Source organism: Limibacillus sp., assembly GCA_037379885.1.
Classification (GTDB): domain Bacteria; phylum Pseudomonadota; class Alphaproteobacteria; order Kiloniellales; family CECT-8803; genus JARRJC01.
Genome location: JARRJC010000010.1, coordinates 55,801 through 111,873 on the forward strand (window position 1 = coordinate 55,801; position 56,073 = coordinate 111,873).

50 protein-coding genes, 1 pseudogene and 1 riboswitch (2 of these 52 cut by a window edge) are annotated in these 56,073 nt (G+C 67.4%); of the genes and pseudogenes, 29 read left to right on the forward strand and 22 right to left on the reverse strand.

The annotated features are described in order from the left end of the window. The 5 genes from P8X75_05200 to ccrA all read right to left on the reverse strand — a co-directional run. Window positions 1-60, reverse strand: the 5' portion of a protein-coding gene (locus P8X75_05200) for an electron transfer flavoprotein subunit beta/FixA family protein (protein MEJ1994598.1). Its footprint begins 690 nt before the window's first position; the window shows 60 of its 750 coding nt (coding positions 1-60); its start codon is at window positions 58-60; its stop codon lies off the left edge, out of view. 352 nt (window positions 61-412) lie between these two features. Further along, window positions 413-976: a cob(I)yrinic acid a,c-diamide adenosyltransferase gene (locus tag P8X75_05205; GenBank protein MEJ1994599.1), complete on the reverse strand. Its 564-nt coding sequence runs from the start codon at window positions 974-976 to the stop codon at window positions 413-415. A gap of 40 nt (window positions 977-1,016) precedes the next feature. Continuing rightward, window positions 1,017-1,211, reverse strand: a complete 195-nt coding sequence (locus P8X75_05210) for an HIG1 domain-containing protein (GenBank protein ID MEJ1994600.1) — start codon at window positions 1,209-1,211, stop codon at window positions 1,017-1,019. A 44-nt stretch (window positions 1,212-1,255) separates the two neighbouring features. Continuing rightward, window positions 1,256-2,953, reverse strand: coding sequence for an acyl-CoA/acyl-ACP dehydrogenase (locus tag P8X75_05215; GenBank protein ID MEJ1994601.1), 1,698 nt, complete (start codon window positions 2,951-2,953; stop codon window positions 1,256-1,258). An 11-nt stretch (window positions 2,954-2,964) separates the two neighbouring features. Then, a complete protein-coding gene (gene ccrA, locus P8X75_05220; protein MEJ1994602.1) occupies window positions 2,965-4,260 on the reverse strand; it encodes a crotonyl-CoA carboxylase/reductase in 1,296 nt (431 codons plus the stop codon). 363 nt (window positions 4,261-4,623) lie between these two features. Here ccrA and P8X75_05225 point away from each other — a divergent pair, with 363 nt between their 5' ends. Then, window positions 4,624-6,672 (forward strand): protein meaA, encoded by a 2,049-nt coding sequence (locus P8X75_05225; protein ID MEJ1994603.1) that lies wholly within the window; start codon window positions 4,624-4,626, stop codon window positions 6,670-6,672. On the opposite strand, the gene P8X75_05230 is transcribed toward P8X75_05225, so the two are convergent. After that, window positions 6,669-7,043 (reverse strand): VOC family protein, encoded by a 375-nt coding sequence (locus tag P8X75_05230; GenBank protein MEJ1994604.1) that lies wholly within the window; start codon window positions 7,041-7,043, stop codon window positions 6,669-6,671. The two genes, P8X75_05225 and P8X75_05230, sit on opposite strands and share 4 nt — an antisense overlap. A gap of 143 nt (window positions 7,044-7,186) precedes the next feature. Between P8X75_05230 and panB the strand changes: the two genes are divergently transcribed. Together panB and P8X75_05240 are read left to right on the forward strand one after the other, a co-directional pair. Beyond that, window positions 7,187-7,945 (forward strand): 3-methyl-2-oxobutanoate hydroxymethyltransferase, encoded by a 759-nt coding sequence (gene panB, locus P8X75_05235; protein ID MEJ1994605.1) that lies wholly within the window; start codon window positions 7,187-7,189, stop codon window positions 7,943-7,945. Window positions 7,946-8,071: 126 nt separating this feature from the next. Next, window positions 8,072-8,899 carry a hypothetical protein gene (locus P8X75_05240; GenBank protein MEJ1994606.1) on the forward strand — a complete coding sequence of 276 codons (828 nt, stop codon included), beginning with the start codon at window positions 8,072-8,074 and terminating at the stop codon, window positions 8,897-8,899. 200 nt (window positions 8,900-9,099) lie between these two features. Here P8X75_05240 and P8X75_05245 read toward each other — a convergent pair. From P8X75_05245 to P8X75_05255, 3 genes and pseudogenes are all read right to left on the reverse strand, one after another. Further along, window positions 9,100-10,276: pseudogene (locus P8X75_05245) on the reverse strand (aminotransferase class III-fold pyridoxal phosphate-dependent enzyme). Between the two features lie 48 nt (window positions 10,277-10,324). After that, entirely contained in the window at window positions 10,325-11,773 is a 1,449-nt protein-coding gene (locus P8X75_05250; protein MEJ1994607.1) for an NAD-dependent succinate-semialdehyde dehydrogenase, read from the reverse strand. A gap of 258 nt (window positions 11,774-12,031) precedes the next feature. Then, the gene (locus P8X75_05255) at window positions 12,032-12,526 is read right to left on the reverse strand and encodes an Lrp/AsnC family transcriptional regulator (GenBank protein MEJ1994608.1); all 495 of its coding nucleotides are present in this window, start codon (window positions 12,524-12,526) and stop codon (window positions 12,032-12,034) included. Window positions 12,527-12,644: 118 nt separating this feature from the next. On the opposite strand from P8X75_05255, the gene eutB reads away from it, so the two are divergent. The 6 genes from eutB to P8X75_05285 all read left to right on the forward strand — a co-directional run bounded on the left by eutB (window position 12,645) and on the right by P8X75_05285 (window position 17,840). Continuing rightward, window positions 12,645-13,631, forward strand: a complete 987-nt coding sequence (gene eutB, locus P8X75_05260; protein MEJ1994609.1) for a hydroxyectoine utilization dehydratase EutB — start codon at window positions 12,645-12,647, stop codon at window positions 13,629-13,631. 12 nt (window positions 13,632-13,643) lie between these two features. Next, window positions 13,644-14,636 carry an ectoine utilization protein EutC gene (gene eutC / locus P8X75_05265; GenBank protein ID MEJ1994610.1) on the forward strand — a complete coding sequence of 331 codons (993 nt, stop codon included), beginning with the start codon at window positions 13,644-13,646 and terminating at the stop codon, window positions 14,634-14,636. 78 nt (window positions 14,637-14,714) lie between these two features. After that, window positions 14,715-15,896 carry an ectoine hydrolase DoeA gene (gene doeA / locus P8X75_05270; GenBank protein ID MEJ1994611.1) on the forward strand — a complete coding sequence of 394 codons (1,182 nt, stop codon included), beginning with the start codon at window positions 14,715-14,717 and terminating at the stop codon, window positions 15,894-15,896. Between the two features lie 25 nt (window positions 15,897-15,921). Beyond that, the gene (doeB, locus tag P8X75_05275; GenBank protein ID MEJ1994612.1) at window positions 15,922-16,911 is read left to right on the forward strand and encodes a N(2)-acetyl-L-2,4-diaminobutanoate deacetylase DoeB; all 990 of its coding nucleotides are present in this window, start codon (window positions 15,922-15,924) and stop codon (window positions 16,909-16,911) included. A 67-nt stretch (window positions 16,912-16,978) separates the two neighbouring features. Further along, complete coding sequence (locus P8X75_05280; GenBank protein MEJ1994613.1) at window positions 16,979-17,404, forward strand: YeeE/YedE family protein; 426 nt, start codon at window positions 16,979-16,981, stop codon at window positions 17,402-17,404. Between the two features lie 13 nt (window positions 17,405-17,417). Then, window positions 17,418-17,840 (forward strand): YeeE/YedE family protein, encoded by a 423-nt coding sequence (locus P8X75_05285; GenBank protein MEJ1994614.1) that lies wholly within the window; start codon window positions 17,418-17,420, stop codon window positions 17,838-17,840. A 2-nt stretch (window positions 17,841-17,842) separates the two neighbouring features. Here the strand turns inward: P8X75_05285 and P8X75_05290 are convergent, their stop codons facing one another. From P8X75_05290 to P8X75_05300, 3 genes are all read right to left on the reverse strand, one after another. After that, window positions 17,843-18,631, reverse strand: a complete 789-nt coding sequence (locus P8X75_05290; GenBank protein ID MEJ1994615.1) for a SapC family protein — start codon at window positions 18,629-18,631, stop codon at window positions 17,843-17,845. Further along, window positions 18,628-19,887, reverse strand: a complete 1,260-nt coding sequence (locus P8X75_05295; protein ID MEJ1994616.1) for a glycosyltransferase 87 family protein — start codon at window positions 19,885-19,887, stop codon at window positions 18,628-18,630. Before P8X75_05295 ends, P8X75_05290 begins: the two co-directional genes overlap by 4 nt. Before the next feature lie 95 nt (window positions 19,888-19,982). After that, window positions 19,983-20,915: a cation diffusion facilitator family transporter gene (locus tag P8X75_05300; GenBank protein MEJ1994617.1), complete on the reverse strand. Its 933-nt coding sequence runs from the start codon at window positions 20,913-20,915 to the stop codon at window positions 19,983-19,985. Window positions 20,916-20,996: 81 nt separating this feature from the next. Between P8X75_05300 and P8X75_05305 the strand changes: the two genes are divergently transcribed. From P8X75_05305 to P8X75_05315, 3 genes are all read left to right on the forward strand, one after another. After that, window positions 20,997-21,335, forward strand: coding sequence for a metalloregulator ArsR/SmtB family transcription factor (locus P8X75_05305; protein ID MEJ1994618.1), 339 nt, complete (start codon window positions 20,997-20,999; stop codon window positions 21,333-21,335). Between the two features lie 76 nt (window positions 21,336-21,411). Then, window positions 21,412-21,699: a hypothetical protein gene (locus tag P8X75_05310; GenBank protein MEJ1994619.1), complete on the forward strand. Its 288-nt coding sequence runs from the start codon at window positions 21,412-21,414 to the stop codon at window positions 21,697-21,699. 43 nt (window positions 21,700-21,742) lie between these two features. Further along, a complete protein-coding gene (locus tag P8X75_05315; protein MEJ1994620.1) occupies window positions 21,743-22,630 on the forward strand; it encodes a 2-hydroxy-3-oxopropionate reductase in 888 nt (295 codons plus the stop codon). Window positions 22,631-22,657: 27 nt separating this feature from the next. Here P8X75_05315 and gcvA read toward each other — a convergent pair whose 3' ends face one another. Then, window positions 22,658-23,551: a transcriptional regulator GcvA gene (gene gcvA / locus P8X75_05320; GenBank protein ID MEJ1994621.1), complete on the reverse strand. Its 894-nt coding sequence runs from the start codon at window positions 23,549-23,551 to the stop codon at window positions 22,658-22,660. Between the two features lie 115 nt (window positions 23,552-23,666). Here gcvA and P8X75_05325 point away from each other — a divergent pair, with 115 nt between their 5' ends. Further along, window positions 23,667-24,122 carry a cupin domain-containing protein gene (locus P8X75_05325; protein MEJ1994622.1) on the forward strand — a complete coding sequence of 152 codons (456 nt, stop codon included), beginning with the start codon at window positions 23,667-23,669 and terminating at the stop codon, window positions 24,120-24,122. 40 nt (window positions 24,123-24,162) lie between these two features. On the opposite strand, the gene P8X75_05330 is transcribed toward P8X75_05325, so the two are convergent. Together P8X75_05330 and P8X75_05335 are read right to left on the reverse strand one after the other, a co-directional pair. Next, window positions 24,163-28,365, reverse strand: a complete 4,203-nt coding sequence (locus P8X75_05330) for a translocation/assembly module TamB domain-containing protein (GenBank protein ID MEJ1994623.1) — start codon at window positions 28,363-28,365, stop codon at window positions 24,163-24,165. A gap of 17 nt (window positions 28,366-28,382) precedes the next feature. Then, a complete protein-coding gene (locus P8X75_05335; protein MEJ1994624.1) occupies window positions 28,383-30,251 on the reverse strand; it encodes an autotransporter assembly complex protein TamA in 1,869 nt (622 codons plus the stop codon). A 248-nt stretch (window positions 30,252-30,499) separates the two neighbouring features. Continuing rightward, window positions 30,500-30,704, forward strand: a riboswitch (cobalamin riboswitch). 109 nt (window positions 30,705-30,813) lie between these two features. Here P8X75_05335 and P8X75_05340 point away from each other — a divergent pair. From P8X75_05340 to P8X75_05350, 3 genes are all read left to right on the forward strand, one after another. Next, the gene (locus P8X75_05340) at window positions 30,814-31,911 is read left to right on the forward strand and encodes a TonB family protein (GenBank protein MEJ1994625.1); all 1,098 of its coding nucleotides are present in this window, start codon (window positions 30,814-30,816) and stop codon (window positions 31,909-31,911) included. Between the two features lie 200 nt (window positions 31,912-32,111). After that, window positions 32,112-33,059, forward strand: a complete 948-nt coding sequence (locus P8X75_05345) for a calcium/sodium antiporter (GenBank protein MEJ1994626.1) — start codon at window positions 32,112-32,114, stop codon at window positions 33,057-33,059. Between the two features lie 30 nt (window positions 33,060-33,089). After that, entirely contained in the window at window positions 33,090-34,214 is a 1,125-nt protein-coding gene (locus P8X75_05350; GenBank protein MEJ1994627.1) for a glycosyltransferase family 4 protein, read from the forward strand. 5 nt (window positions 34,215-34,219) lie between these two features. Here the strand turns inward: P8X75_05350 and P8X75_05355 are convergent, their stop codons facing one another. Next, a complete protein-coding gene (locus P8X75_05355; GenBank protein ID MEJ1994628.1) occupies window positions 34,220-35,020 on the reverse strand; it encodes a DUF2189 domain-containing protein in 801 nt (266 codons plus the stop codon). 286 nt (window positions 35,021-35,306) lie between these two features. Between P8X75_05355 and ccoN the strand changes: the two genes are divergently transcribed. The 11 genes from ccoN to mutL all read left to right on the forward strand — a co-directional run bounded on the left by ccoN (window position 35,307) and on the right by mutL (window position 48,755). Then, entirely contained in the window at window positions 35,307-36,770 is a 1,464-nt protein-coding gene (ccoN, locus tag P8X75_05360) for a cytochrome-c oxidase, cbb3-type subunit I (protein MEJ1994629.1), read from the forward strand. A 12-nt stretch (window positions 36,771-36,782) separates the two neighbouring features. Next, the gene (gene ccoO, locus P8X75_05365) at window positions 36,783-37,514 is read left to right on the forward strand and encodes a cytochrome-c oxidase, cbb3-type subunit II (protein MEJ1994630.1); all 732 of its coding nucleotides are present in this window, start codon (window positions 36,783-36,785) and stop codon (window positions 37,512-37,514) included. Between the two features lie 16 nt (window positions 37,515-37,530). Further along, window positions 37,531-37,707: a cbb3-type cytochrome c oxidase subunit 3 gene (locus tag P8X75_05370; protein ID MEJ1994631.1), complete on the forward strand. Its 177-nt coding sequence runs from the start codon at window positions 37,531-37,533 to the stop codon at window positions 37,705-37,707. Further along, window positions 37,691-38,560, forward strand: coding sequence for a cytochrome-c oxidase, cbb3-type subunit III (ccoP, locus tag P8X75_05375; GenBank protein ID MEJ1994632.1), 870 nt, complete (start codon window positions 37,691-37,693; stop codon window positions 38,558-38,560). The genes P8X75_05370 and ccoP overlap by 17 nt, the downstream gene beginning before the upstream one ends. A 93-nt stretch (window positions 38,561-38,653) precedes the next feature. Next, window positions 38,654-39,604 carry a bifunctional riboflavin kinase/FAD synthetase gene (locus P8X75_05380; protein ID MEJ1994633.1) on the forward strand — a complete coding sequence of 317 codons (951 nt, stop codon included), beginning with the start codon at window positions 38,654-38,656 and terminating at the stop codon, window positions 39,602-39,604. 246 nt (window positions 39,605-39,850) lie between these two features. After that, complete coding sequence (ileS, locus tag P8X75_05385) at window positions 39,851-42,718, forward strand: isoleucine--tRNA ligase (protein ID MEJ1994634.1); 2,868 nt, start codon at window positions 39,851-39,853, stop codon at window positions 42,716-42,718. Window positions 42,719-42,729: 11 nt separating this feature from the next. Further along, window positions 42,730-43,230 (forward strand): signal peptidase II, encoded by a 501-nt coding sequence (lspA, locus tag P8X75_05390; GenBank protein MEJ1994635.1) that lies wholly within the window; start codon window positions 42,730-42,732, stop codon window positions 43,228-43,230. Window positions 43,231-43,249: 19 nt separating this feature from the next. Continuing rightward, window positions 43,250-43,876 (forward strand): DUF3035 domain-containing protein, encoded by a 627-nt coding sequence (locus tag P8X75_05395; protein MEJ1994636.1) that lies wholly within the window; start codon window positions 43,250-43,252, stop codon window positions 43,874-43,876. A gap of 138 nt (window positions 43,877-44,014) precedes the next feature. Further along, window positions 44,015-45,376 carry a pitrilysin family protein gene (locus P8X75_05400; GenBank protein ID MEJ1994637.1) on the forward strand — a complete coding sequence of 454 codons (1,362 nt, stop codon included), beginning with the start codon at window positions 44,015-44,017 and terminating at the stop codon, window positions 45,374-45,376. Between the two features lie 14 nt (window positions 45,377-45,390). After that, window positions 45,391-46,800, forward strand: coding sequence for a pitrilysin family protein (locus P8X75_05405; protein MEJ1994638.1), 1,410 nt, complete (start codon window positions 45,391-45,393; stop codon window positions 46,798-46,800). A gap of 83 nt (window positions 46,801-46,883) precedes the next feature. Beyond that, window positions 46,884-48,755, forward strand: coding sequence for a DNA mismatch repair endonuclease MutL (mutL, locus tag P8X75_05410; GenBank protein ID MEJ1994639.1), 1,872 nt, complete (start codon window positions 46,884-46,886; stop codon window positions 48,753-48,755). A 7-nt stretch (window positions 48,756-48,762) separates the two neighbouring features. On the opposite strand, the gene uvrC is transcribed toward mutL, so the two are convergent. From uvrC to P8X75_05440, 6 genes are all read right to left on the reverse strand, one after another. Continuing rightward, a complete protein-coding gene (uvrC, locus tag P8X75_05415; protein ID MEJ1994640.1) occupies window positions 48,763-50,793 on the reverse strand; it encodes an excinuclease ABC subunit UvrC in 2,031 nt (676 codons plus the stop codon). A 400-nt stretch (window positions 50,794-51,193) separates the two neighbouring features. Further along, entirely contained in the window at window positions 51,194-51,592 is a 399-nt protein-coding gene (locus P8X75_05420; GenBank protein ID MEJ1994641.1) for a dihydroneopterin aldolase, read from the reverse strand. A gap of 34 nt (window positions 51,593-51,626) precedes the next feature. Further along, on the reverse strand, window positions 51,627-52,415 hold the full coding sequence (locus P8X75_05425) for an SDR family oxidoreductase (protein MEJ1994642.1): 789 nt from the start codon (window positions 52,413-52,415) through the stop codon (window positions 51,627-51,629). Between the two features lie 10 nt (window positions 52,416-52,425). After that, the gene (msrB, locus tag P8X75_05430) at window positions 52,426-52,824 is read right to left on the reverse strand and encodes a peptide-methionine (R)-S-oxide reductase MsrB (GenBank protein MEJ1994643.1); all 399 of its coding nucleotides are present in this window, start codon (window positions 52,822-52,824) and stop codon (window positions 52,426-52,428) included. A 128-nt stretch (window positions 52,825-52,952) separates the two neighbouring features. Further along, window positions 52,953-54,053, reverse strand: a complete 1,101-nt coding sequence (locus P8X75_05435) for a PA0069 family radical SAM protein (protein MEJ1994644.1) — start codon at window positions 54,051-54,053, stop codon at window positions 52,953-52,955. Window positions 54,054-54,104: 51 nt separating this feature from the next. After that, complete coding sequence (locus P8X75_05440; GenBank protein MEJ1994645.1) at window positions 54,105-55,223, reverse strand: aminoglycoside phosphotransferase family protein; 1,119 nt, start codon at window positions 55,221-55,223, stop codon at window positions 54,105-54,107. Window positions 55,224-55,305: 82 nt separating this feature from the next. Here P8X75_05440 and P8X75_05445 point away from each other — a divergent pair, with 82 nt between their 5' ends. Next, a complete protein-coding gene (locus P8X75_05445) occupies window positions 55,306-56,001 on the forward strand; it encodes a TIGR04283 family arsenosugar biosynthesis glycosyltransferase (protein ID MEJ1994646.1) in 696 nt (231 codons plus the stop codon). 20 nt (window positions 56,002-56,021) lie between these two features. Further along, window positions 56,022-56,073, forward strand: partial view of a TIGR04282 family arsenosugar biosynthesis glycosyltransferase gene (locus P8X75_05450; GenBank protein ID MEJ1994647.1) — the beginning only. The gene runs 557 nt beyond the window's last position; the window shows 52 of its 609 coding nt (coding positions 1-52); the start codon lies at window positions 56,022-56,024; the stop codon falls past the right edge of the window.

The following is a 56,073-nucleotide window of genomic DNA, read 5'->3' on the forward strand; positions in this document are numbered from 1 at the left end:
CTTCACGCGAACCTTGACGTTGTAGTCGATCACCCGTTTGACCGGGACCAGAACTTTCATAGCGTTCCTCTCGCTTGGATCACGCTCGCCTCTGCCGGGCGGTGGCGCGGCTCGTCTTCTAGAGGTCTGTCACTGGAACGGCGGCCTGTTTCCGGCGCCTCCCCTCCCGGCTCTTTCGGGGGGCGGAGAGGGCTCGTCCCGGGTCGCGCGATCCGCTCATCTACCGCTCTATTTCGCGGTCGCACATTAGTTCCACGAAAGAAGCAAGTCAATTGAGCGAAAAGCGCCGCCTCCTTAGCCAATCCCGCCAGATTTGGCCTTTGTTCGCGGGTGCAGCAATGGGCCGCAGGGGCGGGCATGTCCAGAGCGCACCCCAGAGCGTACCCAGGGCGTACCCCGAACGCGGCCCGGTTCAGCGGTTGGCGCCGGGCACCCAGAGCACGTCGGCCTCGCCCTTGCCGTTGGCGTGGCGGGCCATGACGAACAGCAGGTCGGAGAGGCGGTTGAGGTAGCGCACCACCTCGGGATTGATGGTCTCGCGGTCGGCGAGTTCCACCACCTCGCGCTCGGCCCGGCGCGTGACCGTGCAGGCGTGGTGCAGGTGCGCAGCAGCCGCATTGCCGCCGCGCAGGATGAAGGACTTGAGCGGCTTCAGGTCGGCGTTCAGGCGGTCGATTTCCTTCTCCAGGCGCTCGACCTGGGCCGCCTCGACGCGCAGCGGCGGATACTCCGGCTTCTCGACCTCGGGCGTGCAGAGGTCCGCGCCCAGGTCGAAAAGGTCGTTCTGCACCCGCTCCAGCACCGAGTCATGGTCGCCGTCGGTGTGCAGGCGCGCCAGGCCCAGGACGGCGTTGGCCTCGTCCACCGTGCCGTAGGCGGCGATGCGCAGGTCGTACTTGGCGCGCCGCTCGCCGGAGCCGAGCGAGGTCTTTCCCTTGTCGCCGCCGCGCGTGTAGATGCGGGTGAGCTGAACCATCGAGGGGCCCTCTCGTTTCGGGGTTGCTGCTTTCGGGGCGTTACTTGCCGATCAACAGCGCCAGGACCAGCAGCCCCAGCGTCACGCCCTGCGAGATGACCCGCGCGCGCATCAGCTTGTTGCCCCACTTGTCGTTAACCGGCCCGCCCTTGGCCATGACCACCACGCCCGCCATCAAAATGGCCAGCGTGACGAAAAGCGCAATACCGACAAGAACGAAAATGAACGTCTGCATGGCGGGCACATATAGCGCGGGTCAGGAGGCGGGGCTAGGGGGATTCAATTCCGTCCAGGCGCCAGCAGCCCGCGCGTGATCACCTGGGCCTGAATCTCGGCGGCGCCTTCGAAGATGTTGAGGATGCGGGCGTCGCAGAGGACGCGGGAGATTTCGTATTCCTGGGCGTAGCCGTTGCCGCCGTGGATCTGGAGCGCATTGTCGGCGTTGGACCAGGCGACGCGCGCGCCCAGGAGCTTCGCCATGCCCGCCTCGATATCGCAGCGCCGGTCGGAGTCCTTCTCGCGCGCCGAGAAGAGGGTCAGCTGGCGGGCGATCATGGTCTCGACCGCCATCCAGGCGAGCTTGCCGGAGACGCGGGGAAAGCCGTAGATCGCCTTGCCGAACTGCTGGCGCTCGCGCGCGTACTTGAGGCCGATCTCCATCGCCGACTGCGCCACGCCGACGGCGCGCGCGGCCGTCTGGATGCGCGCGGACTCGAAGGTCGCCATGAGCTGCTTGAAGCCCTGGCCCTCCTCCCCGCCCAGCAGGTTCTCGGCCTTCACCTCGAAGCCGTCGAAGGCCAGTTCGTATTCCTTCATGCCCCGGTAGCCCAGGACCTCGATCTCGCCGCCGGTCATGCCCTCGGCGGGGAAGGGCTCGGCCTCGGTTCCGCGCGGCTTTTCGGCCAGGAACATGGAAAGGCCCTTGTAGCCCTTCTCCTCCGGGTTGGTGCGCGCCAGCAGCGTCATGACGTCGGAGCGCGCGGCGTGGGTGATCCAGGTCTTGTTGCCGGTGATCTTGTAGGTCGCCCCGTCCTTGACCGCGCGGGTCCTGAGCGAGCCGAGGTCGGAGCCGGTGTTGGGCTCGGTGAAGACCGCCGTCGGCAGGATCTCGCCCGAGGCGATCCGGGGCAGCCATTTCTCCTTCTGCTCGGGCGTGCCGCCCAGGCGGATCAACTCGGCGGCGATCTCCGAGCGGGTGCCGAGAGAGCCGAGGCCGATGTAGCCGCGCGAGAGTTCTTCCGTCACCACGCACATGGCCGTCTTGCCCATGCCGAGGCCGCCCCACTCCTCGGGCACGGTCAGGCCGAAGACGCCCAGTTCGGCCAGCTCCTGGATCACCTCGATGGGGATCAGCTCGTCCTTCAGGTGCCACTGGTGGGCGGCCTCGCGGTGTTCCTCGGCGATGCGGCGGAACTGCTCGCGGATCATCTCCAGCGTCTCGTCGTCGTAGGCGGGGTCGCCGAAGGATCCGCCCTCCAGCGCGTCGCCGATCAGCGCGGCCAGACGCTGGCGCAGCGCCGCCGTGTTGCCCTCGGCGCGCAGTTTGGCGACGGCGGGATCGGCGGCCAGCCGCTGGGCCGCGTCGCCTGCGCCCAGGTCCTGCGGGCGCAGCACCTCGACCTGACTCAAGGCAATGCCGCCCAGCATCTGGCTTAGATACTCGCCGTAGGCCGCCTGGAGCATCAGCGCCTCGCGCTCGCCCAGCTTGCCCGCGGCCTCCAGCCGCTGGGCCCAGTGCAGCATCTCGCGCAGCGCGGCCACGTAGGTCGCGAGCCAGGCATAGCCGTGGCCGGCGAACTGCTCGGCCTCGAACAGCGCGGGATCGACCTTGCCGGCGGGCGCCACCTTCGCCTTGACCCCGGCCTTGGCGGCCTCCTGATAGCTCTCGGCGGCGGCCAGCGCCTGGGCGCAGAGCGCCTGTAGCTCGGGCAGCAGGGGGCTCTCGTCGCTCGGGGTCTTGAGGAGGGCTTCGCTCATGGGGTCTCGCTTCACCTAACGGGGCTCTTGGTGGTCTTGTTTGCAGCGGCCATGTTTCCGGGCTTGTGCTGGTTGTTCCACATCTTCGTGTGCGCGCGCGGGATGTCGTCCCAGCCGAAGACTTCGGACATGCAGGGATCGATGCGGCGCTCGATCATCAGGTTGTTGGCCTGACTGGCCTGCATGAGGTTGGCGAAGTGGCTGCCCTGGACGCGCTTCTGGTGCATCCAGACGTAGCGGGCGTCGAAGGTGATGTTGTAGCCGGTCGTGCCCGCGCAGAAGACCACCATGCCGCCGCGCTTCACCACGAAGCAGGAGACCGGGAAAGTCGACTCGCCGGGATGCTCGAACACGAAGTCGACGTTGTTGCCCTTGCCGGTGATGTCCCAGATGGCCTTGCCGAACTTGCGGGTCTCGTCGAACCAGGTCTTGTACTCGTCCGTGTTGACCGTGGGCATCTGGCCCCAGCAGTTGAAGTCCTTGCGGTTGATCACGCCCTTGGCGCCCATGGACATCACGAAGTCGCGCTTGGATTCATCGGAGATCACGCCGATGGCGTTGGCGCCTGCCGTCGCGATCAGCTGGATCGCCATGGAGCCCAGGCCGCCCGAAGCGCCCCAGACCAGAACGTTGTGGCCGGGCCGCAGGATGTGCGGGCGGTGGCCGAACAGCATGCGGTAGGCGGTCGCCAGCGTCAGGGTGTAGCAGGCGCTCTCTTCCCAGGTCAGGTGCTTGGGGCGGGGCATCAGCTGCTGGGCCTGCACGCGGGTGAACTGCGCGAAGGAGCCGTCCGGCGTCTCGTAGCCCCAGATCCGCTGGGAGGGGCTGTTCATCGGGTCGCCGCCGTTGCACTCCTCGTCGTCGCCGTCGTCCTGGTTGCAGTGGATCACCACCTCGTCGCCGACCTTCCAGCGCTTCACCTTGTTGCCGACCGCCCAGATGATGCCGGAGGCGTCGGAACCCGCGATGTGGTAGTCGGCGCCGTGCACCTTGAAGACCGAGATGGGCTTGCCCAGGCCGGCCCAGACGCCGTTGTAGTTGACGCCGCCGGCCATCACCATGACCAGCACTTCGTTGGAGTCGATCGCCGGGGTCTCCAGGACCTCCAGCTGCATGGCCTCCTCCGGGGGGCCGTGACGCTCGGGGCGGATCGCCCAGGCGTACATCTGCTTGGGCACGTGGCCCAGCGGCGGAATCTCGCCGATCTCGTAAAGGTCCTTGCCCCCGGCCTGCTGCGTCGTCAAAGGCACGACGTTGTCGCCGTCCTGCGAAGGGCTCTGGGCTGCGTTGTTCGCGGTATCACTCATGGTCTCACTCTGGCTCCCTGGCGGTGCCGACTGCCGTCAGCGCTTGGGACCGGTCATCCTCGCGTCCGGTCCGGTGGTGGCGTTCCTCGTGCGTCTTCGTTCGGTCTTGTTCGTTTCTGGCTTTCGTTTCTAGCTTTCCCGGCCTTTCCGCCGCGCCGCTCTCGCGTTGCAGCAGGGTGGCTGGACCTGTCCGGCGGGAAAACCCTAGGCTTTCAGCCGGTTTTGCTTGACTCTTAGCGGCAGTTGATCTTGTTTGCAATGCACAAATGAGATTTTCTTTCTCCACGAAGCCGTGTTAGATAATTTTCGTACGCGGAATAAGGCGAAAATGTAAGGAACGTTCTAGCTAGGGACCAAGAGACCATGCCGGGGAGCCAGAAAGAGACCAAGGTTGCTGCAGCGCAAGAGCAGCGGAGCGAAGCGGACAACAACGGCGGGCGCGACCGCCCCTGGCTGTTCCGCACCTACGCCGGCCACTCCACCGCAGCGGCCTCCAACGCGCTCTACCGCAAGAACCTGGAGCGGGGCCAGACCGGCCTTTCCATCGCCTTCGACCTGCCCACCCAGACCGGCTACGACTCCGACCACGTGCTGGCGCGCGGGGAGGTCGGAAAGGTCGGCGTGCCGGTCAGTCACATCGGCGACATGCAGACCCTGCTGGAGGGCATCCCCCTCGACCGCATGAACACCTCCATGACCATCAACGCGACCGCGCCCTGGCTGCTGGCGCTCTACGTCGCGGCGGCCGAGAAGCAGGGCGTGGCGCGCGAGAGCCTGACCGGCACGACCCAGAACGACATCATGAAGGAGTACCTTTCGCGCGGGACCTACATCTTCCCGCCGCAGGCCTCCATGAAGCTGACGGCCGACAGCATCGCCTTCACCTACCGCGAACTGCCCAAGTGGAACCCGACCAACGTCTGCTCCTATCACCTGCAGGAAGCGGGCGCGACGCCGGTGCAGGAGCTGGCCTACGCGCTGGCGACCGCGATCGCCGTGCTGGACGCGGTGAAGGCGTCGGGCCAGGTGCCGGAGACGGACTTCCCCAAGGTGGTGGGCCGCATCTCCTTCTTCGTCAACGCCGGTCTGCGCTTCGTGACCGAGCTCTGCAAGATGCGCGCCTTCGTCGACCTCTGGGACGAGATTTGCCGGGAACGCTACGGCGTGGAGGAGGAGAAGTACCGCCGCTTCCGCTATGGCGTGCAGGTCAATTCCCTGGGCCTGACCGAACAGCAGCCGGAGAACAACGTCTACCGCATCCTGATCGAGACGCTGGCGGTGACGCTCTCCAAGAAGGCGCGGGCGCGCGCCGTGCAGCTGCCCGCCTGGAACGAGGCGCTGGGCCTGCCGCGTCCCTGGGACCAGCAGTGGTCGCTGCGCCTGCAGCAGATCCTGGCCTACGAGACCGATCTTCTGGAGTACGGCGACCTCTTCGACGGCTCGCCCGTGATCGACGCCAAGGTCGAGGAGCTGAAGGAAGCCGCGCGCGAGGAACTGGCCCGCATCGACGAGATGGGCGGGGCCATCGCCGCCGTCGAGAACGCCTACATGAAGGAGCGGCTGGTGGAATCCAACGCCCGCCGTCTGGCCGCCATCGAATCGGGCCGCCAGACGGTGGTGGGCGTGAACGCCTACACCTCAGCCGAGCCCTCGCCGCTCTCCGCCGGGGAAGGCTCGATCCTGACCGTCGATCCCGAGGTCGAGGCCGCGCAGGTCGAAAGCCTGAAAGCCTGGCGCGCCGGGCGCGACGGGGCCGCCGCCGAGGCGGCGCTGGCCGAGCTCTCGCGGACCGCGCGCGAGGGCGGCAACATCATGGAGGCCTCCATCGCCTGCGCCCACGCCGGGGTGACGACCGGCGAGTGGGGCGACGCGCTCAGGAAGGTCTTCGGCGAGTACCGCGCGCCGACCGGCGTCGGCCGGGCCGTCGGGCGCTCAGGCGCCGCCGCCCAGGCCATCGACGAGGTGCGCGAGGAGGTGGCCGCGCTTTCAACGCGTCTCGGCCGCCGTCTCAAGATGCTGGTCGGCAAGCCCGGCCTCGACGGCCATTCCAACGGCGCGGAGCAGATCGCCGTGCGCGCCCGCGACTGCGGCTTCGAAGTGGTCTACGAGGGCATCCGCCTGACCCCCGCGCAGATCGCCAACGCGGCGCTGGAGGAAGGCGTCCACGTGGTCGGGCTCTCGATCCTCTCAGGCTCGCACCTGCCGCTGGTGAAGGAGGTTCTGCGCCTTTTGGCCGAACAGGGTCTCTCCGACCTGCCGGTGGTGGTCGGCGGGATCATCCCGCCCGAGGACGCCGCCGAACTGAAGGCCGCCGGTGTCGCCGCCGTCTACACCCCCAAGGACTTCGACCTGACCGGCATAATGGCCGCCATCGTCGAAATCGTGGGAGCAGGCGCGAAAGAGGCGGCCTAGCCCCACGCGTTCCCCTTTTCCTCCAGGTCCGGGCGCTGCGGGTTGACGACGCAGAAGCGGTGGCCGCTGGGGGCTTCGAGGACGGTCCAGGACTTGATCGCCGCGACGTCCCGCGCGCCCAGGGCCTTGAGGCGCTCGATCTCGGCGGGGCGGTCCGTCGCCTCGATGTCCAGGTGGATGCGCGGTTCGTGATCGACGCATTGCAGCAGGACGCGGATCTGGTCGGGCGGCGTCTCCAGCGCCCAGTACTTGCCGTCCTCGTCCAGTTTGCCGAGCCCGTAGCCGAGAGCTGCGCTCCAGAAATGGGCAGCCTCCCGCAGGTCGTCGGTCTTGCAGTCGATCACCAGCACCCCCAGGCGTGACTTGTGCATCTCATATCTCCTGTTCTGTTTGTGACGCGAGCTTACACCAAGCGCGTCTCCGCCGCCGCCCTGCTTGCTCTTGACGGGCCGCCGCGCCACACTGCGCCGCAACAAGGACCAAAACGGCCAACCGGGGAAGAGAAGACGCCGCCATGACCGCCGCAAAGCAACTGCGCGTACCCGACATCCGCGCCCGCAAGGGCGGGCCGCTGGTCTGCCTGACGGCCTACAGCGCCTCCATCGCGGCGCTGGCCGACGAGGCGGCGGATCTGGTGCTGGTGGGCGATTCCCTGGGCAACGTGCTCTACGGCTGGGACACGACGCTGCCGGTCACCCTGGACATGATGATCGCGCACGGCGAGGTGGTGGCCCGCATCTGCCGCCGCGCGCTGGTGGTGGTGGACCTGCCCTTCGGCAGCTATCAGGAGAGCAGGGCCCAGGCCTTCGCCAGCGCGGCGCGCGTCCTGAAGGAAACCGGCGCCGCCGCCGTCAAGCTGGAAGGCGGCAAGGAAATGGCGGAGACCGTGGCCTTCCTGACCGGGCGCGGCGTGCCGGTCCTGGGCCATGTCGGCCTCATGCCCCAGCAGGTGCACGCGCGCGGCGGCTTCAAGCGCGAGAGCGATGTGGAAAAGGTGATCGCCGACGCCAAGGCGATCCAGGAGGCCGGGGCCTTCGCCCTGGTGCTGGAAGGCGTGACGCCGGAGGTCGCCAAGGCAGTGACCGAGAAGACCGCCGTCCCCACCATCGGCATCGCCGCCGGGGAAAGCTGCGACGGCGAGATACGCGTCACCGAGGACCTGCTCGGCCTCAACCCCAGCCCGCCGCCCTTCGCCGAGACCGACAAGGCGCTGCGCCCGGCCATGCAGGCCTGCCTCGCCGCCTTCGCCAAGAAGGCCCGGCGCGAAGGCTAACTGGCGCGAAGGATAACCAAAGACGACAAAAAGCCCTTTGCGCGGTGACGGACGGCTTTGCCTTAAATGTGCGGTGAACCCCTTTTCTGGTGAAACATCCGGGAGGCCGTCATTTTCGCCTCGCTCTTGCAGGACCCGCGCACGCCCGCGCTTCTCATTCCCTTCGTGATCGCGCTGCTGGTGACCTGGCTCGGCCTGATGCTGGCCGGGCGCGGGAAGGCGGCTGACTTCTGGCCCGCGCTGGGGCTGGCGGCTGCGGTCGCGGTCTCGCTCTGGGTCATCCTGGGCGCGCTCTCCTTTCCGCCCCAAGGGGCCGTGGAGAAGCTGGCCTACATCGTGGGGGCGGGGGCGCTTGCGGGTGTCTTGATGGAGTTGATCGGCGGGCCGAGGGGCTTGCGCCTGCTGGCGCTGGTCTGGCCCTGGCTCGTGGTGGGCTGGATCGCCTGGCCCAAGCTACAGGGGCTGGACTGGCACGTGATGGCCCTTGCCGCGGGGGTGTCGCTGGCGGGGTCCATCGTGATGGCGCAGCTCTGGGAATCGCGCGGCGGTGCGGGCGGCTTCCTGCTGGTCGTGGCCGCTTTGGCGCTGGGCGGGGTTGCGCTCTACGACGCCTCCTTCGCCATGGCGCGGGTCATGGCGCCCCTGGGCGCGGGCCTCGCCGGGGCGGCGCTCGGCGCCTGGGCCTCGGCCGGGGGACGCGGCTTTCCGCTGGGCGGCGCTCTGCTGATCGCGGGCGGCGGGCTCTTCGTGGCCCAAGCGGCCATCCTGCTGCTCTACACGCCCGCCAGCGTCTGGCCGGTCGCCTTCCTGATCCCGCTCTTCTTCGCCGAGATCATGGCCAGCCGCGTGGCCGGATCGGGCGGCGGCGTCAACAGGATCTTCCGCATCGCCGCCCTTCTGATCTGCGCGCTCGCCCCCGCGGTGGGCGCCGTGCTGCTGGCCCAGCACCTCTGAATCGAGGGAGGCAAGGCGCCGCCCATCCTTCGAGACGGTCCCGTTCGGGACCTCCTCAGGATGAGGGTGGAGCTTGCGCCGGACCTTCTTCGCCACAGGGTGAACCTGCGCCGAACCTCATCCTGAGGAGCGGGCGGCAGCCCGCGTCTCGAAGGATGGGCGGCGGCTTGAGAACGTGAACGGCCGAAGCGCGCCGATCCTTACATGACCTTTGCGGCGACCTCTTCCACCGCGCCCTTGGTGGCCTCCACGATGATGTCGGCCTCCTCGCGGGTCAGGCAGAGCGGCGGCGCAAAGCCCAGGATGTCGCCCTGGGGCATGGCCCGGCCGATCACGCCGCGCGCCAGCGTGGCCGCCGCGATCTGCGGACCGACCTTCTGCGCGGGATCGAAGAAGCGGCGCTCGGCCTTGTCGGCGACGAACTCGACGGCGTTCAGCATGCCTTCGCCCCGGACCTCTCCGACCATGGGGTGATCGGCCAGCGCCTCGCTCATGGCCTTGTTGAAATAGGCCCCGACCTCGCCGGCGTTCTGCACGAGGCCCAGCTCGTCGATCAGCTCCAGGTTGGCGACGCCCGCCGCCGCGCAGAGCGGATGGGCGGAATAGGTCCAGCCGTGGCCGATCGGGCCCATCTGGTCGGAACCCTGCTCCAGCACCTTCCAGAGCTTCTCACCCACGATGCTGCCGGACAGCGGCGTGTAGGCCGAGGTCAGGCCCTTGGCGATGGTGATCAGGTCCGGCTTCATGCCGAAGTGGTCGCTGCCGAACATGGAGCCGGTGCGCCCGAAGCCGGTCACCACCTCGTCGGCGACCAGCAGGATGTCGTACTTCTCCAGCACGGCCTGGATCTTCTGCCAGTAGCCGGCGGGCGGCGGCACGATGCCGCCGGTGCCGAGCAGGGGCTCGCCGATGAAGGCGGCGACCGTGTCCGGGCCCTCGGCCAGGATCATCTCCTCCAGCTTGTCCGCGCAGTACTGGGAGAAGTCCTCCTCGCTCATGTCCAGGTCCGGACGGCGGAAGTAGTAGGGCGCTTCGGTGTGCAGGATCGGCGCGCGCGGCAGGTCGAAGGCCTTGTGGAACAGCTCCAGGCCCGTGAGGCTGCCGGTCATCACGCCCGACCCGTGGTAGCCGCGCCAGCGCGAGATGATCTTCTTCTTCTCCGGACGGCCCAGGATGTTGTTGTAGTACCAGATCAGCTTGATGTTGGTCTCGTTGGCGTCCGTTGCGGTCCTCGATATAGACGCCGCTGCCGCCGGTCACGACGCGGGTCGGCGTTTCGCCGCGCGCGTGCTGGGCCATGTGGGTCGAGGGGTGGAAGAAGTGCTCCCGGTCCCAGGCTTCCAGCTCGTCGCGGTTGGGCGTCAGTTGATCGTTCATGTCGGTCACTCCATCAGGTAAGGCGTTTGTTCTCAGCAGCGCGGCCCGTCAGCCCAGGTCGCGGCAGATGTACTTCACTTCGGTAAAGGCCTCCAGCCCCAGGCGCGATCCCTCGCGCCCCAGGCCGGACTGCTTGACGCCGCCGAAGGGGATCGGCGCGCCGGTGATCTTGGTGCGGTTGACCGCCACCATACCGTATTCCAGCTCCCCGGCCAGGCGGCGGCAGCGCGCGGCGTCGCGGGAGTGGAGGTAGGCGACCAGGCCGTAGTCGGTGTCGTTGGCGCGCTCGACGGCCTCCGCCTCGCTGTCGAAGGCGGCGACGGCTGCGATCGGGCCAAAGGTCTCCTCCCGGAAGATCAGCGCATCCTCGGGCACATCTGTCAGCAGCGTGGGCAGGAAGAAGAGCGATCCCGGCCAGGCGCGCTTGCCGCCGGTCACAAGCTTGGCGCCGCGCGCCAGCGCGTCGACCACCTGGGCCTCCATCTTCTCCAGCGCTTTCTCGTTGATCAGCGGGCCGATCTCGACCTCCGGCTCGAAGCCGTGGCCCAGGGTGAGCGCTTCGACGCGCGCGGCGTAGGCCTTGCAGAAGGCGTCGTAGACCGGGCGCTCCACCAGGATGCGGTTGGCCGCCAGGCAGTCCTGGCCGGAGGTGGCGAACTTGGCGGAGACCGCGCTCTCGACCGCCTTGTCCAGGTCGGCGTCGGCGAAGACCAGGAAGGGCGCGTGCCCGCCCAGCTCCAGGATCAGGCGCTTCATGGAGTCCGCACCCTGATGGGCGATCAGGCGGCCCACCTCGGTCGAGCCGGTGAAGGAGACGGCGCGCACTTTCGGGTGGCTGCAAAGGGCGGGCCCCACGGTCTGCGGATGGCCGGTGACGACGTTGAAGAGGCCGGCGGGCAGGCCCGCGCGCTCGGCCAGTTCGGCCAGCGCGAGGGCCGAGAAGGGCGTCTCTGATGAGGGGAAGACCACGGCCGAGCAGCCCGCGGCCAGCGCGGCGGCGGCCTTGCGGGTGATCATGGCTGAGGGGAAGTTCCAGGGAGTGACCAGCGCGGCCACGCCCAAGGGTTCGCGGGTCAGCGTCATCTCGGCGTCCGGCAGGTGGCTGGTCACGCTCTCGATGTTCACGCGCTTTGCCTCCTCCGCGTAGAACTGGAGGAAGGAGGCGGCGTAGTCGATCTCGCCCAGAGCTTCGGAGAGGGGTTTGCCCTGTTCCAGCACCATGATGATCGCAAGATCCTCCTTGGCGGCGACCACGGCGTCGTGCCAGGCGGTCAGCCTTGCGTGGCGTTCCTGCGGCGTGACCCGGCGCCAGGCTTTGAAGGCGGCCTCGGCCGCGGCGACGGCGCCCTCGACTTCGCCCGCGCCCATGGCCGGGACCTGACCCAGGTAGCTGTCGTCGGCGGGATTGACGACCTCCAGGGTCCCGTTGTCGTCGGCCGAGCGCCACTTGCCGTCGATGTAGGCGAGCTCGCGCCAGAGGCGCTGGTCGCTCAACATCTCCGGCCCGAAGGCCTGGCGGCCCGGGAGGTGATGCTTGGCGAAGCGGTCGCGGGTGCGAAGCTGGACGGACATGGGGCGGGCCTCCTCTGGCGAAACGGATCGGGGTGGGGAAGGGAGGAGAATCTCCCTGCCGATCCCCAGACGCTATCTCGCCTGCGGGAGAGGAGGTGACCAAAGGTAGGGCTGAAAGCAGAAGAATCCGCACGAAAACGGGCTTCTGGCAGAGGATTCCTCTGCCTTCTGCTTTTCAGGGGCTCAGTCGCCACTTTCGGCCAGGAGATTCTTCAAGGGCAGCGCGCCGCGCTCCTTCACCGCCTTGGTGACGATGTAGGTGAAATAGCGATCGATCCCGATGTCGGCGGTCAGCAAGCGGTCGATCAGCCGCTGATAGGCGTCGACGTCGCGGGCGACCACTTGCATCAGGTAGTCAACGCCCCCGCCGGTGGCCCAGCAACTGACGACTTCGGGCACCTCCTTGATCGCGGATTCAAAGCGGGTGAAGGCCTCCTGCGTGTGCTGCTTCAAGGTGATCTCGGTCAGGACCGTGGTGAAGCGCAGAAGGCTCTTCAAGCTGATCTCCGCCTGGTAGCCGGTGATGACACCCTTGGCTTCCAGGCGCTTCAGCCGCTCCCAGCAGGGCGTGGGCGAGAGGGAGACGCGCTCGGCCAGCGCGGTCTTGGTGATGCGGCCCTCGCGCTGCAGCGTTTCCAGAATCTTCAGGTCGATGGCGTCGAGTTTCACAGAGCCCATGGCGCTGAAAGACTGCTGCCAAGGCGCGCGGCTTGTCAAACGCCGGGGTGCTGCGGACTTGAAGGCCGGGCGATTGTCTTGCAGGCTGCCGCGATCAAGCACAAGTCGCGAGACCTCCATGAGCACGAACGCCCATCCTGACATGACCTCGGTGCTCAAGGCCCGCGCCCGGCTCGAAGGGCGCGTGCGCCGCACGCCCATGATTATCTCCGAAAGCCTGACGCGTCACTGCAAGCGCCCGGTCCACCTGAAGCTGGAACACCATCAGATCACCGGCAGCTTCAAGCTGCGCGGCGCGATGAACGCGGTCTTGAGCCTTTCGGAGCAGGACCGAGCGCGCGGCGTGACGGCGGCCTCGACCGGCAATCATGGCCGCGGCCTCGCCTATGCCGCCAAGCAGGCCGGCGCGCGCGCCGTCATCTGCATGTCCAAGCTGGTGCCCAAGAACAAGGTGGAAGGCATCGAGCGCCTGGGCGCCGACATCAAGATCGTCGGCAAGTCCCAGGACGATGCGCAGGAGGAGGTCGACCGGCTGGTGGCGGAGGAGGGGCTGACCATGCTGCCGCCCTTCGATCACGCCGACATCATCGCCGGGCAGGGGACCCTGGGCCTGGAGCTGATGGAGCAGGCGCCGGAGATCGAAACGCTTCTGGTTCCGCTATCCGGCGGCGGCCTCATCTCCGGGGTCGCGCTGGCCGCCAAGACGCTGAAGCCGGGCCTGAAGGTCGTGGGCATCTCCATGGAGCGGGGCGCTGCCATGGCCGCCAGCCTGGAGGCCGGAAAGCCGGTGGTCGTTGAGGAACTGCCGACGCTGGCCGATTCGCTGGGCGGCGGCATCGGGCTCGGCAACAAGCACACCTTCGCCATGGTGCGCGATCTGGTGGACGAGACCCTGCTTCTCAGCGAGGCGGAGATCGCCGAGGGCGTGCGCCACGCCTATTGGGAGGAACAGGAGATTCTGGAGGGCGGCGGCGCGGTCGGGATCGCAGCGCTCTTGTCCGGGAAGATCGCCGGGTCGGGCCCGGTCGGCGTGGTCCTGAGCGGACGAAATATCGACATGGGGGTGCACCGCAAGCTGATTTCCGGCGAAGCGGTCGAGCTTTAGGGAGCCTTGGGGATGGCTGATATCAAGATTCTGACAGAAGCCGACCTGCGCCAGGCCGTCGCCCTGGACCTGGACGCGGTCGACATGGTCGAGCAGGCCTTCGAGGCGCTGGCGACGAAAGCGGTCGTGATGCCCCCGATCTTGCGGCTGGACATCGCCGAGAACAATGGCGAGGTGGACGTGAAGACGGCCTACGTGCCTGGCATCGACTCCTTCGCCATCAAGATGAGCCCCGGTTTCTTCGACAATCCGAAGCTGGGCCTGCCGAGCCTCAACGGCCTGATGATCCTGTTCTCCGCCAAGACCGGTCTGGTCGAGGCCCTGCTGCTCGATAACGGCTATCTGACCGATGTGCGCACCGCGGCGGCGGGTGCGGTGGCGGCGCGTCACCTCTCCCGCGAGGACTCGACGGTGGCGGCGGTGCTGGGCGCCGGAGTGCAGGCGGAATTGCAGTTGAAGGCCCTGATGCTCGTGCGGCCCATCGCGGAGGCGCGGCTCTGGGCGCGCGACGCCGCGAAGGCGGCGGCGCTGGCCCAGCGTCTCTCCGGAGAGCTGGGGATCACCGTCACGGCCTATCAGGAGGCGCAGGCGGCGGTGTCGGGCGCGGATGTGGTCGTCACCACCACGCCGGCGACCAGCCCGATCCTGATGAACCAGTGGGTCGGTCCCGGCCAGCACATCACGGCCATGGGGTCCGACGCCGAGCACAAGAACGAGGTGGAGCCCGCGCTGGTCGCGCGCGCCGACCTTTACGTCGCCGACAGTCTGGCGCAGACGCGCCGCCTGGGTGAGCTTCATCATGCGCTGGAGGCCCGCGCGCTCGCCCCCGAAGCGGCCAAAGCCGAGTTGGGGGCGGTGATCGCCGGCAAGACGGCGGGGCGGACTTCGGCCGAGCAGGTGACGCTCTCGGACCTGACCGGAACCGGGGTTCAGGACACGGCGATCGCAACGCTCGCCTTCCAACGCGCGCTGGCGGCGGGGGCCGGCAGTGATTTTTCTTCGTGACCCGGCCGGGTCACCTGCACTAAAGGGTTCTAGTCACGAAGTCTTTCTCAGGCTCGTAGTCCGGGGGTTTTCTATTGCATGCCTGATGTCGCGCTGAACTTCAGCCGGGAAGAGTACGCCGAGCGTCTGGCCAAGACCCGGCGGGAGATGGAGCATCGCGGCATAGAGCTGCTGATCGTCTCCGACCCCTCCAACATGGCATGGCTGACCGGCTACGACGGCTGGTCCTTCTACGTGCATCAGTGCGTCATGGTGACGCCCAGCGGCGATCCCGTCTGGTTCGGGCGCGGCCAGGATGCCAACGGCGCCAAGCGCACGGTCTACATGGGACTGGACGACATCATCGGCTATCCCGATCACTACGTGCAGGCCGTGGACCTGCATCCCATGGATTTCCTGGCCGACACCATCGACGCGCGGCGTCTCGGTCGCTCGGTGATCGGCGTGGAGATGGACAACTACTACTTCTCCGCCGCCGCCTTCGCCTCGCTCCAGCGCTATCTGCCCAACGCCCGCTTCGTGGACGCGACCGGCCTGGTGAACTGGCAGCGCGCGATCAAGTCGGAGCAGGAGCTGATCTACATGCGCACCGCCGGCAAGATCGTGACCGAGATGCACCAGCGCATCGTCGATGTGGTCGAGCCCGGCATGCGTAAATGCGATCTGGTGGCGGAGATCTATGACAGCGGGATCCGCGGCCTGCCCGAGGCCGGTGGGGACTATCCGGCGATCGTGCCGCTCTTGCCCTCCGGCTCGGACGCGGCGGCCCCGCACCTGACCTGGGACGACAAGCCCATGCGCGAGGGGGAAGGCACCTTCTTCGAGATCGCAGGCTGCTACAAGCGCTACCACTGCCCCCTGTCGCGCACGGTCTTCCTGGGCGAGCCGACCCAGACCTTCCGGGACGCGGAGAAGGCCGTGCTGGAGGGCATGGAGGCCGGGTTGGAGAAGGCGCGCGCGGGCAATCTCTGCGAAGACATCGCGGAAGCCTTCTTCGGCGTGCTGGAGACCTATGGCATCATCAAGGACAACCGCACCGGCTACGCCATCGGGATCAGCTATCCGCCCGATTGGGGCGAGCGCACCATGTCGCTGCGCCGGGGCGACCGGACCGAGCTGGAGGCCAACATGACCTTCCACTTCATGACCGGCCTCTGGCTGGAGGACTGGGGCATGGAGATCACGGAATCCATCGTGATCCGCGATGGCGAGCCGGAGCTGCTGGCCAACGTTCCGCGCCAGCTCTTCGTGAAGGACTGACCGGACAAAGAAGAGCGGAGACAGCATGCGCGACTCCCCGATCACGCCGACCATCGACTTTGAAAAAGAGGGCGTGCAGCACGGCTTCCTGAAGCTGCCGCACAGCCACGACGGTTCGGCCTGGGGTTCGATCATGATCCCGGTCGCCTGCATCAAGAACGGCGAGGGGCCGACGGCCCTTTTCACCGGCGGCAACCACGGCGACGAGTACGAGGGACCGCTGGCGATCCTGGACATGGCGCAGCGGTTGAAGGCCGAAGCGGTCTCGGGGCGGGTCATCCTTGTGCCCGGCATGAACTATCCGGCGCTGCGCGCGGCCACCCGCACCTCCCCGATCGACAAGGGAAACCTGAACCGCAGCTTTCCGGGGCGGCCCGACGGCACGGTGACGGAGAAGATCGCGGACTACTTCCAGCGCAGTCTGCTGCCGCTGGCCGATCTGGTGGTCGACGTGCATTCCGGCGGCAAGACGCTGGACTTCGTGCCCTTCGCGGCGGCCCACATTCTGCCCGACAAGGCCCAGCAGGAACGCTGCGTGGCTGCCATGGAAGCCTTCGGCGCGCCCTACTCCATGATGCTGCTGGAGATCGACGCGGTCGGCATGTACGACAGCGCGGCCGAGGAGATGGGAAAGACCTTCGTCTCCACCGAACTGGGCGGCGGCGGCACGGCGCGGGCCGCGACCGTGGCGATCGCCCGGCGCGGTCTCTCCAACTGCCTGAAGCACGCCGGGATCCTTGCAGGCGAGCCGGAGCGGACGGAAAGCCAGCGGCTCGATATGCCCGACGGCGACTGCTACGTCACCAGCGAGTCGAGCGGTCTGCTGGAACTCACCGCCGATTTGGGAGAGCGGGTCGAGAAGGGCCAGGTGATCGCCCGGGTCCATTCCATCGAGCGCACCGGCGTCGCGCCGGAAGAACTGCGCGCTGGCCACGGCGGCATCCTGGCTGGACGGCACTTCCCCGGGTTGGTGGGCATGGGCGACAGCGTCGCCGTGATCGGCATTCCGCAATAGCCGCCGGGGCCTTGTTTAATATTCATAAAAGCGTATATGTATTCCATCATCGGATGGGAGAGGCCTTATGATTTCCCCGGACTTCACGCCCTGGAGCGGCTTGGCGGGCGGCCTGCTGATCGGACTCGCCGCGACGCTGCTGCTCGCCTTCAACGGCCGGATCGCCGGAATCTCCGGCATTCTATCGGCGGTGGTCGAGCGCTGGTCCGCCGAGAGCGGCTGGAAGCTCGCCTTCCTGCTGGGCCTGATCCTGGGCCCCTTCGCCTACGCAATGGTGTTTGGCGCGCCTCCCGCGCTTACCCTTCAGGCCGACGGCCCCGGTCTGGTGATCGCCGGGCTGCTCGTCGGTTTCGGAACGCGGCTTGGCAGCGGCTGCACCAGCGGGCACGGCGTTTGCGGCATCGCGCGCGGCTCCGCGCGCTCCATCACCGCGACGGCGGTCTTCATCGCGAGCGCGATGGCGACGGTCTTCGTGCTGCGGCATCTGGTTTAGGAGGGGCGGGACGATGCAACGCTATTCATCCGCCCTTCTCATCGGAACGCTCTTCGGCTTCGGCTTGGCGCTCTCGGGCATGATGAACCCGGCCAAGGTCGTGGGCTTTCTGGACCTCGCCGGTTCCTGGGACCCGACGCTGGCCTTCGTCATGGCCGGGGCGCTGCTGGTGACCATTCCCGGATTTTGGCTGGTGCGCAAGCGCCAGGGCGCATTGCTGGGCGGCGGTTTTCAGATTCCGACCCGCAAGGACATAGACGCAAAGCTGCTGGGCGGCGCGCTGCTGTTCGGCGTGGGCTGGGGCGTGGCGGGCTTCTGCCCGGGGCCGGCGGTGGCGGCGCTTTCCACCGGGCTGCCCCAGGTCCTGCTTTTCATGGCCGCGCTTCTGAGCGGCATGATCCTCCACCGGCTGGTGAGCCGGGGTCTCTCCCGCTGAGATCAGGCGTCGGCGGCCAGTTCTGAGAGGCCGCGCGTCTGCTGCGCCACGGACTGAGCCCCGGCCAGCGACATCAGGTGGCCATAGATCACCGGCAGATAGCCGTTGGGCCTCAGGGATTCGAAGGTCTCGGCGTCGAGGGCGTTCAGTTTCTTTTCCGAGATCGCCATGAAGCCCTGTAGCTCCACGCTGTTCTTGCCCGACTGGACGCGGATGCGCGTCTCATCCAAGAGGTCCAGATCCTTCATCCGCGCGCAGAAGCTCTGGGTCAGCGTCAATTGGCGGTCGAACTCACGGCAGAAGTTGACCAGGGCGTCCGTCTTCTCCGAGGCCTTGTCCCCGTCGAAGAAAAGACCCTCCTGACCCTCTTCGAACAATCCGGACTTTTCATCCAGGCAGAGCGCCAGACGGTCGCTCTCCGGCGCCAGGGGTACGAGGGCGAAGGGGTAGCGCCGTAGATAGGCGGGCAGGTAGCGTCCCGCCGTCCAGCCGCCGTCCTCTCCGACCAGGGGATTGACGCCCTGCTGGTACCCGAGGAGGGCCATGGGCAGATGCGGCTCGTTGCGGGTGAAGATGATCGGATAGTTCTTCTGCGCGACGCCGAACTCGATGCAGAGCAGGGGCACGATGTTGCTGCCCTTGGCGAAGCTGTAGTCGCCCTTGCGCTTGAGGCGCAGTTTGCCGTGACGCTTCGGGTCGAGCGGCGCGAGCGAATTGTAAAAGAGCGGCAGGCGGGGGGCCTTGGTCGTGCCGCTGTCGCTCGCCGGCGCAGGCGTCTTTTCTTCCGTCATTTACCCTCTCCCTTGTCGGCCGGTCCGGCCCGTCGCGCAGAGAATGCCCTTGCGGCCCGCGTCGCGTCCAGCTTCGCATGCCCGGCGCGCCCAAGCGTTGGCAAACAAAGTGCGGCGACCAGGGGCAACAGAAGCGGCGGCCCGGGAAAATCCAGAAAGAGCCTCGCCGCGAAGATCCACAGCACCAGCAACGGCAGCATCGCCCTCCACCCCAGGCTTGCCCAGGTCCCCCGAGGCACCAGTAGCAACAAGAAGGCGAAGGGCAGGGCCAGGAGCAAGAGGTCGTGGTTCAAGAGGTAGGGGGAGAGGCTGAGCGAGGCAAAGCAGTAGACCGCCATGGCTTGAGCGGACCCAGCGCCCTTGACCGCGACGATCCAGACAAGAACCAGCACCCAGAAAGCCGCATGCAGCCAGTGGACGAGGAGCGCGGCTTGGGATCCGGCGCCGAGGTCGCGAAGTGCCGCGTAGACGCTCTGGTGGGTCCACTTCCAGGAGCTTCCCAGTGCCAGTTCGGCAGCTTGCGCCGCGGCCTGAAAGAAGCCGTGCCAGGGCTCCAGGCCCCATAGAAGAAGGCTCGACAGCAAGAGCAGCACCAGGCCCGCGATAAGGCCGCCCAGAGCCTCCCAGCGTCTACCTACCAACAGGTAGAGCGGCGCCAAGAGCGCTAGGTGCGGCTTGATGAATGTGAGGGCGAAGAGCAAGCCCGCCCAGCGCGGCGCGCGATCGAGCAGCGCGAAGCCTCCGGCCAGAAAAAGCAAAAGCAGCGCCGCCGTCTGTCCCATCAAGGCGTTATGGAGTGCTGCGGGAAAGCAGGCGAGGAGCAGCGAGGGACCCCAGGCGAGCCCCAGCAGCCGCCCCGCGAGGACCGGGATCGCCAGGCTCAAGGCGATCCACAGCCCATAGGCCAATCCGAAGGGCGCCTGCGCGCTTGCCCAGGCCAGCGGGAAGACCGTCGGCGGATAGAGCCAGAGCAGCTTGAACTCGTAGCCGAGGCGCTCGCTCACCAGGGCGATGAAGCGCGGCGCCTCGTAGAGCAGGGCTGCGTCGCCGCCGCCGGAAAGGTATCGGCCCGCCACCCAAAAGGCTTGAAAATCGCTGAACACGCCGCTCGCTGCGCCGCCCCAGACCCAGCTCCCAAAGTAGAGGATGAGCGTTGCCTGCACCAAGGCGATGCCCAGGAGCAGCGGTGCCTTCGCGGTCAGCTGCGCTGTTAGGCCGGAGGATGCCAAAGGACCGGAGGATGTCTGACTGTCCAAAGCGCCGTCCCTGTCTTGGAGGCGGGCAGTCTAACCAGCAAAAGACAATCCACAAAAAGTAAACTTGCGCAATTTGAGCGCCGGCCCAGCGGCCCTTACTCCTGGGCCATCCGTTTATGGTCCGCCTTGGACTGCGCTTCGATGAAGACCCTGCGGACTTCGGGGAACTGGGCTTTGATCTGCCTCTCAAGCCGGAAGATCGCGGACTCAACCTCGCCGGCGGCAAGCGAGTCCTTGAAATCCAGACTGATGGCGAGCAGCACATCGGCTGGTCCCAAGTGAAGCGAGCGCAGTTCGTTCAGGTTGATGACGCCTCGTTCGTTGCGCACCATCCTGCGCACGCTCTCCTGCAGACGGGCGCTTGCGGCCTCGCCGATCAGCAGCCCCTTGCACTCATAGGCGAGCAGCGCGGCGGTGCCCGCCAGGATCAGGCCGATCCCCACCGAGGCGGCGCCGTCCAGCCAGGGCATCTCCAGCGCCTGGGAAAGCGCGATGCCGACCAGCGCCACGATCAGCCCCGCCATGGCGGCGGAATCCTCGAACAGCACCGTGAAGAGCGTCGGGTCCTTGCTGTCGCGGACCGTTTCGATCCAGCCGCGGCTGCCCTTCGTCTTGCGGAACTCCTTCAGGGCCAAGGTCCAGGCGACACCCTCGAAGACGATCGCCGCGCCCAGCACGACGTAGTTCACGATGGGGCTGGTGATGGGGTGGGGATCCAAAATCTTCAGGACGCCCTCGTAGATCGACACGCCGGCGCCCACCGCGAAGATCAGGATCGCCACCACGAAGGCCCAGAAGTAGAGCTCCACGCCGTAGCCGAAGGGATGCCGTTCGTCCGCCGGGCGCTGGGAGCGCTTGATGCCGTATAGCAGGAGACCCTGGTTGCCGCTGTCGACGAGAGAGTGGATCGCCTCGCTGAGCATGGCCGAGGAGCCGGTGTAGGCGGAGCCCGCGAATTTGGCGGCGGCGATCAGCAGGTTTCCTGCGAGCGCGGCGTAGATCACCACCTTGGAGCCATGGCTTGCCATTTGGGGGTTTGCGTTCCTCTTTTGCCGAAAAAACCCCGGCGGGTCTTGCCCAAGGGCGCGGGCGAGGCCAGACTTTGGCGCATGGAGATAGAGGACGCAACCAAAGGCTTGGCCGCCTTGTCGCAGGAGACCCGGCTGAGGGTCTTCCGGCTTCTGGCGCCCGAGGGCACACTGGGCATGCCCGCCGGAGAGATCGCGCGGCGGCTGGGCGTGCGCCCGGCCACGCTGTCCTTCCATCTCTCCCATCTGGAGGAAGCGGGCCTGCTCCGCTCCCGCCGGGAGAGCCGCAGTATTCTCTACGCCATCAACGTGGAGGGCGTGCGCGCGCTCCTCGGCTACCTGAGCGAGGACTGCTGCAAAGGCAATCCCGAGCTTTGTCTGCCGCCGGAGGCGGGGGGCCAGCCCGCCAAGACGCGTTGACCAAGCGGCGATCCAGCCTGACAGGGCGACAAGCGCCAAACATCGTCACTGAACAAACAGCAGCAAGAGGAAACCCATGAAAGTCATCGTGATCGCAACCCGGGCCGAGCGCCCCTTCTCCGAGTTCGAACCCCTGATGGACAAGGAGGCCAAGCAGGCCCTGACCTTCATGGCCGAGGATTTCGTGCGCGAAATCTACAGCCGGAAGGACGGCAAGGGCGCCATCCTGATCTGCGAGGGCGAGAGCGAGGAGGCGGTCATGGAGCGCTTGGGCGGACTGCCGCTGGTGCAGGCCGGGCTTTTGCATCTGGAGCCCTACGGCGTCGGTCCCTATCGCGGCATCGTCAACGCCGCCCAGGCCTGACGCCGCCCGCCGACAGCAGGAACGCAAGAGAAAGGAACACAGAATGAAGATCGGATTCATCGGCCTTGGCATCATGGGCAGCCCCATGGCCGGGCATCTCCAGGACGCCGGGTACGAAGTCTGCTCCGTGAAGCACCGTAGCGAGTTGCCGGAGCTGAACACCTCGAAGGGCCTCAAGGTCTGCTCCAGCGCCAAGGAGGTCGCCGAGGCTTCGGAGGTCATCATCACCATCGTCCCCGACACCCCGGACGTGGAGCGCGTGCTGTTCGGCGAGGGCGGGGTCGCCGAGGGGCTGTCCGAAGGCAAGACCGTGGTCGACATGTCCTCCATCTCGCCGACCGAAACCAAGGTCTTCGCCGAGCGAATCAAGAAGCTGGGCTGCGGCTACCTGGATGCGCCCGTCTCGGGCGGTCAGGCGGGTGCTGAGAACGCCGCGCTCACCATCATGGTGGGCGGCGAGGAGGAGACCTTCGAGAAGATCAAGCCGCTCTTCGAGCTCATGGGCAAGAACATCACCCTGGTCGGCGGCAACGGCGACGGTCAGACCTGCAAGGTCGCCAACCAGATCATCGTCGCGCTCAACATCGAGGCTGTCTCCGAGGCTCTGGTCTTCGCCGCCAAGGCGGGCGCCGACCCGGCCAAGGTTCGCCAGGCCCTGATGGGCGGCTTCGCCTCCTCGAAGATCTTGGAGGCGCACGGAGAGAAGATGCTGAAGCGCGCCTTCACGCCGGGTTTCCGGATCGAGCTGCACCAGAAGGACCTGAACCTGGCGTTGCAGGCGGCGCGCGACCTGAAGGTCTCCCTTCCCAACACCGCGACGGCGCAGGAACTCTTCAACGCCTGCGCGGCCATGGGCGGCAGTGGCTGGGACCATTCCGCGATGGTCAAGGCTTTGGAGAAACTGGCCGAGAAGAAGGTGGCGGAAGACTGACCGCCAGGCTGCCCCGCCCAAGCGGACTCAAGCGGCCGCGCGCGCCTGCTGATCGAACACCCAGTTCCTGAAGGCGGCGACGCGCGGCCGGTTGGCGGCGGCTTCCGGATAGGTCATGGAGTAGATCACCTTCCCGGGCGTCTCGACCTCGAAGAGCTTCACGAGATCGCCTGAAGCGAGCTCGCGCTCGATCAGGGCGCCATAGGCCATGGCCACGCCCTGACCTTCCTTCGCCGCGCGCAGCGTCAGTTCGCAGTGGGGCAGGACAGGTCCCTTGAGGGCGGCGGGTCGCTCGCCCGAAGCGATCTCGAACCATTCCGTCCAGGAGTCGCCGTACTCGTCGCGGAGGATGCCCCGTTCGGCGAGGGCTTGCGGGCTTTCCGGCCGTCCCTCGCGCGCCAGCCAGTCGGGGCTGCATACCGGAAAGCGCGTGGTGCTGAGGAAGGGCTCCACCCTGTAGCCCTCGGCGGGCTCGCTGCCGTATTGGATCAGGATGTCGGTGCCGTCATCGGGAAAGGCCAGAGGCGCGTCGTTGGGAATGATCTCCAGCACGATGCTCGGGTTGGTCTCGGCGAAGCTGGCCAGACGCGGCAGCAGCCAGCGGCTCGTGAAGGCCGGCGTCGCTCCGATCACCAGATTGCCTTCCAGCGTCTCGCCCATCAGTTCCGCCGTGGCGTCCGCCAAACTGTCGAGACAGGCGTGCACCTGCTCGAAGTAGCCGCGGCCCTCCCCGCTCAAGGTGACGCCGTGGGCAGAGCGCTCGAAAAGGCTCACGCCGAGCAGCTCCTCAAGCCCGCGAATCTGATGGCTGATCGCCGATTGGGTGAGGCAAAGCTCTTCCGCTGCCTCCTTGAAGCTCTCATGCCGGGCGGCCGCCTCGAAGGCGCGTAGGGCTGGAAAGGGCGGAATTCTGCGTTTCATGTGAGGTGAAACCGCTTCATGTCCGGGTGAATTTTAGTCGTTTGCCGCTCCAGTAAAGCAAATCCTAGCCTTCACGTGAATGCCGCGTGTCGCGGCGCCGGAGGAGGAGAAAAAGATGACCACGTTGGTTGAAAGACATCGCAAGCTTGCATTGGGCGCCGGTTTCGCCGCCGCCTTGGTCGTTGGGGCGGCCATCGGAGGGATCGGCTCGCGCAGTCTGGCGCAGATGGCCGCTCCCAGTGAGCACAAGGGACTCAGCGTTGAGACCTTGGGCATGGTCTCCGAGGACTCCATGAAGGCGCAGTTGGGGCTGGAAGGCCATATCCTGCTGCTGCGCGCCATCACCATCGATCCCGGCGGACAGATCGCCAAGCACAGCCACGGCAGCGTGCCCGGCCTCGTAAAGGTGCTGGAAGGCGAGTGGGTCGAGGGCCGCGATAGCGGGGAGACCATCTATGCAGCCGGGACCAGCGAGGCCCTGGTCGAAGACAAGGACACGACGCACTGGTTCTACAACCGCGGCGACGAACCCGCCACCGCCCTGGTCTGCGACATCAAACCGGCGGGGTGAGGGGCAGGCCGCTCGGCAGGGCTCATCGGGGAGGGCTGCGTTAGTAGTCCCACTCGAAATTGATGCCGATGTTCGAGCTGCCCGATTCCTTCAGTTTGCTCTCAACCGAGATGTTGTCGGTGACCCCCAGCTCAACGGAAACGGCGCCGCTGCGCGGGTCCGCGCCCTGCTCCACGCCGACATAGACGTCATCGGTCAGGTAGCGGCCCGCCTCCACCGTGGGGCCGGCGTCGCCCTGGCCGCCTTCGACGCGCAGCACATCGACGCCCAGGGTGTTGCGCACCCGGTCCAGGATCCCGACGCCGCCGCCCCGCCCGGTCAACTGCGCCACCGCGCTCGCGATCTGGACGGCTTCCAGGGCGGAGAGTTCGTCGCCGCTCTTGTTGAAGAGCACCCGCGCCAGGATTTCGTCCTGGGGCAGTTCCGGGACGGAACTCAGCTCGATCTTGATGTTGTCGCTTGGCCCGGTGATCCTGACCCGCGCCTCGACCGTCTCGGCCTGATGCACCGCCAGCACGTCCAGGACGGGCGGACTGCCCGGGCGGCTCGGCAGGCGGATCACGCCTTCGGTCAGGGTGAAGCGTTTGCCGATCAGGCTGACCTCCCCGCGCACCACGTTCAGTTGACCCGTGATGGCCGGGCGCGCCGCGGTGCCCGCGACCTGAACGCCGCCCTGCCATTCCGAATCGAGTCCCCGTCCGCGCACGAAGAGCTGGTTGGGAACCTCGACCGTGATGTCGAGCGCGATCTTGTCGAGCGCACCCGGCGCGGGCTCTTTCTCGCTCCGCTCGCTGAGCGCGCCGACCGGCGTCGGGTTCAGGTCCACCACTTCCGGGGGCAGGTCGTTGGCGAGCGAAATCTCGATCTTCTCGGTCTTGAAGCGGCCCACGATCTCCATGCCGTTGAGGGAGCCCTTGGCCGAGAGGTCGCCGCTGACGTTGGCCTTCGCCTCGTCTCGGGTCACCACGCGCAGGTTCGCCAGCTTGATCGAGAGGTCGAGGGGAAAGCCGCGCTTCGGGACGACCGCGATGCTGCCCTGGCCCTGGATCGAACCACCCAGGCTGTCGTCGCCCGAAAGCTCTGCCACCGTCACCTGCTGTCCGTCGAAGGTTAGGCGCAGTGTCAGGTCTTCCAAGTAGGTTCCCTGCTCCAGGTGCTCGAAACGCCCGCGGGTCAGAGTGGCCTCGCCGCGCAGGTCCGGCTTGGCCGGGGTGCCGGAGAGCCGTGCGTCCAGCGCGAGATCCCCCGAGGCGCGGATGTTGGCCGGGACGAAAAGCGCCGCCAGCTGGGTGGCCTGCCCGTTCCAGGTGATGCTGCCGTCCAGCGGCGCGTCGTCTCTGACTTGAAGCGCAGGCGTGATCAGGTCCAGGCGCCCGGGCAAGCTGACCTCGGCGCGCAGCGGCTGTTCCACTGGGCCCGTGGCGGTCAGGCTGGCGCGGAGCGTCCTGCCGTCCAGGCGCCCGGTTACATCGGCGTTCAGGGGCGGCAGGTCCTGGCCTTCCGCCAGCCGCAGGCCGGTGAGCGAAAGGTCGATGTCGCCGCTGGCCGCGCGCCCGCCGGAGAGCGTGACCTTGCCAGAGAGCCGCCCTTCGGGCGCGTCCGCCATGACCAGACCGGCCAGCGCCATCGGCAGGCCGGTGAGCGTTAGATCGAGGCTGCCGCTCTCCGCGCTTCGCGCCGCGGAGAGCGACAGTTCTCCGTCATCGAGCGCCAGACCGGGAGCCTCCAGCGACAGGGCGCCGCCCTCCAGCTTGGCGCTGACCGCCCGGCCGAGGCGCAGTTCATGGGCGTCCAGAGTGATCCGCCCACCTTGCTTCACCGTGACGCTCTGAGCCGCAGCATCCAGACCCTCGGCGCGGGCGGATAGCGACAGCGTCAGGGGCCGGGCGCGCGCCTGCATCACCAGGTCACCCTCGCCCTCCAGCGTCAGATCGAAAGCCGCCAACCCGCCCTTGGCCGTCGCGTCGAGCCGCGCCAGCCTTGCCGGACCGGCAGCCGCGCCGCTGAGGCCAAGGGTGAGATCGAGGAGGGGCTCGCCCAAAAGGTCCGAGACGCTGCCCCCGAGCCTGGCGCGGCCGATCTTCGTGCCGTCCGGCAGGGAAACGCCGGTGAAGTCTCCGCTCAGCCCGGCGCGGGCGCGGCCCTCCGGCGCGGAGAGATCGATGTCCAGGCTGCCCTTCGCCTCCAGCCCCGGCAGACCGGCCAGCGCCGCCCAGGGCGCGGGATCGGACAGCGCCAGGGAAACCCTGCCCAAGGGCAGCGTGGCCCCCTCGGCCAGGCTCAGATCGCCGTCGATCGACGCGCCCGGCAGGGCGAGGGTGAAGCGGCTGGCGGGCGCGGAAAGGCGTCCGGACAGGGTCCCGGTCAGCCGGCCCTCGCCCGCGGGCGGCTGGGCCAGGACGGGCTCCAGGCGCGTAAGGTCGGACAGCAGTAGGTCGTAATCGCCCGAAAGCGCTTCGAAAGCGGGATCGAGGGACAGGTTCGCCGACAGCGTCACGCCATCGCCCGTCACGGAGAGATCGGAGAGAGACAGTCCCGCTGCGCCAAAGGAAAAGGCGGTTTCCAATCTTGGGTCGCCGAGCAGGCTGCGGGCCAGCGGTTCGGCGAGATCCAGTTGCTCCGTGGTCAGAGTGGCGCGGCCCGTGGCGCTTGGGCCCTTGAGGTCGAGCGATGCCTCGCCCTCCAGCCGCGCGGCGCCGGAAAGCGGACGGCCGGCAAAGCCCGAGAGAGGCTCCAAGGTCGCCAGCGCCAGATCGAAGGTCAGGTCGGTTGAACCCTGACCATCGAGCGGCAGGCGGCCTGCGGCCCCGGCGGTCATCTCCTGGCCTTCGAGGGTCAGGCTGTCGAGCGCCAGTTCGCCCGCGTCCAGGTCTAGGCCGCCCCGGAAGGCGAGGCCCGGCGCCGTCCCCGCCAGCCGCCGGGCCAGGGTGGCGACGGCTTCCTCCGCGTCCAGGGAGAAGCCCTGACTCTCGGCATCCAGGCTGAGCGTCCAGCCGAGAGGCCGCTCGGCTTGCGGGTCCGCCGCGAAGACAAGATCCAGCCCCTCGAAGCGCGGACCCTTGTCCACGCTGAGGCCCTCGATCCGGGCGCTGCCCTTCAGGGCCGGGTGGGTCAGCGCGCCGCTCTGGCTGAGGGAAAGCGTAAGGCCCGAGAGGGCGACGCCGGGTCCAAGCCCGCTCAGCGCCGCCGGGTCCTTCAAGCTGGCCTCAGCCGTCAGGTCGCCGGTGAGGTCCGCCAAGGCGACGTCGCCCGCGAGCTGAAGAGAAAGACTGTCGCTCTCCAAATTCAAATGCTCGACGGCGAGCGCCTGCCCGTCCGCCAAGGAGACCGAAAGGTCCAGCTGACTGCTCTCGCCCAAGAAGGGAGCCGCCTGACTATCGGCCAGCATCGGCAGGGAGAGGCTGCCCTGATAGGCAAGACCCGGATGGGGGTCCAGCGTCAGGGCGATCTCCCCGGCCAGCGCGGCCATGCCCTCGGCCTCGGCGGCGATCTTGCCGCGCCAGCCGGTGAGGGGCGCCTTGCCCTCCAGGGACAAGGAAAGGGCGGGCAGGTTCGGGTCGCCCGCGAGCCGTGCGATCAAACCGCCCGCTGTGTCCCGGGCGCTCAGCTTGGCCTCCAGGATGCCGTCTTCCAGCCCGTAGCCGCCCTCGAGGGAGAGGCGCAGCGCGCCGTCGATCTGCTCCAGCCGTAGCTCGCCGTCCAACTGTCCGCTCTCGTCGGCGGCAAGCTTGCCCTTGAGCGTCAGACGCGCGGGCGTCCCGGCCAAGGCCTCCCCCAGCGCGATCTCCTCCAGGGCCAGGCGTTCGACCCGTATCGCCAGGGGCATCTCCGGCACCTCGAAGGAGGCCGGTTCCTCTTCCGCCTCGGCAGCGCGCGAAAGCGGCGCGCGCTCGATCGAGAGACGACCGCTTTCCAGCGCGTCGATCTGAAGACGGCGTTGCAACAGCGCGGCGGGCGTCCAGGCGAGCCGCGCCTGGTCCAGGGTAAGCCAGGTCCCTTCTGAGTCCGCGAGCGTCAGGCCGGTGATGCGCAGGTCGCTCCAGAGGCTGCCCTCCAGGCCTTCCAGTCCGATTTCGAACTCTCCGGGAACGGAGGCCTGTTCGACCAGGGTGCGCCGCAGCCAGTCGAGTCCCGACGGCGAGTTTATCCAGACCGCGCCCACGCCGATCACCGTGCCCGCGAGAACAGCGGGCAGCAGGAAGAGCGCGATCAACCAGCGCAGGCGTGGGAGCTTCAGCTTCATGCTCGCTTCATCTCCTCCTAGAAAGCCTGACCGATGGAGATGTAGAAGGCGAAGTCGTCGTCGCGGCCTCGCCCGTTGAGCGGCACGGCGACGTCGAGGCGCACGGGGCCCAGCGCGGTGTAGTAACGCAGCCCGAGACCGGCGGCCCAGAGGAACCCGTTGTCACCGGTCGGCACGGCGTCCTCTGAGACCAAACCGCCGTCGATGAAGGGGACAACGCCGATGGTATCCGTGACGCGCAGGCGCAGCTCGGCGTTCAGTTCCACGACCGACAGACCGCCCAGGGGGTCGTCGCTGGCGTCGAGAGGGCCGATGGACTGGTATTCGAAGCCGCGCACGGAACCGCCCCCGCCGGCATAGAAGCGCTTGCTGGTCGGCAGGTTGGTGGCGGAGGCGCCCAGCACCGACCCAAAGCGTCCGCGCAGGGCGGCCACATAACGCCCGGCGTCGTCGAAGCTGTGGTAGGTGGAGCCGATCACTTGACCCCTCAGGAAGGGAAAGGTGTCCTCGCCGGTCGCGACGTAGGGCGTGCCCAGCAACTCCAGCCGCTGTCCGCTGGTCGGGTCCAGAAGGCTGTCGGTGCCGTCGTAGGAGAGGTCGAGCGGCGCGCCGACGATATAGAACTCACGTTCGTCGGCGTTTCGGGCGTCCCTGGACTGCTCGTATTCGAGAGACCCGCCATAGCGGAAGGTCCAATAGTCGTCGAGTTCGGTCTCCAGGCCTGCGAAGGAGGTCGCCTGATAGCTCTCGTAGGCGTTCGTATCCTCATGGCTCAGATTGAACTCGCCGATGCCGGTCTGGTCGCTGCCCGCGAAGTAGGGCACACGCAACCGGTTGTCCCAGCTTTGCCGGTCGAAGGAGAGATCCAGCGCCGTGCTGAAGCGCTCGCCGCCGCCAAAGAGGTTGCGGTGGCGCCAATAGGCCCCGCCGCCCAGCCCGTCGATCGAATCGAAACGCAGGTTGAAGCCGATGGTGCGCTTGGCGCGCTCGGAGACTTTGACCGTGACGGGGAGACGCTCTTCCGATTCGCTGGGCGAGCCGACCTCCAGAACGGCGCTGGAGAAAAGCTCGGTCGCCATCAGTTCGCGTTCGGTCTCGTCCAGCTTTCGCACGTCGTAGAGTTCGCCCGCTTCCCAGGCCAGAAGGTTTCTCAAGTACCCCTCGTCGATGCTCTCCAAGCCTTCGAAACGGGCTTCTCCCAGCCGGGCGGCCAGGCCGCTTTCGATGGTCAGATCGATGTAGAGTTCCTTCTTGTCGTGGTCGACATAGGCCTTCCGGTCGACCACCTGGGCGTCGGGAAAGCCGCCTTCGTTCAGCCGCCGGATCAACTTGTTCTGCGCGGCGGCGATCTCAGGCCCGCGGGCGGGCTGGCCGAGATCGAGACCGAGCGAGCCCAGGTCCGGTGTCAGGATTCCCGTCTCGGCCTCCGGCGTCCGGTTGATGACCCGGTATTCGCCCAGGGTGTAGCGCGTGCCGGGGGTCACCTTGATCGTCACCTTGGGCGGCCCGTCGGCCGGTTCGTCCAGCCGGTAGTTGAGCGTTGCGCCGAAATAGCCCTCCGAGTTCAACGCCTGCTTCAAGCGCGGCGCGTCTCCTTCCGCGCGGCGGCGGAGCGCGCCCAGCGTCTCAACGCCCCGGTCCTGAAGCGTGAAGAGCAGGGCGGTCTTGCTCAGGAGCGCGGTGAGTTCGGGCTTATCGTCCAATCCTTCGAAGGCGACGTCGTAGGACAGCGCGGCGCCTTCTTCAGAAGGCGCTGCTTCAGGAGGATCTGGCGGTGCGGGTTCCTGCGCACGCGCCTCCAGCGCCTGACCGCCAAGGGCCAGGACGTGAAGAAGTGTCAGTGCGCCAAGAAACTGGCGCCATTTGGGCGGTGCGGTGTTGGTCATTGATGCGAAGGGATCGGATTATTGTGGCTTGCTGATGGCGAACCTGCAGATCGGTCTCAGCGAAGGGCCGTCACTTCTCTTCCTCTGGCGATCCCATTCGTTCTCCCTTGTATTGCCTACCCGAAACCTAGGTTAGACCAGGCGGGAATCAAAAGGCTATTTCTCCAGCCCTTAGGCTTCAGGGCCCTGTGTTCGCGCGACAGTAGGGGTCGCCCCTTGGATTGACTCGCTCGCTGGCGAGGTCCGATACTTCCTTCCGCTGTCAGGGTTTCTCCGCCCGGAACAAAAGAGGCGGAGATATGGGAACGCGGTGGAAATCCGCGACTGCCCCCGCAACTGTAAGCGGCGAGCCGCGGCGCAGAGAGGCCACTGGAGACCATCTCCGGGAAGGCCGCGCCCTCCACGGCTATGACCCGCGAAGTCAGGAGACCGACCCAGACAGGCGTCACCCATCCACCGGGCGGGGTGCCCCGGAGGAGCGGCCGCCGGTCTTTTCCGTCGTCCCGCAGCGGTGGCGCACCTTTTGAGGTGTGGCACGGCAGAGAGGAACGGGACAGGGCCCATGATCAGGGCAAAGGCAAAGGAGCTTAGAAAAGGCGAAGGTGTCGCCCGGCGCTTGGATGCGTCCCGGGTGGTGCCGCTCTTCCCGCGCGTCCAGCCCCGCCCTCTGATAGTCCCGCCTTCCGGACCCGCGACGCGGCAGAGCCGGGGCCTGAGCCGGCCCTTGCTGCTGACCGCGCTCTTGTCTTTGGCCGCCCACGGCGGCGCGCTCGCGGCCTTCTTCGGCTGGACCGAGGGGCCGCGCATCGAGGCCGGCGCGCCCTTCGTGGTGGAGGTCGTGGCCTTCTCCGCTGCCGGCGGCGGCGACGCCAGCCCGGCCGAGGCTGCTGCAAGCAACGCCGTGGCGCTGGCCGCGCCCCAACCGCCTCAGCGCTCTCAGGCGCCTGCTCGGCCCCAACAACCCCAAGACGCGGAGTTGCCAGCGCCTCAGCCGCGCCCGCTCCCCATCACGGCGCCCAGCCAGCAGGTCGCGACGCCCCCCGTGGCCGCTGTCGCCGAGCCGGTTCCTGCCCCCGTTTCTGCCCCCGTTCCTGCGCCCGACCCCGAGCCTGCCAGGGAGCCCGCCGCGAAAGCCGGTGGACAGGCGATGGCGGAAAGCCCGGAGCCCGTCGAAGCGCCGGCGGCAACACCGTCTCAGTCAACGCCTCAATCAACGTCTCAGGCAGCGCCGCCGGCTGCGGTCTCCCCGCCGCCGGTGAAGCCGTCGATCCCCCAGCAGGCGGCCCTGCCGCCCGCTTCAGCCTCGCAAGAAACTCACGCGGGCGCCCCCTCCGGATCCGCCTCCAGCAGCCCGGGCGACGGGGCGGGAAGCAGCACGGGGGCCAGCCGCGCAGCCTCCCCTGCCGCGGGCAATGCGCCACCCGACTATCCCTTGATCGCGAGGCGGCGCGGGCAGGAGGGGTTGGTCGTGGTGCTCGTCACCCTGTCGCCGGCCGGTCTGCCGGAGCAGATCGCCTTGGCCGAGGCCAGCGGCGTGGCAAGCCTGGACGCAGCCGCCCTGGAAGCGGTGCGCGGCTGGCGCTTCACGCCCGCGACCGAGAATGGCCGGGCGGTCGCCTCCGAACTGCGCGTGCCGATCCGCTTCCGGTTGGAGCAGTAAGACCCCATCAGCAGTCCTGAAACCTCTCCGACGCGTCCTTTCGGCGCCGCCGTTTCGGCTTTAAATCTTGCATTCGCCGGGACGCGGCCAATATCTCCCGCCATGCCTTTTTCGGCATTCCGCCTCCGGTCGGACTGAACTTCATCAGGGGGGCGATCCGGGGGAATACGCGTGCCGCTACACAAGAACCATTCTGCTCCATGAGCTATTTTCTGATTGGTGTCGGTCTGTTCCTGCTCTTCGTGGGCGGTGAAGCGCTGGTGCGCGGCGCGGTGATCCTCGCGCGCTCCCTCAACATTTCTCCGCTTTTCGTCGGCGTGGTGATCGTCGGCTTCGGCACCTCCGCGCCGGAGTTCGTGGTCTCGCTGGAGGCGGTGCTGCAGGGCAAGCCGGACATCACCACCGGCAACATCGTCGGCTCCAACATCGCCAACCTGCTTCTGATCCTTGGCACGGCCGCCGTGATTTACCCCATGCCTGCCAAGTTGGAGCGCTGCGGCGGAGAGGCGTTGGCGGTGCTCGGCGGCGCGCTGCTGCTGATCGTGCTGGCTTTCCTGGGAGTGATCACCGCCTGGATGGGGATCGCCATGCTGGTGGTGCTGGCGGCAATCCTGATCTTCTCCTACCGCCGTCAGAAACACGGCCCCGCGATGGACGACGAGATGCTGGAGGAGATGCGCCTGCCTTCGAAGAACAAGGGGGCGAACCTGGGCATCGGCTTCGTCGTGGCGGCGGCGGGCATCGCGACGCTGGTCCTGGGCTCGCACTGGCTGATCGACGGGGCGGTCGATGTCGCCATGGCCTTCGGGGTCTCCGAGGCCGTGATCGGCCTCAGCCTTGTCGCCGTCGGCACCTCTCTGCCCGAACTGGCGACCGCCGTCGTCGCCGCGCTCAGGCGTCATTCCGACGTGGCGCTCGGCAACGTGCTGGGCAGCAACGTCTTCAACGTTTTCGCCATTCTGGGCGGCGCGTCGCTCTTTGCCCCGATCCCGGTCGCGCCGCAGATTCTTCAAGTCGACGTTTGGATCTGTCTGGCGGCGACGCTGCTGGTTGGCGTGCTGCTGAAGAGTGAGAACCGGCTGTCGCGCAGCGAGGGCAGCTTGCTTCTGGCGGCCTACGTGGGCTACATCGCCTACCTCTACGTTTAGGAAGATCACCTCTTTGGGGGCGGGGAGCCCATGGCCAAGCGCCTGTTATATCTGGTGAGCGATGCGGGCTACTTCCTGGCCCATCGCGCAGCCCTCGCCAAGGCCGCGTCCAAGGCAGGCTGGCGGGTCGAGGTCGCCACCGCGCCCGACCCGCGTCAGGCCGATATCGAGGCGCTCGGCTTTGCCGCACACTCCATCCCCTTCAAGCGCCATGGCATGAGCCCGCTGGCGGCGGCGGAATCGCTCTTCGCGATCCTGAAGCTCTACCGCGAGCTCAAACCCGACCTCGTGCATCATGTCACGCTGAAGGCCGTGCTGCTGGGCGGGCTGGCCGCGAAGCTCGCTGGCGTGCCCGCGCGGGTCCACTCCATCACCGGCGTCGGCCATGTCTTCACCGAAGGCGGTCCCAAGTGGCGCCTGCTGCAGGGATTGATCCGCCGCTGGGTTGCGTTCATCACGCCCGCCAAGGCGCGCATCGTGACAGAGCATGCAGCCGACCTGGAGACCATCGCCCCCGGCGCTGCGGTCAGGGCCCGGGGCCGGGTCATCCTGGGGTCCGGCGTCGACACCGATCTTTTCGCCGAGGCCGAGGAGCCGCCTTTCCCGCCGGTTCGCTTCCTGCTCGCCTCCCGCCTCATCGAAAAGAAGGGCATCGCCGACTATGCCCGCGCGGGCGCCGAGCTCAAGCAGCAGGGCGTGGCCGTCGAATTCCTCCTGGCCGGCGCTCCCGATGAGGGCGCGCCGGGCGCCATCCCCGAGAGCCGCCTTCGTTCCTGGGAGGAGGAGGGATGCCTCGTCTGGCTGGGCGCCCGCGCCGACATGCCGGCGCTCATGGCCTCCTGCCACGCCGTGGTGCTGCCGAGCCGTTACGGAGAGGGCGTGCCGCGGTGCCTGATCGAAGGGGCGTCGGTGGGCCGCGCGCTGATCGCCAGCGACCTGCCCGGCTGCCGGGAGATCGTGCGCGACGGCGTGAACGGCTTGATCGTGGCTGAAGGAGACTGGCGCGCGCTGGCGGAGGCCGCGAAGAGGTTGATCGAAGACCCGGAGACGAGGGCCGCCATGGGGCGCGAAGGCCGCAAGCTGGCGGTGAGCCACTTCTCAGATGCGCGCGTCACGCGCGAAACCCTCGCGGTCTATGAAGAGATCGCCGGGTAGCGGCGTCACGCCCCTTCGTATGTAACGACATCCTTGTAGGCGTGCCAGGTCGCATGGCCGATCAGCGGCAGGGTCACGATCAGGCCGAGGAAGGCCGTCGCCATGCCCGCGCCGATGAAGAGCACGATCAGGGCGCCCCAGGTGATCAGCGCGACCGGGTTCTCCTTGACCGCCGTGACCGAGGTCGCGATGGCGGAAAAGACGTTGGTGTCGCGGTCCAGCAGCATGGGGATCGCGACCACCGAGATCGAGAAGGCGATCAGCGCCAGCACGCCGCCGATGATGGTGCCGACCGCCAGGAAGGAGAGCGACTCCGGCTGAATCAGGAGGCTGTCGAGCAGGTTCTCCAGCCCCAGGCTCGGCGGTTGCTGACTGTAGAAGAGCGCGAAGAGCAAGGTGGCGATGCGGATCCAGGCGAGCAGGAAGAGCATCAGGACAAGCCCCATGGCCGCGATCTGGCCGCCGTTGCGCTTAAAGGCGGAAAGCGAATCGCCCAGCGTCGCGGGTTCGCCCGCCTGGAGGCGGCGGCTGGTCTCGTAGAGGCCGACCGCCAGCATGGGTCCGATCAGCATGAAGCCGGCTATCAGCGGCAGAATCAGATAGAAGAAGAGGTCCGCCGCCCAGATGCCCATGGAGAGCAGAAAGCTGGAGACCGCCGCCAGCAACCCATAGGCGAGGCTAACGCCCGGCGCCGCCTTGATGTCGGCGAAGCCCTTTGCCAGCCAGGTCCAGGGCTGGCTGGTATCGATATGCCGGATGACGGGCTTCGGGCCTGAAAAGACCGGGATGCTGTCGCTGTCGCTCATGGCGTGTTCCCTTCCCCTGGGCTGCGGCCAAGGCCGGCGCCCCCCTTCCTCCGGAGAGCCCGATTTCCCTTCGCCGGCGATCATAGCCCGCATGCCAAATAGTGGTTGAATAGATCGTCCAAGCCTTCGCGCGGCGCATTGAGATAGATCAATGCTGCAAGGGCGAACCCCTGTCACTAAAGGCCGGCATCGCTCAGGTCAGGGCGGGCGCCGACGCTGTCGTGCGTTCGCTGTCGGGGGGATGGGGAACAAGGAACACTTTGAAAGTCTTTTAAAAGAGGACGCTATGGCCGACAGCGCTGCTGCAGACCGGGTCGCCTATAACGACCACGCCATTCGCCTGATGTGCATCGCCACCGTCTTTTGGGGCGTCGTGGCTTTTCTCATGGGCGACCTGATCGCCTGGCAGCTCGTGTTTCCCGAGCTGAACCTGGGGCTTGAGTACACCACCTTCGGGCGGCTGCGCCCCGTCCACACCTCCGCGGCGATCTTCGCCTTCGGCGGCAACGCGCTTCTGGCGACCTCTCTTTACGTGGTCCAGCGCACCTGCCGGGCGAGCCTCTTCGGCGGAGAGAACGCCGGGCTTGTGATCTTCTTCGGCTATCAGATCTTCATCCTGCTGGCGGCCACGGGCTATGTCGCCGGCATCACCGAGGGGCGTGAGTACGCCGAGCCCGAGTGGTACGTGGACATCTGGCTGACGGTGATCTGGGTGGTCTACCTCCTGGTCTTCCTCGGCACCATCATGAAGCGCAAGGAACCCCACATCTACGTGGCCAACTGGTTCTACCTCGCCTTCATCGTGACCGTGGCGCTGCTGCACATCGTCAACAACCTCTCGCTGCCGGTCTCCTGGTTCGGCGCGAAGAGCTACAGCCTCTTCTCCGGCGTGCAGGACGCCCTGACCCAGTGGTGGTACGGGCACAACGCCGTCGGCTTCTTCCTGACGGCCGGGTTCCTCGGCATCATGTACTACTTCGTGCCCAAGGTGGCGGAGCGGCCGGTCTATTCCTACCGCCTCTCGATCATCCACTTCTGGGCGCTGATCTTTCTCTACATCTGGGCGGGTCCGCACCACCTGCACTACACCGCCCTGCCGGACTGGGCGCAGACGCTGGGCATGGTCTTCTCGATCATGCTGTGGATGCCCTCCTGGGGCGGCATGATCAACGGCCTCATGACCCTTTCGGGGGCCTGGGACAAGCTGCGCACCGACCCGATCCTGCGTTTCCTGGTCACCTCGGTCGCCTTCTATGGCATGTCGACCTTCGAGGGGCCGGTCATGTCGATCAAGCAGGTCAACGGCCTTTCGCACTACACGGACTGGACCATCGGCCACGTGCATTCGGGTGCGCTCGGCTGGGTCGCCTTCATCTCCTTCGGCGCGATGTACTACATGCTGCCGCGCATGTACGGCTACACGCGGCTCTATTCGGTGCGGCTGGTCAACTACCACTTCTGGATCAGCACTGTCGGTATCGTGCTTTACATCACCGCCATGTGGATCTCCGGCATCATGCAGGGCCTGATGTGGCGGGCTTACGACAGTCTCGGCTTCCTTCAGTACTCCTTCGTGGAGACCGTGGAGGCGATGCATCCCTTCTACGTGATCCGCGCGCTGGGCGGCCTGCTGTTCGTCATCGGCTCTCTGATCATGGTCTACAACCTGATCCGCACCTGCCGTGGCGACGTCAGACACGAAAAAGCGCTGGTCCCGGGCGAGGGCCCGGCCGCGCAGCCGGCCGAATAAGGGGGACGAGACATGGCTTGGTGGAAAAAACACGAGAAGATCGAGACCAACGTCATCCTGATGCTGGTGCTCTCCCTCATCACCGTCTCCATCGGCGGGCTGATCGAGATCGTGCCGCTCTACACCATCGAGAGCACGATCGAGCGGGTTAAGGGCGTGCGCCCCTACACGCCGCTGGAGCTGGCCGGGCGCAACATCTACATCCGCGAGGGCTGCTACAACTGCCACAGCCAGCAGGTGCGCCCCTTCCGGGACGAGCTGGAACGCTACGGTCACTACTCGCTGGCGGCGGAGTCCATGTACGACCATCCCTTCCAGTGGGGGTCCAAGCGCACCGGACCCGATCTGGCGCGCGTCGGCGGCAAGTACTCCAACGACTGGCACGTCGCGCACATGATCAACCCGCGCGAGGTGGTGCCGGAATCGATCATGCCCGCCTATCCCTTCCTGGCGGAGAACGAGCTCGGCTTCGATGACGCGCCGGAGCACCTGAAGACGCTGCGCGCGGTGGGCGTTCCCTATAGCGACGAGCAGATCGAGACGGCGCTGGCCGACCTGCGCGACCAAGCCGACCCCAACGCCGACTGGGACGCGCTGCTTCAGCGCTACCCCAAGGCGGCGACCGGCGACTTCGACGGCGACCCCGCGCGGCTTACCGAGATGGATGCGCTGGTGGCCTACATGCAGATTTTGGGACGCATGGTCGACTTCGCGGATGTCGATCCCGCGGACCTGAAGCAGTAGGCGGGGGAGGGCTTCGATGGAGGACCTGATCGCCTTCCTGCGTTCTTTCTGGGTGCTTTGGCTGATGCTGCTGTTCCTAGGCATCATCGCCTGGGCCTACTGGCCGAAGCGTAAGAAGAGCATGGAGCGGCACGCGGAGATCCCGCTGCGCGACGACCTTGAAGAGGCGAAGAGCAATGCCGACAAAGATTGAGAAAGACCAGATCACCGGCACCGACACGACCGGCCACGAGTGGGACGGCATCAAGGAGCTGAACACGCCTCTGCCAAAGTGGTGGCTCTATGTCTTCTACGCGACCATCGTCTGGGCCGCCGTTTATGTGGTGCTCTATCCGGCCATCCCGCTGTGGAGCGATTCCACCGAGGGTCTGCTGGGTTATTCCCAGCGCGACACGGTGCGCGACCAGGTGGCCCGCGCCAAGGCCGGACAGGCCGAATACCTGAGCGCCATCGAGCAGGCGGAACTTCCGGCGATCCTCGAAGACGGCGATCTCCTGAACTTCGCCGTTGCGGGCGGCGGCGCGGCCTTCGCCAGCAACTGCGCGCCCTGCCACGCCCAGGGCGGGGCCGGACAGAGCGGCGGCTATCCAAGCCTGGCCGACGACGTCTGGCTCTGGGGCGGAAGCCTGGAGGCGATCCACACGACCCTGCTGCACGGCATCCGCTGGGACGAGAACCCGGACACCCGCTATTCGGAGATGCCTGTCTTCGGGCAGATCTACAGCCAGGAGGAGATCGGCCAGATCGCCAACTACGTCGTCTCGCTCTCCGGCGGGGAACACGACGGCGCGCTGGCAGGCGAGGGCGAGGCCCTTTACCTGGAGCAGTGCGCGGCCTGTCACATGGAAGACGGATCGGGCAACCACGATCTGGGCGCCCCGCGCCTGAACGATCAGGTCTGGCTCTACGGCGGCACGGTCGAGGAAGTCGCGGCCCAGATCACCAACCCCCAACAAGGTGTGATGCCTGCCTGGGAGAACCGCCTGGACCCGGCCACCATCAAGATGCTGACGGTCTACGTCCACTCCCTGGGCGGCGGCCAGTAAGGACAGCGCTGTTCGGCCAAGAGGGCGGCCTGGGGCGAGAGCGCTCCGGGCCGCCCTCTTGCCTTTGCCGGGCATGCGTCTTATCCAACTCCCATGACGATCTTCCGGCACAGCGAGACCCTTCCCGACGAGGCGCGCGGCGGCGTGGTGGCCATCGGCAACTTCGATGGCGTGCATCTGGGCCACCAGGTGCTGTTGGAGCGGGTCAAGCGCCAGGCCGCCGAGGCCGGAGCGCCCTCGTTGGTCCTGACCTTCGAGCCGCATCCCCGCGAGGTCTTCCAGCCCGACCAGCCGGCGTTCCGCCTGACTCCTTTCCGGATCAAGGCGCGGGTGCTGGAATCGCTCGGCATCGACCATATGGTCGCCGTGCATTTCGACCGGGAGTTCTCCCAGCGCAGCGCGGAGTCCTTCGTCGAGGACATCCTTCTGGAAGGCATGGGGATCAGCCATGTGGTGATCGGCTGGGATTTCTGCTTCGGCCACAAGCGGCGCGGCAACGCCCAGCTTCTGGCGCAGATGGGCGAGCGGCTGGGCTTCGGCCTCAGCGTGGTGGAGCCGGTCACGGCGGCCGAGGGCGGCGCCGTCTTTTCCTCGAGCCTGATCCGCGAGCGGCTGCGCGAGGGCGACCCGAAGGGCGCCGCCGCCCTGCTCGGCAGGGCCTTCGAGATCGAGGGCCGGGTCGAGAAGGGCCAGCAGTTGGGCCGCACGCTGGGCTTCCCGACCGCAAACCTCCGCCTCGACGGCTATCTGGAGCCCAAGCATGGCATCTACGCCGTGCGCGCGGGCGTGGACGAGGGCGGAGAGACCCGCTATCTGCCCGGCGTCGCCAACCTGGGACGCCGCCCGACAGTCGAGGGCAAAGACACGCTTTTGGAGACCTTCCTCTTCGATTGGTCGGGCGATCTCTACGGCAAGCATCTGCGCGTGCAGCTGGTCGAGTTCCTGCGCGCCGAGGAGAAGTTCGAGAGCCTGGAAGCCATGACCGAGCAGATGCGCCGGGATTCCGACCGCGCCCGCCGCGCCCTGCAAGAAAGCGAGGCTTGACCTTGGGGGCGTCTCGGCTACCATCGCGCGCCATGAAACAGTGGCGTGACGGTCGAGTGAGCGAGCGAATTACCGGCCCGGCCCTCGGGTGATACGAGGGTCGGGTAATCGTGCTTGGAGCCCGCGCCCCCAAAGGAGGCGCAGCTTTCGAGCCCGCCGCCGAACGACCAGATAAATCCGCCGGGGACGCCTTTCCTCTCACACGAGAGCCGGGCGTCCGGCCACTGACAGAGCTAGCGAAACATCATGACCCGCGACTACAAGTCCACCGTCTTTTTGCCCAAGACCGACTTTCCCATGCGCGCCGGGCTGCCCGCCAAGGAGCCCGAGATCCTCGCGCGCTGGGAGGAGATCGGCCTGTTCGACCGCCTGCGAGAGACCTCCAAGGGCCGCGAGAAGTTCATCCTGCACGACGGCCCGCCCTACGCGAACGGCCACCTGCACATGGGCCACGCGCTCAACAAGATCCTGAAGGACACCATCAACCGTTCCCAGCAGATGCTGGGCAAGGACGCGCACTACGTGCCCGGCTGGGACTGCCACGGCCTGCCCATCGAATGGAAGGTGGAGGAGGGCTACCGCGAGCGCGGCCAGGACAAGGACGCCGTGGACAAGGTGACCTTCCGACAGGAATGCCGTGCCTTCGCCGAGAAGTGGATCGACATCCAGATCGGCGAGTTCAAGCGCCTCGGCGTGCTCGGCAATTGGGAGAAGCCCTACACCACCATGGCCTTTTCCGCCGAGGCGCAGATCGTGCGCGAAATCGGCAAGTTCCTGATGAACGGCGGCCTCTACGCCGGGTTCCGCCCCGTGCTCTGGTCGGTGGTGGAGAAGACCGCCCTGGCCGACGCCGAGGTCGAGTACGCCGAACACACCTCCCACACCATCTGGGTGCGCTTTCCGGTCACCAAGGCGAGCCTTCCCGCGCTGGAAGGCGCCTCGGTCGTGATCTGGACCACCACGCCCTGGACCATCCCCTCCAACCGCGCGGTCGCCTACGCCGAAGAGGAAGACTACCTGGTCCTGAAGGTCGGTGCGGTCGAGGAGACCAGCAAGGCCGAGCCCGGCGAAACGCTGGTGCTCGCCAAGGCCCTGGCCGAGCAGGTCGCCAAGGACGCCAAGATTGAGGACTACGAGGTCCTGGCCGAGATGAAGGGCGCGGCGCTGGCGGGCTCCGTCGCCGCTCACCCCTTCGCCGGGCGTCCGGAGACGGAGGGCGGCTACGACTTCGAGGTGCCGCTCCTGCCCGGCGATTTCGTCACCATGGATCAGGGCACCGGCTTCGTGCATGTCGCCCCCAGCCACGGCCAGGACGACTGGAAGCTGGGCCGCGAGCACGGTCTGGAGATCACCAACAACGTGGATGGGGAGGGCCGCTTCCTGCCCCACGTGCCGCTGTTCGCAGGCACGGTGATCTACGATTCCGATGGCAAGGAGGGCGACGCCAACGTCGCGGTCATCAAGCAGCTGGCCTATGCCGGCAAGCTGCTGACCAAGGGCAAGCTGCGCCACAGCTATCCGCACTCCTGGCGCTCCAAGGCGCCGCTGATCTTCCGGAACACCCCGCAGTGGTTCATCTCCATGGAGACCAACGGACTGCGCGACAAGGCCCTGGCGGCCATCGACGCGACCCGCTTCGTGCCCGCGCCGGGCAAGACGCGCCTGCGCGCCATGATCGAGCAGCGACCCGACTGGTGCGTCTCGCGCCAGCGCCTCTGGGGCGTGCCGATCCCGGTCTTCGTCCACAAGGAAAGCGGCGAGCCGCTGCGCGACCAGGCGGTGATCGACCGCATCGCCGAAGCCTTCGAGGCGGAGGGCGGTGACGCCTGGTTCTCCAGCCCGCCGTCGCGCTGGCTGGGCAACGAATACGATCCCGCCGACTACGAGCAGGTCTTCGACGTCATCGAGGTCTGGTTCGATTCCGGCTCGACCCACAGCTACGTGCTGGAGGCGCGGCCGGAGCTGAAGTGGCCGGCCGACCTCTACCTTGAGGGCTCCGACCAGCATCGCGGCTGGTTCCACACCTCGCTGCTGGAGTCCTCCGGCACGCGGGGCCGCGCGCCCTTCGACGCCGTGCTGACCCACGGCTTCGTGTTGGACGAGCAGGGCCGCAAGATGTCGAAGTCGCTGGGCAACATCGTCTCGCCGCATGAGGTGATGAAGACCTACGGCGCGGATATCCTGCGTCTCTGGGTGGTGGCCTCGGACTACTCCGAGGACCTGCGCATCGGTGAGCACATCATCAAGTACCAGACCGACGCCTATCGCCGCCTGCGCAACACGCTGCGCTATCTGCTGGGCGCGCTGGAGGACTTCGACGAGGCGGACCGGGTGCCGGAAGCCGAGATGCCGGAACTGGAGCGCTGGGTGCTGCACCGCGTGCAGGAGATCGATACGCAGGTGCGCGCGGCTGCCGACAGCTTCGAGTTCCATGCCCTCTACCGCAGCCTGCATGACTTCTGCGCGCTGGACCTCTCGGCCTTCTACTTCGACGTGCGCAAGGACTCGCTCTATTGCGACGCCAAGGACTCCCTGCGCCGCCGGGCCTGTCTCAGCGTCTTGGACAGGCTCTTCGACTGCCTGACGGCTTGGCTGGCGCCGATCCTCTGCTTCACGGCGGAGGAGGCCTGGTGGCAGCGCGGCAAGGCGCCGGAGTCGGTGCATCTGCGCACCTATCCCGAGATCCCCGCGGCCTGGCGTGACGAGGCCCTGGCGGCGAAGTGGGAAAAGGTGCGCCGCGTGCGCCGCGTGGTCACCGGCGCCCTGGAGCTGGAGCGCGCGGAAAAGCGCATCGGCTCCTCCTTGCAGGCCGCTCCCAAGGTCTTCATCGAGGACCCGGCGCTGATGGAGGCCGTCGAGGCGGTCGATCTCGCCGAAGTCGCGATCACTTCCGACATCGCCCTGGAGCAGGGACCGGGACCCGAGGGCGCCTACCGCCTTGAGGATGTTCCGCAGGTCGCCGTGCTGCCGGTGACGGCGGAGGGCGACAAGTGCCAGCGCTGCTGGAAGGTCCTGCCGGAAGTGGGTGAGTCGGAGGCCGCGCCTGGCACCTGCCGGCGCTGCGCGGAGGTGGTCGAGGCGCTGCCTCAAGACGCCTCCAACGAAGTGGCCTGAGAGGGGCGGGGATGATCACGCGCGACACGGTCTATGGCTATCTCGGCTTCTTGATGGCGCTGGTCACGGACCAGATCACGAAGGCCGCGATCCTGGAACGCGCCGAGGGCGCGGGCTGGAGCGAGCAGGTGACCGAATTCTTCAACCTCGTGCTGGTGTTCAACCAGGGGGTCAGCTTCGGCCTCTTCGGTGAGTCGCGGCTGCCCTATCAGGATCTTCTGCTCGCGGGTCTGGCCGCTTTGGTCGCCCTCGTCCTCTTGAAGTGGATCTCAGGCCAGCTCGGCGAGCGTCTCAGTCTCGCCTACGGCCTGATCGCCGGGGGCGCGCTGGGCAATGCCATCGACCGCCTGCGCATCGGCGCGGTGGTGGACTTCCTGGATTTCCATTGGCAGGGCTGGCACTGGCCCTCTTTCAACATTGCCGACAGCGCGATCTTCATCGGCGTCGTGCTGGTTCTCGTGGACGCCTTGTTTGGGTCCGAAGAGCGGAGTAAAAAGAAGGCCGATGTTTGAAAACCGAAAAGGTGCAGTCATGTCCAGTTTCTCCCACGGACGTAACGCCCAAGAAGGCAGCTCTAGGAAGTTGAGCGCCTTGCGCCGGCTTCTGCCGCTCCTGGCGCTGGCCATCGGGCTGAGCGCCTGCAGCAGCGTGCGGGAGACCTTCGACACCACCCGCAAGACGCCGCCCGACGAATTCCGGGTGGTGCGTCAGGCGCCGCTTTCCCTGCCGCCCAACTATGGTCTGCGTCCGCCCGATCCCGGCGCGCCGCGCCCTCAGACCGGCACCACGACCGATCAGGCGCGCTCGGCCGTCTTCCGTCAGGATGAGAGCGCCACGGCTGCCGCTGCGGCGGCGGCTGCGTCTTCGTCGCGCTCAGCCGGCGAGCAGGCGCTTCTGGCCAAGGCCGGCGCCGAGGAGGTGGATCCCGCCATCCGCCAGCAGATCAACCAGGAAAGCCAGCAGCTCGCCTCCCAGCAGGCCTCGTTCGTCGAGAGCCTGATCTTCTGGCGCGAACCGGAGGAGGCGGGTGAGATCATCGACCCGCAGGCCGAGCAGCAGCGGCTGCGTGAGAACGAGGCGCTGGGCCAGCCGCCCACGGCCGGCGACACGCCGGTGATTGAGCGCCGCCGCCGGGCGATCTTCGAAGGCATCTTCTAAGCGGCATCCGCTGCGCGGCCGAGAAAGCCGTTCAAGCAAGGGCGGGGGCAGCCACAGGCGCTCCCGCCTTTCTTTTGCCCGGTTCGACGCCTACATCTCTTGGCGAAGGAAACAACGTCTCATTCTTGAGGAGTTCCGATGAAGGTTCCCGCATTCCTCGGCAGCGTTCTGACAGGCTTGGCGCTTTTGGCCGCCGTGGCCGCGACGCTGCCGGTCGGCAAGGCTGAAGCCGGGGTTTTCGACCCGGAGAGCTTCACGCTCGACAACGGTCTTCAGGTCGTGGTGATCAACAATTCCCGCGCGCCCATCGTCACCCACATGATCTGGTACAAGGTGGGCGCCGCCGACGAGCCGCCGGGCAAGTCCGGGGTCGCGCACTTCCTGGAACACCTGATGTTCAAGGGGACCGACAAGCTGGAGCCCGGCGAGTTCAGCGAGATCGTCGCGCGCAACGGCGGGCAGGAGAACGCCTTCACTTCCTGGGACTACACCGGATACTACCAGACCGTGGCCGCGGACCGGCTGGAGATCATGATGGCCAACGAGGCCGACCGCATGACCAACCTCCAGCTCTCCGACGAGGTGGTGCTGCCGGAGTTGCAGGTGGTGCTGGAAGAGCGACGCAGCCGCGTCGACAACGAGCCGGGCGGCCAGTTGGGCGAAATGGCCCGCGCCAGCCTGTTCCTGAACCACCCCTACGGCACGCCCATCATCGGCTGGCCCCAGGAGGTGAGCCAACTCACCACCGAGGACGCCCTGACCTTCTATAAGGACTGGTACCGCCCCAACAACGCCGTGGTTGTGATCGCGGGCGACATCACCGTGGAAGAGGTGCGCCCGCTGGCCGAGCGCACCTACGGCCAGGTCGCCGCCGGTCCGGTGCCCGAGCGTAAGCGCCTCAGCGAGCCGCCCCAGACCGCGCCCCGCCGCGCCGTTCTGGAGAGCGACCGGGTGCGCCAGCCCTCACTTGGCATCGACTATCTGGCGCCGGGCTACAACAGCCCCGGCGGCGAGCATGCCTATGCCTTGCAGGTCCTGTCCGAACTGCTGGGGGGCGCCGCCAGCGCCCGGCTCTACAGCAAGCTGGTGGTGGATGAAGGGCTCGCGGTGAGCGCGGGCAGCTACTACGACGCCTCTGCCCTCGATCGCAGCGTCTTCGGCCTCTACGCTTCGCCGCGGCAGGGCGTGGAGCTAGAGGATTTGGAGGCCGCCTTGCGCGCCGAGATCGCTCTTCTGCTCAAGGAGGGCGTGAGCGAGCAGGAGGTGGCGGACGCCAAGAAGCGCCTGACCGCCGCCGCCATCTACGCGCGCGACGACCTCTCGACCGGCGCACGCGTGCTGGGTGAGGCCCTGGCTTCCGGCCGCAGCATCGAACAGGTGGAAAGCTGGCCTGAGTCCATCGAGGCGGTGACCCGCGAGGAGGTCGAAGCCGCCGCCCGCGCGGTCTTGCAGATCAACCATTCGGTGACGCGCGAACTGCGCGCGGAGCCCACGTCATGACGAGGTTTGCCTTGATGAAACCCCGCAGCGCCGTCCTTCGCCACGACCGCGGACCCGCGCAGGCCCTGGGCTTGCTGCTGCTCCTGACCGTCGCTCTCACCCTCTTGATCGCGAGCCTTCAGCAGGTGCGCGCGGCCGAGGTGCAGCGGGTGGTGAGCCCGGGCGGCATCGAGGCCTGGCTGATCGAAGACCACAGCAACCCCATCTTCTCCATGGAGTTCTCCTTCAAGGGCGGGACCGCGCTGGACCCGGCGGATAAGCCGGGGACGGCCAACATGCTCGCCGGACTTCTGGACGAGGGCGCCGGCCCCTATGACTCCAAGACCTTCCGCGCGAAGCTGGAAAACCTCTCCATCCAGCTCTCCTTCTCCGCCAGCCGGGACCGCTTTTCCGGCAGCTTCCAGACCCTGACGGAGAACCGGGCGGAGGCGCTGGAGTTGTTGCGGCTCAGCCTTAGCGAGCCGCGCTTCGATGAGGAGCCGGTGGAGCGCATCCGCGGCCAGATCCTGGTTGGCCTGTCGCGCCAGGAGACCGATCCCCGATCGATCGCCTCGCGCGTGCTCTGGAAATCCTTCTTTCCCGATCACCCCTACGGCAACAACTCCGACGGCACCGTCGAGAGTGTGACTGAAATCTCCGTCGCGGACCTGGACGGCTACCGCCGCCAGGAGCTGACCCTGGACCGCCTCAAGATCGGCGTGGTGGGCGACATCACGCCCGAAGAACTGGGCGGAATTCTGGACCTGGTCTTCTCCAGCCTGCCGGCGGAGGGCAGTGCCTTGCCGGACGAGACGGTCTCCCCACAGAACCTGGGCGAGACAATGGTGGTGGAGCAGGAGGTGCCGCAGTCGGTGGTCTCCTTCGGGCATGAAGGCGTGCTGCGCGGCGACCCGGACTACTACACCGCCTACGTGGTGAACTACGTCCTGGGCGGTGGCGGCTTCTCCTCGCGGCTCTTCGAAGAGGTGCGCGAGAAACGCGGCCTCGCCTATTCGGTCGGCAGCTATCTCTATCCCTTCGACGATGCGGCGCTTCTGGTCGGCGGTACGGCGACCGCCAACGAGCGGGTCGCCGAATCCCTGGCCGTGATTCGCGAGGAGTGGGCGCGCATGGCCGCCGAGGGTCCGAGCGCCGAGGAACTGGAGCACGCCAAGACCTATCTGACCGGCTCCTTCCCCTTGCGCTTCTCCAACTCTCCGCGCATCGCGGGGATGCTGGTCGGCATGCAGCAGGAGAACCTGGGCATCGACTACCTGGACAGCCGCAACGCCTACATCGAGGCCGTGACCCTGGAGGACGCAAAGCGGGTCGCCGCCGAGCTGTTCCAGCCGGACAAGCTGACCGTGGTCGTGGTCGGCAAGCCGCAGGACGTGGAGGCGACCAGGGCGGCGCCCGAAGAGGCGGGTCCGGCCCCGCGCGGCTAGGGGATAACTCTCCGTTACTGGGTCTTGCCATCGGGCCTGCCAGCCGTTCTCTTAGAGGAGGAAGGAGGGTCCGAGTCGCGCCCATGACCGAAGCACCCAAAGCCCAAGCAACCAAGACCATTCGGCGTCTGCCCGAGAGCCTGGTGAACCGCATCGCCGCCGGTGAAGTGGTGGAGCGCCCGGCCTCGGCTGTGAAGGAGCTGGTCGAAAACGCGCTGGACGCGGGCGCGCGCCGGATCGAGGTCTCCCTGCGCGAAGGCGGCAAGGCGCTGATCGTGGTGACCGATGACGGGCGCGGCATGGACCGCGAGGAACTGGCGCTGGCGCTGGAGCGCCATGCGACCTCCAAGCTTCCCGACGGCGACCTGGTCAACATCCGCCACCTGGGCTTCCGGGGAGAGGCGCTGCCCTCCATCGCCGCCGTCTCGCGCTTGACCGTGGCCAGCCGGGCCGAGGGCGCGGAGGAGGCCTGGAGTCTCTCGGTCGAGGGCGGACGCCCGAGCGCCGCCAAGCCCGCCGCCTTGCAGAAGGGCACGCGGATCGAGGCGCGCGACCTCTTCTTCTCCACCCCCGCCCGGCTCAAGTTCCTGAAGCAGGACCGCACCGAGACCGGACACGTGCTGGACCAGTTGAAGCGTCTGGCCATGGCGCACCCCCTGGTCGCCTTCAAGTTGGAGGAGGGCGGGCGCAGCTATCTCGACCTGCCGGCCGGACAGGGCGATCTCTTCGATGCGCGCCTGAAGCGCCTGGGCGCGATCATGGGCCGGGAGTTCCAGGACAACGCCCTGCCGGTCGAGGCGCTGCGCGAGGGCATCGCGCTCACCGGCTTCATCGGTCTGCCGACCCTCAACCGCGCCAACAGCCAGCAGCAGTATCTCTTCGTCAACGGCCGGCCGGTGCGCGACAAGCTGCTCTACGGCGCGGTGCGCGGCGCCTACCGGGACTTCCTGGCGCACGACCGCCACCCCCTGCTGGCGCTCTTCCTGGAGCTGCCGCCCGAGGAGGTGGACGTGAACGTGCACCCCATGAAGGCCGAGGTGCGCTTCCGGGACCAGGGGCTGGTGCGCGGCCTGATCGTCTCGGCCTGCCGCCACGCGCTGGCGGGGGCCGGTCACCGCGCCTCCACCACCGTCTCGGAGAGCGCGCTGGGCTCCTTCCGCCCGCAAGAGGGGCCGCGCGCCGGTGGTCCGGGCGGACCTGGGCTGCCCTACGGCGGCGGCTACGCCTACCGCGCCTCTCACCCCGCGGGCGGGCTCGCCGAGCGGGCCCGCGACTTCCAATCGCCGCTGAGCGGGTTTGACTCCGCGCCCGCCGCGCGCGCCGAGCGGATCGATCCCGAGACCGGGGAGATCGGAGAGGCGCAGCCTGCGGAGGACTACCCCCTGGGCGCTGCCCGCGCGCAGCTCCACGCCACCTACATCGTGGCCCAGACCGCCGACGGCATCGTGATCGTGGACCAGCACGCCGCCCACGAACGGCTGGTCTACGAGCGCATGAAGCAACAGCTCGACGGCAAGGGCGTCGCCCGTCAGATGCTCTTGATCCCCGAGGTGGTGGAGCTGGAGGAGCGCGACATCGACCGCCTGTTGGAGCGGGGCGATGAACTGGCCGAACTGGGCCTGGTGGTCGAGCGCTTCGGCCCCGGCGCGCTGGTGGTGCGCGAGACGCCCGCTCTGCTGGGCGAGATGAACGTCAAGGGCATGCTGAACGACCTCGCCGACGAACTGGCGGAGATGGATCAGGCGCTGGCGCTGAAGGAGCGGCTGGGCGAGGTCTGCGGCACCATGGCCTGCCACGGCTCGGTGCGCGCCGGGCGGCGGCTCAACGGGGAGGAGATGAACGCCCTCCTGCGCCAGATGGAGGCGACCCCCCACTCCGGCCAGTGCAACCACGGCCGCCCCACCTACGTGGAACTGAAACTCGCCGACATCGAGAAGCTGTTCGGGCGGCGCTAGGCGGGCCTCAGGCCTGATTGAAGTGCCCGTGGATCTTCTTCGCGACCGTCTCTGAGATTCCCTCCACCGCCATAAGGTCCTCGACGCCGGCGCGCGAGACGGCGCGGGCGGAGCCGAAGTGCAGCAGCAGCGCCTTCTTGCGCTTGGCGCCGATGCCGGCGATCTCGTCCAGGGGCGAGGCGGCCATGGCTTTCTTGCGGCCCAGGCGGTGGCTGCCGATGGCGAAGCGGTGGGCCTCGTCACGCAGCCGCTGGATGAAGTAGAGCAGGGGCTCGCGCGGCGGCAGCAGGACCGGCTCGCGGCCTGGCAGGAAGATGCGCTCGCGCCCCGCGTCGCGGTCGGGGCCCTTGGCGACGGCGGCGATCGGCTGGTCGGCGATGCCCAGCTCCTCGAAGACCTCCAGCGCGGTTGAGAGCTGGCCCTTGCCGCCGTCCAGCAGGACGAGGTCAGGCCAGAGCCCGCGCTCGCGCTCCGGGTCCTCCTTCAGCGCGCGGGAGAAGCGGCGGGTCATGACCTCGCGCATCATGCCGTAGTCGTCGCCGCCGCTCGCCTTGCCGCCTTCGGTCTTGGCCTCGCGGATCGAGAACTTGCGGTAGCTGTTCTTGATGAAGCCCTCGGGTCCCGCGACGATCATGGCGCCGTAGGGGCTGGTGCCCATGAGGTGGGAGTTGTCGTAGACCTCGACCCGCTCCGGCGTCTGGTCGAGCCCCATGAGGTCGCCGAGGGCGGCGAGCAGCTTCCGCTGCGCCGAGCTTTCCGACAGACGCCGGGCCAGCGCCTCACGCGCGTTGCTCAGCGCCTGCTCCATCACCTTGCGCTTTTCCCCGCGCTGCGGGACCAGCAGCCGCACCTTGCGGGTGGCCTTGGAGGTCAGCGCCTCGGCCAGCAGCGACGCCTCGCTCGCCTTGTGGCTCAGCAGCAGCAGCGGGGGCGGCGGCTTGTTGTCGTAGAACTGCGCCACGAAGGCGGCCATCACGTCCTCGGGCGTCTCCGCCCTGTCATGGCTGGGGAAGTAGGCGCGGTTGCCGTAGTTGCGCCCGGCGCGGAAGAAGAAGACCTGGATGCAGCTCTGCCCGCCCTCCTCGTGGAGCGCGATAACGTCGGCGTCCTCCATGCCCTCCAGGTTGATGTCCTGGCGCGACTGGATGTGGCTGAGCGCGCGAATGCGGTCGCGGTAGACGGCGGCCTGCTCGAAGTCCATGGCCTCGGCGGCGCGCTCCATGCGGTTGGCCAAATCGCGCTGGATGCCGCTGTCCCGGCCCGACAGGAAGTCCGTCGCCTCCTTCACCAGCGCCTCGTAGTCGGCGCGCGAAATCCGGTCCACGCAGGGCGCCGAGCAGCGCTTGATCTGGTAGAGCAGGCAGGGCCGCTTGCGGTTGGCGAAGACATGGTCGGAGCAGGAGCGCAGCAGGAAGGCCTTCTCCAGCGCCGTCACCGTCCGGTTCACCGCGCCCGCCGAGGCGAAGGGGCCGTAGTAGTCCCCCTCCTGACTGTGCTGACCGCGGTGCTTGGCGATCTGCGGGTAGTCGTGGTCGCGGGTGATCAGGATGTATGGGAAGGACTTGTCGTCGCGCAGCAGCACGTTGTAGCGCGGCATGAGGCGCTTGATGAGATTGCTCTCCAGCAGCAGCGCCTCGACCTCGCTGGCCGTGGTCACCACCTCCATGGACTTGGTCTCGGCGACCATGCGCTGCAGGCGGCGCGGCAACTTGTCTATCTGGGTGTAGGCGATGACCCGCTTCTTCAGATTGCGGGCCTTGCCCACATAGAGCGCCTCGCCCCGCTTATCGAGCATGCGGTAGACGCCAGGCTGATGCGGCAGGGTCTTCCAAGTGGCGCGGATCGCCTCGACGCCCCCCGCAAGACCTTTCGCGGCGGCGGCGCCCGCATTCGGATCAATGGATTCCGCCGAGACGTCGGACGGTGCGGGCTCGCTACCGGATTGGTAGGCCTCCTTCTCCTCTTGGAGGAGGCGCGGCGCGCGTTTGCCGCCTGCGGTTGGGTCTTTTTGCCGCCTGTGTCCTTTACGTTGAACCATCTCCGCCCTGCCGCCAATCGGGGCTTTGCCCTTTGTTATCCGGGACTTGCCTGGGCCCCCGGAATAGGGCCGTTTCAGTCATCCACGACTCTTGTGGATATCTCTGTGGCTAAGTCCTAGCACGAAGTGCTGCCCCCTAGGACTCATTGGACTTTCTATAGATTGCCCATTTTTTGTGCAAATGAACTAACATATTGATTTATTGAGTTTTCTAGGGTGTCAAGTGCAAAGAAATTGTCACATATAAGATTCTCGCGTTGACTCCCCATCGTCAAAAATATCAGCCCCGCCTTGTGCAAAACTGCCCTTGTTTGAGGGGTTTTGTTGGCGCTTGTTATTTTTCAGTGACTTACCTCACGGCCTTCAGCGGAACGCGAAGCTGCGGGTGGCAAAGCGGGCATCAACGCCGCCGCCAGGCGACCTCCACGCCAACGCCCTCCGCGTCTTCATAGAGAGATTTCTTTTCAATTCTTACGTGTGCCTGCTCGACCAGCTCGTGGCTCATGAAGACGGCCAGGATCTGATCGGCCAGGACTTCCAGGAGACGGGGCTGGCTTTCCGCGCAGACCGCCCGCATCTCGTCGAACAGGGGGCCATAGTCGACCACCAGGTTGATGGAATCGTCCAGGGGCCGCAGGGGCTTGACGGTCAGGTCCACATCGAAGCGTAGGTCCTGAGCCTGCGCGCGCTCCTCGTCGGGATAGCCGATGCAGCAGGAGATCACCATGTTGCGCGCGACGATCTTCTGACCGGCGACCTCGCAGCCAAGAGATGCGGGGTCGGGGATCGGGCGGGTCATGCGGCCTCCTGTCGGCTTGCCTTCGGCGGCGGGACTATTCCTTGGGAGCCTTCCGCTCCTGGGGCAAAGCCCACCCCAGGTGCTGGCCGCCGTCAAGGGCGATCATTTGCCCCGTGACCGAGGGCGCCTTCAACAGGAAGCGAAAAGCATCGGCGATTTCCTCGGGCGAGGTGCCCCGTCCGAGCGGCATGGAGGCCGCCATGCGGTCGAACTCGGCCTGGGTCTGGCGCGGGCTGGGAAGCGCCGGTCCCGGGCCAATGCCGTTCACCCGGATGCGCGGGGCGAAGGCCAGCGCGAGGGTCTGGGTCAGGGTCCAGAGCCCGGCCTTGGCGACGGTGTAGCTGGTGAAGTACTGGGTCAGGTTCCAAACCCGCTCATCCAGCATGTTGACGATCAGTCCGCCCGCTTCTTCCGGCAAGTTGCGGGCGAAGGCCTGGGACAGCACGAAGGGCGCACGCAGGTTCGGCTCGATCGCCTTGTCCCAGGAATCGCGGCTGGTGCTGAGCGCGGTGTCCCATTCGAAGGTCGAGGCGTTGTTGACCAGCACGCCGATCGCGCCGAGCTTCGCCTTGGCGGCGGGGAGCAGCTCCTCGACCTCGCTTTCGACCATCAGGTCGGCCTTGAAGGCCGCGGCCTTGCCGCCCTTGTCGTGGATCGCGCGCACGACGCTCTGCGCCTCGGCGGCCGACCTGTTGTAGTGGACGGCGACCGCGTAGCCCTCTTGGGCCAAGGCCATGGCCAGCGCGCGGCCGATGCGCTTGCCCGCGCCGGTGACCAGCGCTGCTTGAGGATAGCTGTCGGGATGTTGTTTCAGGGCTGTCATGCGGCTCCGGTCAATCCTTCTTGGGTTCGAAGGAAAGAGAGGCGGAATTGATGCAGTAACGCAAGCCCGTCGGCTCCGGCCCGTCCGGGAAGACGTGGCCCTGGTGCGCGCCGCAGGTGGCGCAGTGCACTTCCGTGCGCTTCATCCAGAGTTTCCGGTCTTCCTTGATGCCCACCGCGGCTTCCTCCACCGGCTGCCAGAAGGAGGGCCAGCCGGTCCGGGAATCGAACTTGTGCTCGGAAGAGAAGAGGGGCGAGCCGCAAACGACGCAGTTATAGCTGCCCGCGGCCTTCACATTGTAGAGGTCGCCGCTGAAGGCGCGCTCGGTGCCCTCTTCCTGCGTCACCTGATAGGCGAGCGGCGAGAGGCGCTTCTTCAGTTCCTTCTTGTCAAAGGTCTTTTCGGTCATGGGGTGTCTCCGTTCGGGCGGGCTCTGTTGCTTTTGAGAGAGATGGGATGCCGGGGGCGTCCTGTCCAGCCTCTGCGGGCTATTGCCGGGCCGGGCGCTTGCCGGAGAAGGGCTTGCCGGAGAAGGCGCTAAAGGAAGGAGAGCTGCCGCCCGTCCGCGGCGGGCGGCCGGAATAGCTCGCTGGTCAGGGCCCAGGCCTGGCGGTTGGGTTGCAGGCCGAGCCGCTTGCAGCTCGCCTGAAGCCGCTGGGCCAGAAGCCGCGCTTCCTCGCCCTCTCCGGTCTGGCGCTTGCCGAAGCGCGAGTCGTAGAGCTCCCCGCCGCGCATGGCCCTGAGGCGGGAAAGCACCCGCTCCTTGCGGTCGGGATAGTGGGTTTCCAGCCACTCCTCGAAGAGCTCCTTCAGCTCCAGCGGCAAGCGCAGCAGCACATAGCCCGCGTGCCCGGCCCCGGCGGCGGCGCCGGCCTCCAGAATCGCTTCCAGCTCCTGATCGTTGAGCGCGGGGATGATGGGGGCGGCGAGCAGGGTCACGGGCACGCCCGCCGCACTCAGCCCCTCGATCGCCTGAAGGCGCCGCGCGGGCGTGGCCGCGCGCGGTTCCATCACCCGCGCCAGGCCCTTGTCGAGCGTTGTGACGGAGAGGCAGACGCGCACCAGTTTCTGCTCCGCCAGGGGCGCCAGCAGATCGAGGTCGCGCAGCACCAGCGCCGACTTGGTGACGATGGTGAGCGGATGCTTCGCCTCGGCCAGCACCTCGATCACCTCGCGGGTGATCCTCAGCTTGCGCTCCAGCGGCTGATAGGGGTCGGTGTTCGCGCCCAGGGCGATGGGGGCGACCCGGTACTTGGGTTTGGCGAGCTCCTGGCGCAGCAGCCCGGCGGCGTCATGCTTGGCGTAGAGCTGGGTTTCGAAATCCAGGCCGGGCGAATGCCCCAGATAGGCATGGGTCGGGCGCGCAAAGCAGTAGACGCAGCCGTGCTCGCAGCCCCTGTAGGGGTTGATCGAACGGTCGAAGGGAACGTCCGGCGACTGGTTGCGCGCGATCACGCTGCGGCTGCGGTCCGGCAGGACCCGGGTGGGCGGTCGCGGCGCGTCGCCCTCCTCCTCGTTCCAGCCGTCGCCCCAGTCGTCCTCGAAGTGCTCGCGGGCGTAACGCTCATAGCGGCCGGAGGCGTTGGAGACGGCGCCCCGGCCCTTGATCCGCTCCTGCTTGTTCACCCTCTCGCTCATGGGCCCGAGCTTAGACCTGGAGAAAGAACAAAACAAGAACATAATACGCTGTCAGCCGATCAGCTCCTCAAGCCCAGGGCTTTCAAGCCATTCGGCCCGCATGCGCTTCAGGACGGGGGCGCTGAGGTAGAGGTCCGTACGGTCCCTCACGTGGGCGATCAGCTCGGCCTGGCTGTTCTCCGCCGACCAGTCGCGGGTGCTCTCCGCGCTTTCCTTGCCGCCGGTTGCTTCCGACCGGTGGGAGACGCGCCAGAGCGCGCACCAGGTGATCGCGCGCAGGAAGAGGAAGCGGCGCATGGGGATCAGCCAGGGCCTGAGCGCGTCGGCGAAAGCCTCCCCGCCGCTCTGCCGCGCGATCTCCAGATAGCGGCGGTAGAACTCTGCGACCTCTGCGCTGGTCAGCTCCGCCTGGGTCGCGACGTCCCAGGTGGTGGAGGAGTAGACCGTCGCGTGCGCCAGATCGACGCCCGGCGAGCCGTAGAGCGCCTTTTCCAGATCGACGATCACGGCCTTGCTGCCGCCCTCTTCATCCGGCGTGATCAGGAAGTTGCCGGGGTGGGTGTCGGTCAGGACCAAGGTCACCGGCTGCCGCCCTTCCCCGATCTCCACGGCCTTGGCGAAGCTTTCGGCCCAGGCGAGTTCGGCTTCGATCTCCGCTGCCGCCTCGGGGCTCAGCCCGGCGGCGGGTAGGTTGCGGGCCTGCTCGCAGATCTCCAGCCAGATGCCGGCCACCGGGTCCCGGTGATCTTCCAGCGGCGGGCGCTGCCCGGCATTCGGCAGAGGCAAGGCATGGACCCGCGCCATGGCCGAGGCCAAGAGCGGCAGGTCTTCCGGCAGGCGCGGCGGGCGCCCCTCGATGTACTCGACCAGCAGAGCGCCCATGGGCAGGCGCGGCGAGGGCGGCAGGCTGGCCTTGAGGCGGGGGGCGTGGCCGCTCTGGCTGACCCGGCTGAAGCAGGCGGCCTGATAGGCGAGGTTGCGCTCGGCGGAATAGCCGAACTGGCTCTGCTTCGGGACGCGCAGGATCCAGGGCGAGCCCGCGATGGCGTAGTGGTCATGCGCCAGCCCCGTGGTCTTCATGTCGCGGAGCGCCGCGGCGCTCACCTGCCGGAAATCCTCCAGCCCGGAAAGCGCCGCGGCGAGGGCCTCTGGTGTCGCCTTGCCGCTCACGAAGTCTCCCCTTTTGCTCCGGCTCTTTGATCCGGGAAAGCCTTAGCATGCGCCGGAGCGGCGTGCTATCACCGGGCCTGCCATGAGTGCTGCGCCTCTCACCATCGTGATCCCGACCCTGAACGCCGCCACGCAGTTGCCCGGCTGTCTCGCCGCCCTGACGCCGGGCCGCCAGCGCGACCTGATCGGGGAGGTCCTCGTGGTCGACGGCGGCTCCGACGACGGCACGCGGGAGGCCGCCACCGCCGCCGGCTGCCGCTTCCTGGAAGCGCCCAGGGGCCGGGGCTCGCAGCTGTGCGCCGGGGCCGGCGAGGCGGCGGGCGCCTTCCTGCTGTTCCTGCACGCGGACACGCGCCTGGGCGACGGCTGGGCCAAGGAGGCCGAGGCCTTCATGGACGCGACCGGCCCGGCGGGCGAGCGCGCCGCCTTCTTCAAACTGGCCTTCGACGAGCCGGGAGAGAGCGCCCGGCGCACCGCCGGACTGGCCAACTGGCGCGCGCGCAGCCTTGGGCTGCCCTACGGCGATCAGGGATTGCTGATCCCCAAGGCCTTCTATGAGGCCCTGGGCGGCCACCCGGACGAACCCCTGATGGAGGACGTGGCGCTGGTCCGCAAGATCGGCCGCAAGCGGCTGACGGCTTTCGAGAGCTGGGCCGTGACCTCGGCGGAGCGCTACCGCAAGGGCGGCTGGTTGAAGACGGCGCTGCGCAACCTCGCGCTGCTCACGCTCTACTATCTGGGGGCGACGCCGCGTTGGCTGGCGCGCCACTATCGCTGACCGAGGGGGGCGCGCGGGGCATGCAGCGGCATCTGGTGATCATGGCGCGGGCGCCGCGTCTCGGGACCGTGA

Coding starts and splice junctions, on each gene's coding strand:
- P8X75_05205 (MEJ1994599.1), bottom strand. CDS start 976: ATGGTTCAGCTCACCCGCATCTACACGCGCGGCGGCGACAAGGGAAAG.
- P8X75_05210 (MEJ1994600.1), bottom strand. CDS start 1,211: ATGCAGACGTTCATTTTCGTTCTTGTCGGTATTGCGCTTTTCGTCACG.
- P8X75_05215 (MEJ1994601.1), bottom strand. CDS start 2,953: ATGAGCGAAGCCCTCCTCAAGACCCCGAGCGACGAGAGCCCCCTGCTG.
- ccrA (MEJ1994602.1), bottom strand. CDS start 4,260: ATGAGTGATACCGCGAACAACGCAGCCCAGAGCCCTTCGCAGGACGGC.
- P8X75_05225 (MEJ1994603.1), top strand. CDS start 4,624: ATGCCGGGGAGCCAGAAAGAGACCAAGGTTGCTGCAGCGCAAGAGCAG.
- P8X75_05230 (MEJ1994604.1), bottom strand. CDS start 7,043: ATGCACAAGTCACGCCTGGGGGTGCTGGTGATCGACTGCAAGACCGAC.
- panB (MEJ1994605.1), top strand. CDS start 7,187: ATGACCGCCGCAAAGCAACTGCGCGTACCCGACATCCGCGCCCGCAAG.
- P8X75_05250 (MEJ1994607.1), bottom strand. CDS start 11,773: ATGTTGAGCGACCAGCGCCTCTGGCGCGAGCTCGCCTACATCGACGGC.
- P8X75_05255 (MEJ1994608.1), bottom strand. CDS start 12,526: ATGGGCTCTGTGAAACTCGACGCCATCGACCTGAAGATTCTGGAAACG.
- eutB (MEJ1994609.1), top strand. CDS start 12,645: ATGAGCACGAACGCCCATCCTGACATGACCTCGGTGCTCAAGGCCCGC.
- eutC (MEJ1994610.1), top strand. CDS start 13,644: ATGGCTGATATCAAGATTCTGACAGAAGCCGACCTGCGCCAGGCCGTC.
- doeA (MEJ1994611.1), top strand. CDS start 14,715: ATGCCTGATGTCGCGCTGAACTTCAGCCGGGAAGAGTACGCCGAGCGT.
- doeB (MEJ1994612.1), top strand. CDS start 15,922: ATGCGCGACTCCCCGATCACGCCGACCATCGACTTTGAAAAAGAGGGC.
- P8X75_05280 (MEJ1994613.1), top strand. CDS start 16,979: ATGATTTCCCCGGACTTCACGCCCTGGAGCGGCTTGGCGGGCGGCCTG.
- P8X75_05285 (MEJ1994614.1), top strand. CDS start 17,418: ATGCAACGCTATTCATCCGCCCTTCTCATCGGAACGCTCTTCGGCTTC.
- P8X75_05290 (MEJ1994615.1), bottom strand. CDS start 18,631: ATGACGGAAGAAAAGACGCCTGCGCCGGCGAGCGACAGCGGCACGACC.
- P8X75_05300 (MEJ1994617.1), bottom strand. CDS start 20,915: ATGGCAAGCCATGGCTCCAAGGTGGTGATCTACGCCGCGCTCGCAGGA.
- P8X75_05305 (MEJ1994618.1), top strand. CDS start 20,997: ATGGAGATAGAGGACGCAACCAAAGGCTTGGCCGCCTTGTCGCAGGAG.
- P8X75_05310 (MEJ1994619.1), top strand. CDS start 21,412: ATGAAAGTCATCGTGATCGCAACCCGGGCCGAGCGCCCCTTCTCCGAG.
- P8X75_05315 (MEJ1994620.1), top strand. CDS start 21,743: ATGAAGATCGGATTCATCGGCCTTGGCATCATGGGCAGCCCCATGGCC.
- gcvA (MEJ1994621.1), bottom strand. CDS start 23,551: ATGAAACGCAGAATTCCGCCCTTTCCAGCCCTACGCGCCTTCGAGGCG.
- P8X75_05325 (MEJ1994622.1), top strand. CDS start 23,667: ATGACCACGTTGGTTGAAAGACATCGCAAGCTTGCATTGGGCGCCGGT.
- P8X75_05330 (MEJ1994623.1), bottom strand. CDS start 28,365: ATGAAGCTGAAGCTCCCACGCCTGCGCTGGTTGATCGCGCTCTTCCTG.
- P8X75_05335 (MEJ1994624.1), bottom strand. CDS start 30,251: ATGACCAACACCGCACCGCCCAAATGGCGCCAGTTTCTTGGCGCACTG.
- P8X75_05340 (MEJ1994625.1), top strand. CDS start 30,814: ATGATCAGGGCAAAGGCAAAGGAGCTTAGAAAAGGCGAAGGTGTCGCC.
- P8X75_05345 (MEJ1994626.1), top strand. CDS start 32,112: ATGAGCTATTTTCTGATTGGTGTCGGTCTGTTCCTGCTCTTCGTGGGC.
- P8X75_05350 (MEJ1994627.1), top strand. CDS start 33,090: ATGGCCAAGCGCCTGTTATATCTGGTGAGCGATGCGGGCTACTTCCTG.
- P8X75_05355 (MEJ1994628.1), bottom strand. CDS start 35,020: ATGAGCGACAGCGACAGCATCCCGGTCTTTTCAGGCCCGAAGCCCGTC.
- ccoN (MEJ1994629.1), top strand. CDS start 35,307: ATGGCCGACAGCGCTGCTGCAGACCGGGTCGCCTATAACGACCACGCC.
- ccoO (MEJ1994630.1), top strand. CDS start 36,783: ATGGCTTGGTGGAAAAAACACGAGAAGATCGAGACCAACGTCATCCTG.
- P8X75_05370 (MEJ1994631.1), top strand. CDS start 37,531: ATGGAGGACCTGATCGCCTTCCTGCGTTCTTTCTGGGTGCTTTGGCTG.
- ccoP (MEJ1994632.1), top strand. CDS start 37,691: ATGCCGACAAAGATTGAGAAAGACCAGATCACCGGCACCGACACGACC.
- P8X75_05380 (MEJ1994633.1), top strand. CDS start 38,654: ATGACGATCTTCCGGCACAGCGAGACCCTTCCCGACGAGGCGCGCGGC.
- ileS (MEJ1994634.1), top strand. CDS start 39,851: ATGACCCGCGACTACAAGTCCACCGTCTTTTTGCCCAAGACCGACTTT.
- lspA (MEJ1994635.1), top strand. CDS start 42,730: ATGATCACGCGCGACACGGTCTATGGCTATCTCGGCTTCTTGATGGCG.
- P8X75_05395 (MEJ1994636.1), top strand. CDS start 43,250: ATGTCCAGTTTCTCCCACGGACGTAACGCCCAAGAAGGCAGCTCTAGG.
- P8X75_05400 (MEJ1994637.1), top strand. CDS start 44,015: ATGAAGGTTCCCGCATTCCTCGGCAGCGTTCTGACAGGCTTGGCGCTT.
- P8X75_05405 (MEJ1994638.1), top strand. CDS start 45,391: ATGAAACCCCGCAGCGCCGTCCTTCGCCACGACCGCGGACCCGCGCAG.
- mutL (MEJ1994639.1), top strand. CDS start 46,884: ATGACCGAAGCACCCAAAGCCCAAGCAACCAAGACCATTCGGCGTCTG.
- uvrC (MEJ1994640.1), bottom strand. CDS start 50,793: ATGGTTCAACGTAAAGGACACAGGCGGCAAAAAGACCCAACCGCAGGC.
- P8X75_05420 (MEJ1994641.1), bottom strand. CDS start 51,592: ATGACCCGCCCGATCCCCGACCCCGCATCTCTTGGCTGCGAGGTCGCC.
- P8X75_05425 (MEJ1994642.1), bottom strand. CDS start 52,415: ATGACAGCCCTGAAACAACATCCCGACAGCTATCCTCAAGCAGCGCTG.
- msrB (MEJ1994643.1), bottom strand. CDS start 52,824: ATGACCGAAAAGACCTTTGACAAGAAGGAACTGAAGAAGCGCCTCTCG.
- P8X75_05435 (MEJ1994644.1), bottom strand. CDS start 54,053: ATGAGCGAGAGGGTGAACAAGCAGGAGCGGATCAAGGGCCGGGGCGCC.
- P8X75_05445 (MEJ1994646.1), top strand. CDS start 55,306: ATGAGTGCTGCGCCTCTCACCATCGTGATCCCGACCCTGAACGCCGCC.